Source organism: Methylobacterium nonmethylotrophicum (genome assembly GCF_004745635.1).
GTDB lineage: Bacteria > Pseudomonadota > Alphaproteobacteria > Rhizobiales > Beijerinckiaceae > Methylobacterium > Methylobacterium nonmethylotrophicum.
Genome location: NZ_SRLB01000001.1, coordinates 449384 through 505156, shown reverse-complemented (window position 1 = coordinate 505156; position 55773 = coordinate 449384). Strand labels below are relative to the sequence as shown.

The 55773-nt window shown below is 71.8% G+C and carries 51 protein-coding genes and 1 pseudogene (1 of these 52 running past the window's edge); 23 read left to right on the top strand and 29 right to left on the bottom strand.

What is annotated here, in order from left to right:
- A protein-coding gene (locus tag EU555_RS02405) for a branched-chain amino acid ABC transporter ATP-binding protein/permease (protein WP_135412829.1) crosses the window boundary here: on the top strand, positions 1 to 614 show its end. 1150 nt of this gene lie to the left of the window's left edge; 614 of the gene's 1764 nt are visible here — the last part of the coding sequence; the start codon falls outside the window, past its left edge; the stop codon is at positions 612 to 614.
- Positions 611 to 1372 (top strand): ABC transporter ATP-binding protein, encoded by a 762-nt coding sequence (locus tag EU555_RS02400; RefSeq protein WP_135412828.1) that lies wholly within the window; start codon positions 611 to 613, stop codon positions 1370 to 1372. The genes EU555_RS02405 and EU555_RS02400 overlap by 4 nt, the downstream gene beginning before the upstream one ends.
- 616 nt (positions 1373 to 1988) lie before the next feature.
- Here the strand turns inward: EU555_RS02400 and EU555_RS02395 are convergent.
- Complete coding sequence (locus EU555_RS02395; RefSeq protein ID WP_135412827.1) at positions 1989 to 2801, bottom strand: 3'(2'),5'-bisphosphate nucleotidase CysQ; 813 nt, start codon at positions 2799 to 2801, stop codon at positions 1989 to 1991.
- Between the two features lie 381 nt (positions 2802 to 3182).
- Between EU555_RS02395 and EU555_RS02390 the strand changes: the two genes are divergently transcribed.
- Positions 3183 to 3701 carry a DUF6101 family protein gene (locus tag EU555_RS02390; protein ID WP_135412826.1) on the top strand — a complete coding sequence of 173 codons (519 nt, stop codon included), beginning with the start codon at positions 3183 to 3185 and terminating at the stop codon, positions 3699 to 3701.
- Between the two features lie 51 nt (positions 3702 to 3752).
- Here EU555_RS02390 and ubiA read toward each other — a convergent pair whose 3' ends face one another.
- Positions 3753 to 4694 (bottom strand): 4-hydroxybenzoate octaprenyltransferase, encoded by a 942-nt coding sequence (ubiA, locus tag EU555_RS02385; protein WP_135412825.1) that lies wholly within the window; start codon positions 4692 to 4694, stop codon positions 3753 to 3755.
- A 55-nt stretch (positions 4695 to 4749) separates the two neighbouring features.
- Positions 4750 to 5226 (bottom strand): hypothetical protein, encoded by a 477-nt coding sequence (locus EU555_RS02380; protein ID WP_205820743.1) that lies wholly within the window; start codon positions 5224 to 5226, stop codon positions 4750 to 4752.
- A gap of 265 nt (positions 5227 to 5491) precedes the next feature.
- On the opposite strand from EU555_RS02380, the gene EU555_RS02375 reads away from it, so the two are divergent.
- Together EU555_RS02375 and EU555_RS02370 are read left to right on the top strand one after the other, a co-directional pair.
- Positions 5492 to 6277: a 16S rRNA (uracil(1498)-N(3))-methyltransferase gene (locus tag EU555_RS02375; RefSeq protein WP_135412823.1), complete on the top strand. Its 786-nt coding sequence runs from the start codon at positions 5492 to 5494 to the stop codon at positions 6275 to 6277.
- 149 nt (positions 6278 to 6426) lie between these two features.
- On the top strand, positions 6427 to 7563 hold the full coding sequence (locus EU555_RS02370) for a YbdK family carboxylate-amine ligase (protein ID WP_135412822.1): 1137 nt from the start codon (positions 6427 to 6429) through the stop codon (positions 7561 to 7563).
- 273 nt (positions 7564 to 7836) lie between these two features.
- Here the strand turns inward: EU555_RS02370 and EU555_RS02365 are convergent.
- From EU555_RS02365 to EU555_RS02355, 3 genes and pseudogenes are all read right to left on the bottom strand, one after another.
- Positions 7837 to 8228: pseudogene (locus tag EU555_RS02365) on the bottom strand (VOC family protein).
- 61 nt (positions 8229 to 8289) lie between these two features.
- Positions 8290 to 9126: a factor-independent urate hydroxylase gene (gene pucL, locus EU555_RS02360; protein WP_135412821.1), complete on the bottom strand. Its 837-nt coding sequence runs from the start codon at positions 9124 to 9126 to the stop codon at positions 8290 to 8292.
- A 29-nt stretch (positions 9127 to 9155) separates the two neighbouring features.
- Positions 9156 to 10556 (bottom strand): nucleobase:cation symporter-2 family protein, encoded by a 1401-nt coding sequence (locus EU555_RS02355; protein ID WP_135412820.1) that lies wholly within the window; start codon positions 10554 to 10556, stop codon positions 9156 to 9158.
- A 265-nt stretch (positions 10557 to 10821) separates the two neighbouring features.
- Between EU555_RS02355 and rnhA the strand changes: the two genes are divergently transcribed.
- Both rnhA and EU555_RS02345 read left to right on the top strand, forming a co-directional pair.
- Positions 10822 to 11508, top strand: coding sequence for a ribonuclease HI (gene rnhA, locus EU555_RS02350; RefSeq protein ID WP_135412819.1), 687 nt, complete (start codon positions 10822 to 10824; stop codon positions 11506 to 11508).
- 140 nt (positions 11509 to 11648) lie between these two features.
- Complete coding sequence (locus EU555_RS02345) at positions 11649 to 12155, top strand: L,D-transpeptidase (protein WP_135412818.1); 507 nt, start codon at positions 11649 to 11651, stop codon at positions 12153 to 12155.
- A gap of 804 nt (positions 12156 to 12959) precedes the next feature.
- Here the strand turns inward: EU555_RS02345 and EU555_RS02340 are convergent.
- The 3 genes from EU555_RS02340 to EU555_RS02330 form a co-directional block, all read right to left on the bottom strand.
- Positions 12960 to 13298, bottom strand: a complete 339-nt coding sequence (locus EU555_RS02340; RefSeq protein WP_135412817.1) for a cupin domain-containing protein — start codon at positions 13296 to 13298, stop codon at positions 12960 to 12962.
- A gap of 78 nt (positions 13299 to 13376) precedes the next feature.
- Positions 13377 to 13751, bottom strand: coding sequence for a PH domain-containing protein (locus tag EU555_RS02335; RefSeq protein WP_135412816.1), 375 nt, complete (start codon positions 13749 to 13751; stop codon positions 13377 to 13379).
- A gap of 479 nt (positions 13752 to 14230) precedes the next feature.
- A complete protein-coding gene (locus EU555_RS02330) occupies positions 14231 to 14431 on the bottom strand; it encodes a DUF1674 domain-containing protein (protein ID WP_135412815.1) in 201 nt (66 codons plus the stop codon).
- Between the two features lie 225 nt (positions 14432 to 14656).
- Between EU555_RS02330 and EU555_RS02325 the strand changes: the two genes are divergently transcribed.
- The 5 genes from EU555_RS02325 (at position 14657) to EU555_RS02305 (ending at position 22908) form a co-directional block, all read left to right on the top strand.
- A complete protein-coding gene (locus EU555_RS02325) occupies positions 14657 to 16009 on the top strand; it encodes an RsmB/NOP family class I SAM-dependent RNA methyltransferase (protein WP_135412814.1) in 1353 nt (450 codons plus the stop codon).
- 230 nt (positions 16010 to 16239) lie between these two features.
- Entirely contained in the window at positions 16240 to 17949 is a 1710-nt protein-coding gene (locus EU555_RS02320; RefSeq protein ID WP_135412813.1) for a heparinase II/III family protein, read from the top strand.
- A gap of 138 nt (positions 17950 to 18087) precedes the next feature.
- A complete protein-coding gene (locus EU555_RS02315; RefSeq protein WP_135412812.1) occupies positions 18088 to 19233 on the top strand; it encodes a GGDEF domain-containing protein in 1146 nt (381 codons plus the stop codon).
- A 151-nt stretch (positions 19234 to 19384) separates the two neighbouring features.
- On the top strand, positions 19385 to 20413 hold the full coding sequence (locus EU555_RS02310; RefSeq protein WP_135412811.1) for an aldo/keto reductase: 1029 nt from the start codon (positions 19385 to 19387) through the stop codon (positions 20411 to 20413).
- A gap of 167 nt (positions 20414 to 20580) precedes the next feature.
- Positions 20581 to 22908: an MHYT domain-containing protein gene (locus tag EU555_RS02305; protein WP_135412810.1), complete on the top strand. Its 2328-nt coding sequence runs from the start codon at positions 20581 to 20583 to the stop codon at positions 22906 to 22908.
- A 106-nt stretch (positions 22909 to 23014) separates the two neighbouring features.
- Here the strand turns inward: EU555_RS02305 and EU555_RS02300 are convergent, their stop codons facing one another.
- The 3 genes from EU555_RS02300 to EU555_RS02295 form a co-directional block, all read right to left on the bottom strand.
- Positions 23015 to 23383 carry a DUF2794 domain-containing protein gene (locus EU555_RS02300; RefSeq protein ID WP_135412809.1) on the bottom strand — a complete coding sequence of 123 codons (369 nt, stop codon included), beginning with the start codon at positions 23381 to 23383 and terminating at the stop codon, positions 23015 to 23017.
- Positions 23384 to 23812: 429 nt separating this feature from the next.
- On the bottom strand, positions 23813 to 23965 hold the full coding sequence (locus tag EU555_RS35995) for a hypothetical protein (protein WP_167858413.1): 153 nt from the start codon (positions 23963 to 23965) through the stop codon (positions 23813 to 23815).
- Positions 23966 to 24051: 86 nt separating this feature from the next.
- Positions 24052 to 24297, bottom strand: coding sequence for a hypothetical protein (locus tag EU555_RS02295; protein WP_135412808.1), 246 nt, complete (start codon positions 24295 to 24297; stop codon positions 24052 to 24054).
- A gap of 268 nt (positions 24298 to 24565) precedes the next feature.
- On the opposite strand from EU555_RS02295, the gene EU555_RS02290 reads away from it, so the two are divergent.
- From EU555_RS02290 to EU555_RS02280, 3 genes are all read left to right on the top strand, one after another.
- Positions 24566 to 25162: a ribonuclease HII gene (locus EU555_RS02290; RefSeq protein ID WP_135412807.1), complete on the top strand. Its 597-nt coding sequence runs from the start codon at positions 24566 to 24568 to the stop codon at positions 25160 to 25162.
- Positions 25163 to 25305: 143 nt separating this feature from the next.
- A complete protein-coding gene (locus EU555_RS02285) occupies positions 25306 to 26913 on the top strand; it encodes an acyl-CoA synthetase (RefSeq protein ID WP_135412928.1) in 1608 nt (535 codons plus the stop codon).
- Positions 26903 to 27772 (top strand): PCC domain-containing protein, encoded by an 870-nt coding sequence (locus EU555_RS02280; RefSeq protein ID WP_135412806.1) that lies wholly within the window; start codon positions 26903 to 26905, stop codon positions 27770 to 27772. The genes EU555_RS02285 and EU555_RS02280 overlap by 11 nt, the downstream gene beginning before the upstream one ends.
- Here the strand turns inward: EU555_RS02280 and EU555_RS02275 are convergent.
- Positions 27735 to 28310 (bottom strand): GNAT family N-acetyltransferase, encoded by a 576-nt coding sequence (locus EU555_RS02275; protein ID WP_135412805.1) that lies wholly within the window; start codon positions 28308 to 28310, stop codon positions 27735 to 27737. The genes EU555_RS02280 and EU555_RS02275 overlap by 38 nt on opposite strands.
- A gap of 368 nt (positions 28311 to 28678) precedes the next feature.
- Positions 28679 to 29788 carry a PA0069 family radical SAM protein gene (locus EU555_RS02270; RefSeq protein WP_135412804.1) on the bottom strand — a complete coding sequence of 370 codons (1110 nt, stop codon included), beginning with the start codon at positions 29786 to 29788 and terminating at the stop codon, positions 28679 to 28681.
- 109 nt (positions 29789 to 29897) lie between these two features.
- Between EU555_RS02270 and EU555_RS02265 the strand changes: the two genes are divergently transcribed.
- Positions 29898 to 30413, top strand: coding sequence for a hypothetical protein (locus EU555_RS02265; protein WP_135412803.1), 516 nt, complete (start codon positions 29898 to 29900; stop codon positions 30411 to 30413).
- Here the strand turns inward: EU555_RS02265 and moaB are convergent.
- The 3 genes from moaB to EU555_RS02250 all read right to left on the bottom strand — a co-directional run bounded on the left by moaB (position 30379) and on the right by EU555_RS02250 (position 32881).
- Positions 30379 to 30972 carry a molybdenum cofactor biosynthesis protein B gene (gene moaB / locus EU555_RS02260; RefSeq protein WP_135412802.1) on the bottom strand — a complete coding sequence of 198 codons (594 nt, stop codon included), beginning with the start codon at positions 30970 to 30972 and terminating at the stop codon, positions 30379 to 30381. The two genes, EU555_RS02265 and moaB, sit on opposite strands and share 35 nt — an antisense overlap.
- Positions 30972 to 31877, bottom strand: a complete 906-nt coding sequence (gene ypfJ, locus EU555_RS02255) for a KPN_02809 family neutral zinc metallopeptidase (RefSeq protein WP_135412801.1) — start codon at positions 31875 to 31877, stop codon at positions 30972 to 30974. The genes moaB and ypfJ overlap by 1 nt, the downstream gene beginning before the upstream one ends.
- A 107-nt stretch (positions 31878 to 31984) precedes the next feature.
- On the bottom strand, positions 31985 to 32881 hold the full coding sequence (locus tag EU555_RS02250) for a uracil-DNA glycosylase (RefSeq protein WP_135412800.1): 897 nt from the start codon (positions 32879 to 32881) through the stop codon (positions 31985 to 31987).
- 195 nt (positions 32882 to 33076) lie between these two features.
- Here EU555_RS02250 and EU555_RS02245 point away from each other — a divergent pair, with 195 nt between their 5' ends.
- The 3 genes from EU555_RS02245 (at position 33077) to EU555_RS02235 (ending at position 38087) form a co-directional block, all read left to right on the top strand.
- Positions 33077 to 34741 carry an electron transfer flavoprotein-ubiquinone oxidoreductase gene (locus tag EU555_RS02245; RefSeq protein WP_135412799.1) on the top strand — a complete coding sequence of 555 codons (1665 nt, stop codon included), beginning with the start codon at positions 33077 to 33079 and terminating at the stop codon, positions 34739 to 34741.
- A 512-nt stretch (positions 34742 to 35253) separates the two neighbouring features.
- A complete protein-coding gene (locus tag EU555_RS02240) occupies positions 35254 to 37113 on the top strand; it encodes a tetratricopeptide repeat protein (RefSeq protein WP_205820742.1) in 1860 nt (619 codons plus the stop codon).
- A gap of 86 nt (positions 37114 to 37199) precedes the next feature.
- A complete protein-coding gene (locus tag EU555_RS02235) occupies positions 37200 to 38087 on the top strand; it encodes a 4-(cytidine 5'-diphospho)-2-C-methyl-D-erythritol kinase (RefSeq protein ID WP_135412798.1) in 888 nt (295 codons plus the stop codon).
- 116 nt (positions 38088 to 38203) lie between these two features.
- Here the strand turns inward: EU555_RS02235 and EU555_RS02230 are convergent, their stop codons facing one another.
- Positions 38204 to 39232 carry a polyprenyl synthetase family protein gene (locus EU555_RS02230; protein WP_167858412.1) on the bottom strand — a complete coding sequence of 343 codons (1029 nt, stop codon included), beginning with the start codon at positions 39230 to 39232 and terminating at the stop codon, positions 38204 to 38206.
- 204 nt (positions 39233 to 39436) lie between these two features.
- Here EU555_RS02230 and EU555_RS02225 point away from each other — a divergent pair, with 204 nt between their 5' ends.
- Together EU555_RS02225 and EU555_RS02220 are read left to right on the top strand one after the other, a co-directional pair.
- Positions 39437 to 39670: a putative signal transducing protein gene (locus tag EU555_RS02225; RefSeq protein ID WP_135412796.1), complete on the top strand. Its 234-nt coding sequence runs from the start codon at positions 39437 to 39439 to the stop codon at positions 39668 to 39670.
- Complete coding sequence (locus EU555_RS02220; RefSeq protein ID WP_135412795.1) at positions 39654 to 40424, top strand: tRNA1(Val) (adenine(37)-N6)-methyltransferase; 771 nt, start codon at positions 39654 to 39656, stop codon at positions 40422 to 40424. The genes EU555_RS02225 and EU555_RS02220 overlap by 17 nt, the downstream gene beginning before the upstream one ends.
- Before the next feature lie 5 nt (positions 40425 to 40429).
- Here the strand turns inward: EU555_RS02220 and dprA are convergent, their stop codons facing one another.
- The 5 genes from dprA to EU555_RS02195 form a co-directional block, all read right to left on the bottom strand.
- Complete coding sequence (dprA, locus tag EU555_RS02215; RefSeq protein ID WP_135412794.1) at positions 40430 to 41617, bottom strand: DNA-processing protein DprA; 1188 nt, start codon at positions 41615 to 41617, stop codon at positions 40430 to 40432.
- 55 nt (positions 41618 to 41672) lie between these two features.
- On the bottom strand, positions 41673 to 42272 hold the full coding sequence (gene plsY, locus EU555_RS02210; RefSeq protein ID WP_135412793.1) for a glycerol-3-phosphate 1-O-acyltransferase PlsY: 600 nt from the start codon (positions 42270 to 42272) through the stop codon (positions 41673 to 41675).
- Entirely contained in the window at positions 42272 to 43567 is a 1296-nt protein-coding gene (locus EU555_RS02205; RefSeq protein WP_135412792.1) for a dihydroorotase, read from the bottom strand. The genes plsY and EU555_RS02205 overlap by 1 nt, the downstream gene beginning before the upstream one ends.
- A complete protein-coding gene (locus tag EU555_RS02200; protein ID WP_135412791.1) occupies positions 43564 to 43971 on the bottom strand; it encodes an endonuclease domain-containing protein in 408 nt (135 codons plus the stop codon). Before EU555_RS02200 ends, EU555_RS02205 begins: the two co-directional genes overlap by 4 nt.
- A gap of 237 nt (positions 43972 to 44208) precedes the next feature.
- Positions 44209 to 45156, bottom strand: a complete 948-nt coding sequence (locus EU555_RS02195; RefSeq protein WP_135412790.1) for an aspartate carbamoyltransferase catalytic subunit — start codon at positions 45154 to 45156, stop codon at positions 44209 to 44211.
- Between the two features lie 190 nt (positions 45157 to 45346).
- Here EU555_RS02195 and topA point away from each other — a divergent pair, with 190 nt between their 5' ends.
- The gene (gene topA / locus EU555_RS02190; RefSeq protein ID WP_135412789.1) at positions 45347 to 48091 is read left to right on the top strand and encodes a type I DNA topoisomerase; all 2745 of its coding nucleotides are present in this window, start codon (positions 45347 to 45349) and stop codon (positions 48089 to 48091) included.
- Positions 48092 to 48711: 620 nt separating this feature from the next.
- Complete coding sequence (locus EU555_RS02185) at positions 48712 to 50370, top strand: GMC oxidoreductase (protein WP_135412788.1); 1659 nt, start codon at positions 48712 to 48714, stop codon at positions 50368 to 50370.
- Positions 50371 to 50461: 91 nt separating this feature from the next.
- Here the strand turns inward: EU555_RS02185 and gatB are convergent, their stop codons facing one another.
- The 6 genes from gatB to EU555_RS02155 all read right to left on the bottom strand — a co-directional run bounded on the left by gatB (position 50462) and on the right by EU555_RS02155 (position 55767).
- Entirely contained in the window at positions 50462 to 51934 is a 1473-nt protein-coding gene (gatB, locus tag EU555_RS02180; RefSeq protein ID WP_135412787.1) for an Asp-tRNA(Asn)/Glu-tRNA(Gln) amidotransferase subunit GatB, read from the bottom strand.
- A gap of 266 nt (positions 51935 to 52200) precedes the next feature.
- Positions 52201 to 52515, bottom strand: coding sequence for a hypothetical protein (locus EU555_RS02175; protein WP_425375071.1), 315 nt, complete (start codon positions 52513 to 52515; stop codon positions 52201 to 52203).
- Positions 52506 to 54035 (bottom strand): Asp-tRNA(Asn)/Glu-tRNA(Gln) amidotransferase subunit GatA, encoded by a 1530-nt coding sequence (gatA, locus tag EU555_RS02170; RefSeq protein WP_425375070.1) that lies wholly within the window; start codon positions 54033 to 54035, stop codon positions 52506 to 52508. Before gatA ends, EU555_RS02175 begins: the two co-directional genes overlap by 10 nt.
- A gap of 28 nt (positions 54036 to 54063) precedes the next feature.
- Positions 54064 to 54351, bottom strand: coding sequence for an Asp-tRNA(Asn)/Glu-tRNA(Gln) amidotransferase subunit GatC (gatC, locus tag EU555_RS02165; RefSeq protein ID WP_135412784.1), 288 nt, complete (start codon positions 54349 to 54351; stop codon positions 54064 to 54066).
- 113 nt (positions 54352 to 54464) lie between these two features.
- On the bottom strand, positions 54465 to 54932 hold the full coding sequence (locus tag EU555_RS02160; RefSeq protein ID WP_135412783.1) for a hypothetical protein: 468 nt from the start codon (positions 54930 to 54932) through the stop codon (positions 54465 to 54467).
- A gap of 133 nt (positions 54933 to 55065) precedes the next feature.
- Positions 55066 to 55767, bottom strand: a complete 702-nt coding sequence (locus EU555_RS02155) for a metal-dependent hydrolase (RefSeq protein ID WP_135412782.1) — start codon at positions 55765 to 55767, stop codon at positions 55066 to 55068.
- Between the last annotated feature and the right edge of the window lie 6 nt (positions 55768 to 55773).

Here is a 55773-nt window from a genome sequence, read left to right as displayed (position 1 = left end):
TCGTCACCGGGGTGGCGCGCCTCAGCGCCGGGGCGGTGCGCCTCGGCGGCCGCGACGTGGCCGGCCTGCCGGCCCGGCGCATCGCCCGGCTCGGCTGCGCCCGCACCTTCCAGCACGTCAAGCTCGTCGCCGGCATGTCGGTGATCGAGAACGTGGCGCTGGGCGCCCATCTGCGCGGGTCGGCCGGACCGTTCCGCGGGGCGCTGGGGCTCGACGCGGCCGAGGAGGCCGCGCTCTTCGCCGAGGCCGACCGCCAGCTCGCCCGGGTGGGCCTGTCCGCCTGCCGCGACCTGCCGGCCGGCAGCCTGGCGCTCGGCCAGCAGCGCATCGTCGAGATCGCCCGCGCCCTCTGCCTCGGGCCGACCCTCCTCCTCCTCGACGAGCCGGCGGCGGGCCTGCGCCACCAGGAGAAGCAGGCCCTCGGCGACCTGCTGCGCCGCCTGCGCCAGGAGGGGCTCGGCATTCTCCTCGTCGAGCACGACATGGACTTCGTGATGGGGCTCGCCGACCGGCTGGTGGTGATGAATTTCGGCGCCAAGCTGTGCGAGGGCGCGCCCGCGACCGTGCGCCGCGACCCGGCGGTGGTCGAGGCCTATCTGGGGAGCGCCGCATGACCCGACCCATGCTCGAGGCCGAGAGCGTCTCCGTCGCCTACGGCAAGGTCGAGGCGGTGCGCGGCATCTCGCTGACGGTCGAGCCCGGACGGCTCGTCACGGTGCTGGGCGCCAACGGCGCCGGCAAGACCACCCTGCTCAACGCCCTGATGGGGGTGCTGCCGGCGCGCGGCGCCATCCGCTTCGAGGGCCGCGACCTGACGCGCCTGCCCGTCGAGGCCCGGGTGGCGCAGGGCCTGAGCCTGATCCCCGAGCGCCGGGAGCTGTTCTCGACCATGACCGTCGAGGACAACCTCAAGCTCGGCGCGTTCCGGTTCCGCGGCACAGGCGGAGGCGGCGACATCGGCGAGATGTACCGGCTCTTCCCTCGCCTCGCCGAGCGCCGGCGCCAGCATGCCGGCACGCTCTCAGGGGGAGAGCGCCAGATGCTCGCCATGGCCCGCGCCCTGATGGGCCGCCCGCGCCTCCTGATGCTCGACGAGCCGAGCCTCGGTCTCGCGCCGCTCATCGTCGCCGAGGTGATGCGCACCGTGGCGCGCCTGCGCGACGAGGGGGTGGCGATCCTCCTCGTCGAGCAGAATGCCCGCGCGGCGCTCCAGATCGCCGACCACGGCTACGTCCTCGACGGCGGCACCGTGGTGCTCGAGGGCGACAGCCGCACCCTCCAGACCGACGCCCGGGTGGTCGAGACCTATCTGGGCGTGCTGGCCGCGGACGACGCAGCCGCGCCGCCGAACCGGGTCGCGTCCGGACGGTGATGCGGCAGCGTTGGTGATCAGGCTTCCGCCTGATCTGTTCCGGTTGCGGACAGTCGCGGGATTCCCTCTGCGAGCGATCTCAAGCTTATCTGGGATCGCCCGGAGACGGCAACGAGCGTTCATCCAAAGAATTTGCTCTTCGGGAATGAGGTGCGAGAGCCTATTTGACGTGCTCTGACCAGATTGAAACCCACCGAGTCATTCCGGAGCCGCGCAGCGGAGCCCGGAATCCGGAACTTCTGATGGCCCAGGAAAGGGCGGACAAAATTCTGGCTCGTGCTTTACCACCTGATTTTCTGAATTCCGGGCTCCGCTGCGCGGCTCCGGAACGGCCTGGTGGTTTTTAATCGGTATATTCAATTCAATCAGGCTCTCAAAGTCTGATTATTTGGTTTCTATGCTCGTCCCGCCCACAACCTCATCCTGAGGTGCCGCGTAGCGGCCTCCAAGGAGAACTCCAGGGATCACTGAGATTTCCGGAGCCCTCCTTCGAGGTCAGTCGATCACAGATCGACTGACACCTCAGGATGAGGTCGAGGGTCGGATCGAAGAGGCGCCGGCGATACCGGCGTGATAGGTCAACCAGGCTCTCAGCGACTCCACCACCCGTCGCCCGTCACGCGAGCCCGGCCAGCACCGGCGCCCGCAGGGCCTGCGGCACGGCGATGAGCTCGCCGTGGATCGGCTCGCGGCGGTTGTAGACCGGGGGCTGGCCGGCGAGGTCGACGACGGTGCCGCCGGCCTCGCGCAGGATCAGGTCGGCCCCGGCGAGGTCCCAGTCGCGGGCATCCGACGACACCAGCCCGACATCGACCAGGCCCTCGGCGACCCGCACCAGGCGCAGCGCGAGCGACGGGATCCGCGGCAGCCGCACCAGGGCGCCGGGCGTGTCGGCGAGGCCGAGCACGCGCTCGAGCCGGTCGGCCATCGGCTTCGGGCCGGTGACCCGGGCGCCGGCCACCGCCGCCTGGCCCGAGACCCGGATGGTCGCGCCATCCTTCGTCGCCCCCTCCCCGGCCACGGCCTCGTAGAGCGTCGCGGTGACCGGGGCGGCGACGAGGCCGAGCACCGGCTCGCCGCGGGCGAGCAGCGCCACGGCGATCGACCAGTCGGGATCGCCCGACAGGAAGGCCCGTGTGCCGTCGATCGGGTCGACGATCCAGACGAGGTCGTGGGCGAGCCGCACCGGATCGTCCCGGGTCTCCTCCGACAGCCAGGCGGCGGCCGGGATCAGCTCGCTCAGGCGCACCTTCAGGAAGGCGTCGACGGTCACGTCGGCCTCCGTCACCGGCGAGCCGCCGGACTTGCTCCAGACCCGGGCGCTGGTGCGCTCGCCCTGCCGGAAATACGGCAGCGCCAGGAGCGCGGCCTCGCGGATGGTCGCCCGGACCTGAGGCAGGTGTGGGCGCACGTCGTCGGGGAGAGGCATGGTCGGCCGCGAGGGTTCGAGGGGAGCGCCCGGCGGCCCCGCGGCGGGCACGGGTTGCGCACGGGGCGACGTCGCCCACCGTTGTAGGCGCCGCCACCGGACGCCACAAGGATGCCGCCGTCCCGGCACCGGCAGGCCTGATGCCGCATCGTTATCTCAGGGAGCGGCGAGCATCGGCGGCGGCTTGTTCTGGGAGTGAACGATAAATGAATCCGGCCGGGACAAGGATCCATTGAGCATTCGGCGCAAACGTGCCGCGCCAACCATCGCTTAACGCTGCCTTTTAAGGCGTTCTGAGCCGGGGCCGGTCCATTGTCGTGACAACAGCGGACGACACGGCAGAGGTCGCCGCCTCACGCGGACAGGGCGTTGAGCAGAACCATGGTCACCAGATTCCCCTCTTCGAACCGCCAGGCCGCCCGTCGCGACGTCGGGCTCCCCGTGATCCACCGCGGCCCGGTCCAGGTCGAGCCGTCGGCTCTGCCGATGGTGGGCCGCCTGCCGGGCGGCACCGCCGCCGGCAGCCTCGCCCTCTGCCTCGACGGCGACGCCAGCGACGCCGCCGGCGAGGACCGCTTCGCCGTGATGGTGCTCGACCGCAGCGGCGACCCGCTGATGCGGCTCGGCGTCTACGGCGACGACGAGGTCGTGGCGGTGTGGCGCCGCCTCGGCGCCGAATCGGGCCTGCCGCTCGTGGTGATCCAGGAGGACGGCGCCGTCGCCCCGATGGGCCAGCAGCTCGGCCGGGTGAAGCTCGGCGCGGTGCGGATCCGCCGCCGGCACGGCCTGCTGACCCATCGGCGGCCGCGCTTCCTCACCCGCCGCAAGACCGGCCGGCTGCCCCTGCGCCCGCTGGTCTACCGCGACGAGGCGCTGATCACGGAGGGCAGGAGCGTCTGAGCGCGCCCGGCATGAACCCGAGCGAGGTCGGCCCGGGTTCCGTCGAGCAGGCTACATCAAGCCTTGCCAGATCGCGTCGAGCGTGAGGCCGCAGAACAGGATCAGCCCCGCGTCGCGGTTGGAGCGGAACAGCCGCAGCGCCTCGGCGCCGTCGCGCGGATCGAGCCGGCCGACCTGCCAGGCGAGGTGCCCGGCGAACAGCGCGAGCCCGGCAAGCCCGATCGGCCCGGCCCCGGCCCCGGCGAGGGCGAGGCCGATGCACAGGACGGCGGCCATGAAGCAGCCCGCCACCGCGAGCCGCACCCGGGCGCCGAAGAAGCGCGCCGAGGACTTGATGCCGGCGATCTCGTCGTCCTCGATGTCCTGCACCGCGTAGATGGTGTCGTAGCCGATGACCCACGCGATGGCGCCGGCATAGAGCCAGCAGGCCGGGGCGTCGAGGCGGCCGATCAGGGCGACCCAGCCCATCAGGGCGCCCCACGCGAAGGCGAGGCCGAGCACGGCTTGCGGCACCGGCATCACCCGCTTCATGAACGGGTAGATCGCGACCGGCAGGAGCGAGGCGAGGCCGACGAGGATCGCCGTGCGGTTGAACTGCAGCAGCACCGCGAGGCCGACGAGGGCCTGGAGCACCAGGAAGGTCAGGGCGTGGCGCACGCCGATCCGGCCGGAGGGGAGCGGTCGCAGGCGGGTGCGCTCGACGCGGGCGTCGAGGTCGCGGTCGGCGATGTCGTTGTAGGTCGAGCCCGCCCCCCGCATGGCGACGGCGCCGACGAGGAACAGGACGAGGTGCCACAGGCTCGGGCCAGGCTGGCCGGCCGCGATCGCGGCCAAAGCCGCCGACCACCAGCACGGCAGGAGCAGGAGCCACCAGCCGATCGGCCGCTCGATGCGGGCGAGGCGCAGGTAGGGGCGCAGGGCCTCGGGGGCGTGCCGGTCGACCCAGTGCCCCGTGACCGCGTCGGCGACCGGGCGGTCGGGGGCGGCCATCATGCAGGGATGCGGCGGGCCGGGGCCGCCTTGGCGGCGGGACTCACGGCGGCGCGGCTCACAGGGCGCCCTGCGGCACCCGGAAGCTGCCGGTCAGGCCGGGCCCGCCGAGGAGGCCGCCACCGCCGCCGCCCTGCTGCTGCTGGGCCTGCATGGCGCGGGCCTTCTTCTCCATCGCGGCCTGCTGCTGGGCGGCGTTGCAGACCTTGCCGCGCAGCGACGTCACCTTGGTGTGGTCGGCCTTGAAGCCCTCGACGAAGGAATCCGGGATCGAGCACCAATCCTTGTTGGCGGTGATCCACTTCATGCCCTCGTTGCCGTTGGCCTGGAGCCTGGTGAACAGGGTGCAGGCGGCCGCCGCCGTGATCTTGGCCTTCTTGCCCTGCGAGGCGGCATTGACCTTGGCGACGATGTCCTTGCGCTCGGTCAGCGTCTTCTGGATCGTGGTGCAGTCGGCGCCCTGGGCCTGGGCGGCCCCGCCGAGGAGCGTCGCGCCGAGCAGGCTTCCGGCCAGCGCCGCCACGGTCACACGCATGCCAGTCATCTCGTAACCCCCCGTATCCCTGCTCTGATCCCGGCCTCTGCGCCGCGCATCGGACCGATCCGGCCGCGCGTCCGGCATACCCGAAGAAATCCTTGCCGCTTCCGGCCCGGATGCGGTTTCTGCACAGGAATGTGGCGCCATCGTGCGGGCCGCCGCCCGCCGCCCCGGCTTCGTGCCCGCGCGCCGCCCGACGTTGCAGGAAAGCCACAGGCCGGGCGATTGACATCCCGCCCCCGCCTCGGCGAGCAGGGCGGCCATGGCGGCCTACGATTTCCACGCTCCCCGGCTCTTCCTCGACATCCCGATGCGGGAGGGTTTGCGCCACGGCCTCGACCGGGCCCAGGCCAATTACCTGCTCTCGGTCCTGCGCCGGGGCGCGGGCGAGCCCGTCCTGGTGTTCAACGGCCGCGACGGCGAGTGGCGGGCCGAGATCGAGCCCACCGGCCGCAAGGCGGCGGACCTGGTGCTGCGGGCGCAGGCCCGTCCGCAGACCGCGCCGGGCGACCTGCACTACCTGTTCGCCCCCCTCAAGGCGGCCCGCCTCGACTACGTCGCCCAGAAGGCGGTGGAGATGGGCGCGAGCCTGATCCAGCCGGTGGTCACGCGGCGCACGCAAGGGGACCGGATCAAGCTCGACAAGCTTCGCGCCAACGCGATCGAGGCGGCCGAGCAGTGCGGCATCCTGAGCCTGCCGGAGATCCGCGACGCCGCGCCGCTGGCCGAGGCCGTGGCCGCCCTCGCGCCGGAGCGCCTGCTGGTGTTCTGCGACGAGGACGCTCCCGTGGCCGATCCGGTCGCGGCTTTGACCCAGGCTGGTGCGGCGGCGCGGGGGCGTGCCGTATCGGGGAACGGCCCCGTTCCGCTGGCCGTTGTGATCGGACCGGAGGGGGGGTTCACGCCGGAGGAGCGCACCCTGATCGGAGACCGTCCCAACACCGTCCGCCTCTCCCTCGGTCCGCGCATCCTGCGCGCCGACACCGCCGCCGTGGCGGTGCTGGCCCTGGTCCAGGCCGTGCTCGGGGACGGCCGGTCGGAGGCCTGATCCGCCCCGGGGCGCCGGCGACCGGGCTCGCGCCTCATTTCAAGCGCTGACAGTGGAGCCGCCCGCGGCCGAGGTCGATTCGCGGCCGAGGCCGCCGGCCTGCCGCGGCCCGCTCTTCCCGGAGATCGCTCTTGCCGGAGGTATTGCGTATGCGAGCGGATTTCGACGTCTGCATCGAGGAGGAAGTGTTCATCAACGACGCGGGCAAGCGCGATGCCGCCCGGGCCCGCACCCACGACTTCCTGGCCGCCTGCCGGGCCGACCACCCCCAGGTGCGCACCGAGCTGATGGAGCCGCAGCTCGTCTGGGCCACCGCGCCGGTGACCGACCTCGCCGAGGCCCGGCGGACCCTCTCGGCCCTCCGGAGCGGCGTGGGCGCCCTCGCGGCGGCGCGGGGCCTCGCCCTGATGGCGTCCGGCACCCATCCGCTGGCCCAGTGGAGCCGGGTGCGCCCCCGCGACCAGGTGGCCCGCGGCCGGGTGCTGCGCGACCTGCAGATGGTCGGCAGCCGCACCGTGGTCTGCGGCCTCAGCGTCGCGGTGGGCGTGCCGGAGGGCGTCTCGCGGATCGACCTGATGAACCGGGTGCAGCCTTTCCTGCCGCTGCTGCTCGCCCTCTCGACCTCCTCGCCGTTCTGGCAGGCCCAGCGCACCGGGCTCCTCGGCTACCGCCTCGCCGCGGCGCGCGAGCTGCCCCGCAGCGGCCTGCCGCCGCTCTTCCGCGACGAGGCGGATTACGCCCGTTACCTCGACACGGTGGTGGGCACCGGCGCCATCGACGACCCGCGCCACGTCTGGTGGGTGATCTGCCCCTCGCCCGCCGGCCCGAGCCTCGACCTGCGCATCGCCGACAGCTGCACCCGCCTCGACGACGCGCTCGCCATCGCGGCGCTCTACCGTTGCCTGGTGCGCCGCCTCGCCCGCGACCCCGGACTCCACCGCGACCCCACCGGCGCCTCGCACGCGATCGCGGCGGAGAATTGCTGGCGGGCCCAGCGCTACGGCATCCACGGCAGCTTCGTCTGCGAGGCGACGCGGGCGGCCCGGCCGGTGGCGACGGTGCTCGGCGAGACCCTGGCCCTCGTCGCCGAGGACGCCCGGGCGCTGGCCTGCGAGGCCGAGCTCGACCTCGCCCGCTGGATCGTCGCCCGCGGCACCAGCGCCGACCGCCAGCTCGCCCTGTTCACCGAGGCGCAGGGCCGCGGCCTGCCGCCCAGGGAGGCGCTGGCCGAGGTGGTGGACTGGCTCACCGCCGAGACGGTGGGGGCGAACCCGACGCGGCATTGAGGGTCGGACTGGTCGGGGTGACCGTGAGGGAGCGGCTGAGAGCCTGTTCGACTTGCCAGGCAACCCCACCCTCTACCTTATCCTGAGGTGACCGGCGATCGCAGATCGCTGGGCCTCGAAGGAGGGCTCCAGATGTCTCCGCGATCCCTGGAGCCCTCCTTCGAGGCTGCGCGATCTCCGATCGCCCAGCACCTCAGGATGAGGTGAAGGGTGGGATCGTCGGCATTGCTTCGGAAGCGACGCCTTCGGGCACGAGACGAGCACCCACGGCGATCAGCAGACCTCCTTGTGACACACGGCTTCGATGTTGTAGCCGTCCGGATCGATGACAAACGCCGCATAGTAGTGCGGATGATAGCGGTCGCGCAGGCCGGGGCGGCCGTTATCCACCCCGCCTGCACCAAGCGCGGCCTCGAAGAAGGCGTCGACGGCCGCCCGGGACGGCGCGCTGAAGGCGAAGTGGGGAAGCGGGGGTGGGGAACGCCCTCCGCGATCCAGAAATCCCCGTCCGGATCGAGCGAGCGTCCCTCGCCCTCGATCACGCCGAACCCGACCGAGGCCGTCCTCTCGCGTCTTAGCCCGTAGCCGAGCGGGGCCAGGGCCGCGGCGTAGAACCGCCGGCTGCGGGCGAGATCGGAGACGTCGATGGCGAGATGATCGAGCACGCATCGCCCTCCCTCGGATTCGTCAGGCTCGGACGAGCGGTGCAGCCCTCGGCCCTGCGCCTCACCGCCCGACCGTGCACTCGATCTGCCCGTGCGGCTCGTCGGTGGCGATGAAGACCTGGTTGGGGTTGTCGAGGCCGAAGGGCGTCAGGTTCGCCAGCAGGTAGTGCTTGTTCGGGCAGGCGAGCGTGATGGTCTCGATCTCCGGCACCGCCTCGAGGGCGGCCGTGCCCATGCGGTAGAGGCTGTCCTGCAGGCTGTGGCTGTAGCTCGTGGCGAAGACCCGCAGCAGGGTGTCGAGGATGCGGGCATTGGCGGCCGCGTAATCGGCGGGCTCGGACGCCCAGCGCCACGACGCCTCCATGCTGGTCGCGGCGATGCGGTCGTGGGTCTCGGGGATCGTGGTGTAGGGATCCTTGACGTAGTTGGCCCAGCCCGATTCCGTGCTCTTCAGGAAGGTGAAGCCGGAGAGGCCGGACTCGATCTCCGCGCCGTCGCGGCGCAGCACGACGCGGGCGGTGGCCTGGCCGTTGCCGTCGAGGGTGAAGGCGTGGGGATGGGCCGCGCCGTCGACGGCGAGCCGGTTCCAGCGGGTCTCGTGGCCGGTGACGGTGGCCGCCTCCATCTGCGGGTAGCTGTCGAGGAGGCGCTGCGCCACCGCCTTGCAGAACGCCTCCGCCGGCAGGGCCGGGCATTCCCGGGCGACGATGTAGACCACGTTCTTGACCGTGTCGGTCGAGACGGTCGGGCCGTTGTCGGCATGCGTGAAGGTGCGCTCGAAGGCGCCGGTCAGCATCGCCTTCACGGTGAGCTCGCGCACCTCGTGCCGGTCGCCGTCGCGGTGGACGCGCATCACCCGCACCCGGCCCTTGCCGTAGGTCTTGTGCAGCAGGGTCATCGGTTCCTCACGGATTGAGAGTTCGACCGTCAGACGTGCTCGGCGGCGGCCGCGGCGGCAGAAGCGTCCCGGCCCGCCTGCTCGGTGCTGCCGAGGCCGTTGAAGAAGGCGTTGAGCAGGACCGCGGCGATCGAGGCAAGCAGGATGCCCGATTCGAGCAGCGGGTGCAGCGCGTGCGGCAGGTTGCGGAAGAAGGTCGGCGCCACCAGCGGGATCATGCCGAACCCGACCGCGATCGCCACCACGAACTGGTTCTTCGGCTGGCCGCGGAAATCGACCGCCGTGAGGATGCGCGCACCCGTGGCCGCCACCATGCCGAACATCACGAGCCCGGCCCCGCCGAGCACCACCTGCGGCACCGCCTCGACCAGCGCCGCCATCTTCGGCAGGAGCCCGAGCGCCAGCATGATGACTCCGCCCGCCACCGTCACGTAGCGCGAGCGCACCCCGGTCACCCCGACGAGGCCGACATTCTGCGAGAACGAGGTGTACGGGAAGGTGTTGAAGAGGCCGCCCAGCAACGTGCCGAGCCCGTCGGCGCGCAGGCCCCGGGCGAGGTCGGCCTGGCTGACCGGCCGGCCCGTGATCTCGCCGAGCGCCAGGAACATGCCGGTCGATTCGATCATCACCACGATCATCACCACGCACATCGTGGCGATCGGCACGAGGTGGAACTGGGGCCAGCCGAAGTGGAACGGCAGGACCGGGGCGAACCAGGGTGCGGCCGCGACCTTGTCGAGGTGCATGAGCCCGAGCATCGCGGCGAGCACCGAGCCGGCGACGATGCCGAGCAGCACCGCCACGTTGGCGACGAAGCCCTTGCCCCAGCGGATCAGCGCGAGGATCGTCAGCAGCACCAGGAAGGCGATGCCGAGGCCGCCCGCCTGCGCGTAGTTCGGGTTCGGCACCGCGGCGGGCACGCCGTCGATCATCCTCGTCAGCGTCGGCTGGCCGCCGCCGGCCCAGTTGATGCCGACCCGCATCAGGGAGATGCCGATCACCAGGATGATGGTGCCGGTGACAACCGGCGGGAAGAGCGGGAGCAGGCGGCTGACATAGGGCGCGACCAGGAGGCCGAAGATCCCGGCGGCGATCACCGAGCCGTAGATGCCCAAAAGCCCGACATCGGGCGTCGCCGCCATCGACAGCATCGGGCCGACCGACGCGAAGGTGACGCCCATCATCACCGGCAGCCGGATGCCGACGCCCGGGAACCCGGCGGACTGGACCAGGGTCGCGAGGCCGCAGGCGAACAGGTCGGCGCTGATCAGGAAGGCGACCTCTTCGGGCCGCAACCCCAGCGCCCGGCCGATGATCAGCGGCACCGCCACCGCGCCGGCATACATCACCAGCACGTGCTGCACCGCGAGGGGCAGCAGGCGGGCTGGCGGCAGCATCTCCTCGACGGCGTCGGCGGGCTTGACTGGCATGGGTCGCATCTCTTCTTGGGCGTCCGAGGGTCAGGGCGGACGGAGCGACTTCGCCGCCCTTGCGTCGGGCCGGCCGCTCATCATCGCGCTTCCTTGGGTCGGCGCAAGCGCCGTGCCAAGGCCCGCGGTGCGAGATCGCCCGGGTTGCGGGCAGCGGGATCTGGGTATTTGTTCACCATTCGGGGCCGAAGGTGCCCGCGCGGCCGGCACCCGCCGTCACGGGAGGCGGCCGCGCCCCGTCGTGACGCGTGAGACAAAGGCTGCCATGCGAACCATCGTGTATGCCGACGGCGGCTGCGATCCCAATCCCGGCCCGGGCGGCTGGGGCGTGGTGATCCAGGCGCCGGAGGGCACCGTCGAATTGTGCGGGGGCGACCCGCAGAGCACCAACAACCGCATGGAGCTGACCGCGGCGATCCGTGCCCTGGAGCATTTTCCCGAGGGCGCCGCGATCGAGATGCGCTGCGACAGCCAGTACGTGGTGAAGTCGGTCACCGAGTGGATCCGCGGCTGGAAGCTCAAGGGCTGGCGCACCACCACCGGGCCGGTGAAGAACGTCGAGCTGATGCAGCGCCTCGACGAACTGGCGGCGCGGCGCGACGTGCGCTGGGTCTGGGTGAAGGGCCATGCCGGCGAGGCCGGCAACGAGCGCGCCGACCGGCTCGCCGCCCAGGGGCGCCGGCAGGCCCTCGGCCTTCCGCCCCGGCCGGACGCCACGCCCGCCGCCCTCGCGGCCTTGGCGCCCGCCCCGCCGGCGGAGCCCGCGCCCCGCGGCACCGCGATCCCGGTCGACGGGGCGCTGGGCCTGCGCCTCGCGCGGGCGGCCAAGCAGGCCGGCACCACGCCGCAGGCCTATGCCGACGAGGTGCTGCGCCTCGCCCTCGACCTCGGGCCCGACGGGCTGGCGACGCTCCGCGAGGCGGCCCGGACCCGCAAGGCGCCGGCGGCCTGAGCGGCCCGCAGCCGTTCCTTAACGCTGACCCCGGCCACCCCGCCCTTCACCCCTCGGCAAGCATCTTTGCCAACCGGAACGACAGCTTTCCGGGCGGATTATCGCTCTGCTCAATAAGGTCACGCTCGAGGACCGCAGGGATGCACAAGCAGAGTGGATGGGCCGCGGCGTCTCTCGCCGCGGCGATGCTGGCGGCCGTTCCGGCCGCCGCGCGGGAACTGGTCGCCTTCGACGCCGCGGCCGAGCCCGGCACGGTGGTGGTGCGCACGGCGGAGCGGCGGCTGTACTTCGTCAACGGCGACGGGACGGCGATCCGCTATCCCGTTGCGGTCGGCCGGGCCGGCAAGCAATGGACCGGCTACGCCCGCATCGACGGAAAATACCTCCGGCCGGCCTGGTCGCCGCCCGACGAGGTCAGGCGGGACAATCCCCGCCTGCCGGAGGTGATCGCCGGCGGCTCGCCGAGCAACCCGATGGGTGTCGCGGCCCTCACCCTCGACCGGGGCGAGTACGCGATCCACGGCACCAACCGGCCGGGCTCGATCGGCACCTTCGCGTCCTATGGCTGCATCCGGATGTACAACCAGGACGTGGCGGACCTCTACGGCCGCGTCCAGGTCGGCACCACGGTGGTGGTGACGCGCTGAGTCTCAGCTCAGCCCTCCCGCCCGTGCACCTGCGCGGGCGGCCAAATCTTTACACTAGGCATTGGCGTCGTGTGCTTGACTTCAGAATAAGGTCAAAAACAATCGACTCTTGCTGCTCTGTAACCGCAACGCCCTCCGCTTCCGCCAGGACCAGGGGAGACACGGCATTTTGGACCCCTTGATGCCCCGCAAATGTCTTGACAAACTGCGTCAGGATTGAAGCCGCTGTTTCCTCCGTAGCCACACCCATAAAATGCCGTATCATCATCATCCCATCCAGAGGGGCATAGCGATTTCCTCTCGCTCCAACAGACGCGATCGCTGCGGTACTGGGCATCAGCAGCACCAGCAAACAATACAGCGCTGAATAAAGCCAGACATATTAACCTGAAGATCTGCATAGAATTCCTCATGTTAGATCTAGATGCAAAATAATCCGACATTCGATAGTTCATTGATGCTCTTGCGAGTCTTGCAATCGAAAGAACTATCAATTTTCCACATGATCTTAGTATAAAAATCATCTGCCAACAAGAGGTAATTTCGATAAAATCCGACTTCAACCGATTTTGAAACGAACCATATAATTACAAAATATTACTTCAATATCGCTATCTACAAAAAATTCCTTTGGAAAAAATCCCTGGCGAGCACGATCTCACTAGTTCGTGAATATCAATCGTACGCTGTGTAATTTCATTTTTATCAGGGAAATTGATTTGCATTATACATGAACAAGCTCAAGAACGCGGCTTCAATTGGCAAAGCTGCGAAACTTAAACCGCGTAGCTTATTTATTGAGGCTCAGCCCTCCCGCCCGTGCACCTGCGCGGGCGGCGAGGTCGCCTCGACGGCGGTGAAGCTCTCGAGGATGCGGTAGGTGTGCTGCGCCCCGGCCGGCACCAGCCAGGAATCGCCCGGCTCCAGCCGCACGCTCTGGCCCTCGAGCTGCAATTCGGCTCGGCCCGCGATCACGTAGCCGACGGTCTCGTAGTCGCGCGCGGCGCTCGGCTTGTCGTCGGTGGGCGGCTCGTCGACCCACAGCCGCATCGCCACGTGCTTGCCGGAGGCGAGATAGCGCTGGCCGCCCGGCCCCCGCGGAGACTGCCCGCCGGACACCTTCTTGATCGTCGTGTCGCCCATCGTGCCGCTCCTGTGGTGCGGGATCCCTGTTGGGGTCACTCGCGACCCCAACGGGAGCGGCGGGAGGGCGTTCCCGGGTCAGCGGAGCGTCGCGGCGATCGCCCGCTGGATGCCCCTTATGTCGGCCCCGCGCTTGAGCGTGCGGGCGATCGGGTCCGGCCGGCCGGAGATCCAGATCGTCAGCTCCGAATCGAGGTCGAAGCTGCCGGCATTCTCGATCGAGAACGAGGTGATCGCCCGGTAGGGCACCGTGAGGTAGGAGACCTTGCGGCCGGTCACGCCCTGCTTGTCGACGAGGATCAGCCGCCGGTCGGTGAAGACCATCAGGTCGCGGATCATCCGGAACGCCAGCTGCACGGTCTCGCCCGGGACCAGCATCCCGTCGAGGTCCTGCGCCACGGATTCCGGCGTCGCATCGCTGCCATGACCGAGCAGGCCGTCGAGCAGACCCATTCTCACCTCCCTCGAGTCGTGTTCACAGAAATGGTTGCTGACCGTACGACCATGGTACACGACACTGGAAGCTCGATCGCAGCATCGGCCTTTCCCACCCACCTCCTCATCCTGAGGTGCCCACGGAGTGGGCCTCGAAGGAGACCTCCAGGGATCGGAGAGGCTTCTGGAGCCCTCCTTCGAGGCCCAGCGATCTTCGATCGCCGGTCACCTCAGGGTGAGGTTCGCGGGTGGGATCACATGAAAGCGTGCCGCCTTAATGCCGTGTCGTGTACCGTGCAGCTCGACGAAACTTGCGGAACAACTGATTGGTTTCGTCGATTTTTCCTATTCGACCCGCTTTCCCGGATTTCCTTCCACTTCGTTCCAGCCGTCCGGAAAAGGGGGAAGGAAGTGTGTACGATGGCTTGGCGCGGGCTCCGTCTTGTTACCCAAAGCCAAACTTGCGTGAGCCGAGCGGCCTACCCGACCACGCTCGCTCAGAAATCCGTCGCCAGGCCCTTCACTTCCCAGTCGTCGTAGCGCACCGGCTCGAGGCCGCCGCGGCCATTGATCTCGCGCTCGCGCCGGATCTCCTCGGCCCGGGCGTCGATCGCGGCCCGCCGCGCCTCGGCCTCGGCGAGGGCGCGCTGCGCCGCCGGTGACAGGGCCTTGCGGGGGGTGGCCTCGCTCTCGCTCATCGATCGTCTCTCGTCGGTTCAGGCGCCGCGGCGCGCGGATCGCGTCCCGTGGCGCTTGCATCTCGGGCGGGCGGATGCCACCCCGGCTGAAAGCAGCGGATGCCTTCGAGGTGGAGGGCGGACGCGGCAGCGTCAAGGTCAGGCCCGCTCCCCGGGCGGCCGGGACCCGCCGGAGAGCGGGGCGCCGGCCGGTGCGGGGGAATCGTCGGGCGCGGTGGAGTGAGGATGGACGGACAGCATGACGAGGTCGCCGGGCTGCCCGCGCGGCGCCTCGCCTGGGAGACGGTGGCGGATCTCCTGGGCAAGAACCGCGGCACGGCGCTCGAGGACGCGATGGAGCCGGCGGCCGACCGCGCCGCGCTGCCGCCGCAGGATGCGGGCCTCGCCCGCGCCATCGCGACGACGACCTTCCGGCATCTCGGGGTGATCCGCCACGCGCTGCACCATCGCCTCGCCAGGGGCCTGCCGGAGGACCAGCCGGGCCTCGTCGCGCTGCTGGCCACCGGCGCGGCCCAGATCCTCTACCTGAACGTCCAGGACCACGCCGCCGTCGACCTCGCGGTGCGCCTCGCCAAGGCCGAGCCCGGGCTGCAGCACCTCGCGGGCCTCGCCAACGCGGTGCTGCGGCGGATCGCCCGCGAGCGCGACGCGATCCGCCGCGAGGGCGACGCCGAGCCCTTGCGCCTCAACACGCCGGACTGGCTCGCGCGGCGCTGGACCGCCGCTTACGGCGAGGAGACCGCCCGCGCCATCGCGGCCGCCCATGTCCGCGGGGCGGGGCTCGACCTGACGCTGCGCCCCGGCGCGCCCCTGCCCGAGGGGCTCGCGGGCCGGCACCTGCCCGGGGGTCTGAGCCTGCGCCTCGACGACGCCCGCACGCCGGTGCCGGATCTGCCGGGCTTCGCCGACGGCGCCTGGTGGGTGCAGGACGCCGCCGCCGCCCTCCCCGCCCATCTCCTCGCGGTGCGGACCGGCGAGCGGGTGGCCGATCTCTGCGCCGCGCCGGGCGGCAAGACCGCCCAGCTCGCCGCCGCCGGCGCCCAGGTGCTGGCGGTCGACCGGTCGGCCGCGCGCCTGCGCCGCCTCGAGGCCAACCTCGCCCGGCTCGGGCTGTCGGCGGAGGTCCGGGCCGCGGACGCCCTGACCCTTCCGGAGGAATACGGCTTCGACGCGGTGCTGCTCGACGCGCCCTGCAGCGCCACCGGCACGGTGCGGCGCCACCCGGACGTCGCCTGGTCGAAGCGCGAGAGCGACCTTCCCCGCCTCACGGCGCTCCAGGCCAGGCTCCTCGACAAGGCGGCGCGGCTGGTCCGCCCGGGCGGGCGCCTCGTCTACTGCACCTGCTCCCTCGAGCCGGAGGAGGGCGAGGCCCAGGTCGCGGCGTTCCTCGCCCGCCACCCGGACTTCGCCCGCCGGGCGGTCGCGCCCGGGGAGGTCGGGGACGCCGCCCTCGTCACCGCGGCCGGCGACCTGCGCACCCTGCCGTCGCACTGGCCCGGCGAGGGCGGCGCGTCCCCGGGCGAGCGCGGCGGCCTCGACGGCTTCTATGCGGCGAGGCTGGAGCGGCGGGGGGCGTGAACCGCACCAGGAAACTGTTCACAGAGTTCTCCGGCGGTTTGACCGCGCGGCGATCCTTGACCATTCCTTGACGGGAATAGCCGATTCCTGGCGACGGCCGATGCGTCTTCGACCCGGCGTTGTCCGGACGGCGCATCGGCCCGCGCGGCGGACATCCGCTGAGCGCACGAGCGACGCCGAAACCCCGCATCGCGCGGCGATCGGATCTCGGATGACCAGCAGGAGGTGGCGTGGGTTGGGGGCCTGACCGCTGGCGATTCTACCGCCTCGTCGGGCACGAGGCCGGGCGCTCCTTGCGCGCCGTCGCCGTCCGGGCGACCTCGCGCCCCTCGGCGCTGGCCCGCCTGCGGCCCACCGGCCTGGTGATCGCGCCGCAGGACCTGCGCACCAGCGACGCCACCATCGCGGCCGACATCTATGCCGGCCTGTTCGTGTTCGCCGGCCGGGCGCTCGCCACCGGCGGGCGCTCGCCCTTCGACTTCGCCCCCCCCTCGGCCCAGTGGGGGGAGGCCCTCTACGGCTTCGGCTGGCTGCGCCACCTGCGCGCCGCGGAGAGCGCGCTGTCGCGCGCCAACGCCCGGGCCTTCGTGCAGGACTTCATGGCGGGACGGGGCGACCAGGCCCTGGCGCAGCGCCCGACCGTGGTGGCCCGCCGGCTGATCTCGCTCCTGTGCCAGTCGCCGCTGGTGCTGGAGGGCGCCGACCACGCCTTCTACCAGGCCTTCCTGAAGCTGATCGGGCGCTCGACCCGCACCCTCGACCGGGCCTTGCGGCGCGGCGTCCTGCCCCGCGACCGGCTCCTCGCCGCGGTGGCGCTGGCCTATGCGGGCCTGTGCTGCGAGGGCTTCGAGCCGGTCCTGCGCCGGGGCACGCGGCTGCTCCACCGCGAGCTGACCCGCCAGATCCTGCCCGATGGCGGCCACCGCAGCCGCGACCCGGGCTTCGCCAAGGACCTGCTCCTCGACCTGCTTCCTCTGCGCCAGAGCTTCCTGAGCCGCGACATCGCCCCGCCGGAGGCGCTGCTCAACGCGGTCGACCGGATGCTGCCGCTCCTGCGCCTCCTGCGCCACGGCGACGCGTCCCTCGGCCACCACAACGGCATGGGGGCGACCGCCGCCGACCAGCTCGCCACCCTGCTGGTCTATGACGGCGCCCTGGCCAAGCCCCTGATGCACGCGCCGCATTCCGGCTACGCCCGGCTCGAGGGCGGGGGCGGCACCCTGGTGGTGGCCGATATCGGCCCGGCCCCGCCGCCGGCCCACTCGGCCGCGGCCGGGGCCGGCTGCCTGTCCTTCGAGCTGTCCTGCGGCCCGCAGCGGCTGGTGGTGAATTGCGGCATGCCGGCGACCGGCGAGGAGATGCGGGAGCTCGCCCGCACGACCGCGGCTCATTCCACCGCGTGCCTCGCCGACACCTCCTCCTGCCGCTTCCTCGCCCCGCAGCCGGGCCTAATCCACCCGATCGCGGCGTGGTTGAAGCGCCGGATGGGCCCGATCGTGGTGCGCGGGCCCGCCGAGGTCACGGTGGAGCGCGGCACCGACCCGGCCGGCGCCAGCGTGCTCGCCGCCCGGCACGACGGCTACGTCCCGACCCTGGGCCTCTACCACGAGCGGCGCTGGCGCCTGCACGCCGACGGCGCCCTGCTGGAGGGCCATGACGGCTTCCTGCGCGGGCCCGCGGGCCGCGGCGACCCGGTCGAGGCGGCGATCCGCTTCCACCTGCACCCGACCGTGCGGGCGAGCCGGACCGGGCGCGGCGTGCGGCTCGCCGGCGCGGGCGCGCCCTGGCTGTTCGAGGCCGACGCGATCGATCCGGTGATCGAGGAGAGCGTGTTCTTCGCCGCCCTCAACGGCGCCCGCCGCACCGAGCAGATCGTGCTCTACCTCACCGCCGCCGACGGCACCCAGGTGGCGTGGCGCTTCCGCCGGCTGGCCGAGTAGGTGCGCGGGGGCGCCGTGGTCGAGACTTTTTCCCGGCTCTTCCCCATTCGAGGGTTCCGCTCCGGCAAATGAACAGTCTTCGGGCAAAGGTCCGTGCTACACCAGTTCGGCAAGTCGGCGTCGGGCAGGGGTCGCGGGATGAAGCTGGATGCGCCGACCCTGGTGACCGTGACGGTCTTCGTGACGGTCATCATGGGGGCGCTCTACCTCCTGTCCTGGCGCCAGGCCCGCCAGACCCGCGCCCTCGGCTTCCTGGGCTTCGCCCAGATCGTCGGGGCGCTTGCGGTCACGCTGTTCGGCCTGCGGGGCGTGATCCCGGACTGGATCTCGATCGGGCTCGCCAACGCGGTGATGCTGGCGGCCTTCGGGCTGATCTGGGGCGGGGCCTGCTCGTTCCAGGGACGGCCGGTGCCGCCGCTGCGGATCGCCGCGGGTCCGGTCCTGTGGCTCGCCGCCTGCCTGGCGCCGCCCTTCTACGCCTCGCTGGCGGCGCGGGTGATCCTGTCCTCGGCGGTCGCCGGCCTGTACTGCGCCCTCGCCGCCCGCACCCTCTGGGACCATCGCGGCGAGCCGCTGCCGTCGCGGGGCCCGGCGGCGCTCCTGCTCGCCAGCGAGGCGGTGCTGGCCTGGGCGCGGATTCCCGCCACCTTCGTCCTGCCGGCACCGCCGGTCGGCAGCCCGACCCAGACCTTCTGGGTCGCGGTGCTGTGCTTCATCGCCCTGCTGTACACGGTCGCGGTCTCGGTGCTGTTCATGGCGCTCGCCAAGGAGCGGCTCGAGGCCGAGCAGCGCCGCGCCGCCGAGACCGACCCGCTCACCGGCGCCGCCAACCGCCGGGCGCTCGCGGCGCACGCGCACCACGCCCTGGCGGCCGGCCCGGCGGCCGTGCTGCTGTTCGATCTCGACCACTTCAAGCGGGTCAACGACACCTTCGGGCACGCCGTCGGCGACGCGGTGCTGGTCGGCTTCTGCGCCGCCGCGCGCCAGGTCCTGCCCGCGGGCGTCACGCTCGGGCGCCTCGGGGGCGAGGAATTCGCCTGCCTCCTGCCGGGCGCCGGCGCGGGCGACGCCGCCGCCATCGCCGAGACCGTGCGCCTCGCCGTGGCGGCCCTGCGCCCGGACGTGCTGCCGGCCCTTTCGGTCACGGTCAGCGTCGGGGTCGCCCGGGGCAGCGGCGATTTCGAGGCTCTGCTCGGCCTCGCCGACCGGGCGCTCTACCAGGCCAAGGCGCAGGGCCGGAACCGGGTGGTGCTGGGGGGACCGGGCCTGCGGCAGGTGGCGTGAGCCAAGGCCCCGGGCCGGCGATGCCCCGCGCCCGGGCGCGGAGGCGGGGCGGACTGGCGCAGGCCCGGGTTGTCCGCGCGCGACGGAACCCTATGACAACCCTCTTCCGGGCGCCTCCCGCGCCGCCCGGCAAAGGATTGAGGGTTCGCGCATGGAATACCGGCAGTTCGGACGGTCCGGCCTCAAGGTCCCGGCCTTGAGCCTCGGCACCGGCACCTTCGGCGGCAGCAACGAATTCTTCCAGCGCTGGGGGCAGACCGACGTCGCGGAGGCGAGCCGGATGGTCGACCTGTGCCTCGACGCCGGCGTCAATTTCTTCGACACGGCCGACATCTACTCCCAGGGGGCCTCGGAGGAGATCCTGGGCCAGGCGCTCAAGGGCAAGCGCGACCGTGCGCTGATCTCCACCAAGGCGACCTTCCCGATGGGCGCGGGGCCGAACGATAAGGGCTCGTCGCGCTACCACCTGGTGCGCGCCTGCGAGGCGAGCCTGCGCCGGCTCGGCACCGACCACATCGACGTCTACTTCATGCACGGCTTCGACGCGCTCACCCCGGTCGACGAGACCCTGCGGGCCCTCGATGACCTCGTGCGGGCGGGCAAGATCGGCTATGTCGGCGCCTCGAACTTCTCCGGCTGGCAGCTGATGAAGGCGCTGGCCACCTCCGAGCGCTACGGGCTCGCCCGCTACGTCGCCTATCAGGGCTACTACTCCCTCGTCGGCCGCCACTACGAGTGGGAGCTGATGCCGCTGGGCCTCGACCAGGGCGTCGCCCTGATGGTCTGGAGCCCGCTCGGCTGGGGCCGCCTCACCGGCAAGATCCGGCGGGGCGCCAATGCGAGCGGGCGCATCGCCGCGGGCGGCGCCGAGGGCGGGCCGCCGGTCGCCGACGAGGCTCTGTTCCGGATCGTCGACGTCCTCGACGAACTGGCGGCCGAGACCGGGCGCAGCGTCGCGCAGGTGGCGCTCAACTGGCTGCTCAGCCGCCCGACCGTGGCCAACATCGTGGTCGGCGCCCGCAACGAGGAGCAGCTGAAGCAGAATCTGGGCGCGGTCGGCTGGTCGCTCGATCCCCCGCAGATCGCCCGCCTCGACGCGGCGAGCCAGGAGACGCCGATCTATCCCTACTGGCATCAGAAAGGCTTCGACGAGCGCAACCCAAAGCCAACGGCCTGGTAGGAATGCAACTCAAACCTGCCGATTTGCGTCGGTAAAGCTCCCATCCCGTGCATCGCGCGGGATTGCAACCTGGTCTAACATAAGAGGGTTGAAGCTCCCCGGCTCGGCCGAGCCGGGGATGGGCAGTCCCGTTCCGGCGGCGGTCCGCGCGAGTCCCAAGGTGCCCGATGGCGCATGCCGGCGTTCATGATCCCGTCCTGGTCGCGCTCTCGATCGCGATCGCCATGCTGGCGTCCTACGTCGCGCTCGACCTCGCCAGCCGGATGAAGGCGGCGACCGGCTGGGCGCGGCGGGCCTGGCTCGGAACCGCCGCCCTGGTGCTCGGCGGCGGCGTGTGGTCGATGCACTTCGTGGCGATGCTGGCCTTCCGGCTGCCGGGATTCGAGATCACCTACGGGCTCGGGCTGACGCTCGTCTCCCTCGCCCTCCCGGTGGCCGTGACGGCGATCGGCCTGGCGATCGCGCAGGCGGGGCGGCCCGGGCCGGCGGCGATCGCGCTCGCGGGCCTCGTCACCGGGCTCGGCATCCTCTCGATGCACTATACCGGCATGGCGGCGATGCGCCTGCCGGCGACGCTCCACTACCACCCGGCCTGGGTCGCCGCCTCGGTGCTGATCGCGGTCGGGGCCGCGAGCGTGGCGATCTGGCTCGCCCTGCGCGAGAGCGGGCTCGGCCAGCGGGTCGCCGCCTCCGGGGCGATGGGGCTCGCCATCGCGGGCATGCACTACGCCGCGATGCAGGGCCTGGCGTTCTCCCACGCCTCCGGGACGGATCACGGCGATGCGGGGCCGGGCTTCGACCAGGTCCGCCTCGCCGCCGGCGTCACGGCGGTGACCTTCCTGGTCCTCGCCCTGGCGCTCTGCGCCGCCACCATCGACCGCCGCTTCTCCCAGCGCGCCGCCCGCGAGGCCGCGGCCTTGCGCGCCAGCGAGGAGCGCTACCGCCTGCTGCTGCAGAGCGTGACCGACTACGCGATCTTCATGCTCGACCGCGACGGCGTGGTGGCGAACTGGAATGCCGGCGCCCGCCGCATCAAGGGCTACGCGGCCGAGGAGATCGTCGGCCAGCACTTCTCGCGCTTCTACACCGCGGAGGACCGGGCCGCGGGCGCGCCGGCCCGCGCGCTCGCCACCGCGGCGGAGCGCGGCAAGTTCGAGGCCGAGGGCTGGCGCGTGCGCCGGGACGGCACGCGGTTCTTCGCGAGCGTCGTCATCGACCCGATCATCGGCGAGGACGGCGCGCTCGTCGGCTTCGCCAAGGTCACCCGCGACATCACCGAGCGCAAGCGCGCGCAGGAGGCCCTGGAGCAGGCGCAGGCCGCCCTCGCGCAGGCGCAGAAGATGGAGGCGGTGGGCCAGCTCACCGGCGGCGTCGCCCACGACTTCAACAACCTGCTGATGGCGGTGCTGGGCAGCCTCGAATTGCTGCGCAAGCGCCTGCCGGACGATCCCCGCCTGCTGCGCCTGCTCGACAACGCCGTGCAGGGTGCCGAGCGCGGCGCGGCGCTCACCCAGCGCATGCTCGCCTTCGCGCGGCGCCAGGAGCTCAAGCCCGAGCCCGTCGAGCTGAACCGCCTGGTGCGCGACATGGGCGACCTGCTGCAGCGGTCGATCGGCCCGGGCATGCGGATCGAGACCCGGTTCCCGACGGGGCTGCCGCCGGCCCTTGTCGACGCGCACCAGCTCGAGCTCGCGCTCCTCAACCTCGTGGTCAACGCCCGCGACGCGATGCCGGAGGGCGGCACGATCACGGTCGCGGGCCGCCTCGCCGAGGATGCGGCGCCGATGCTCTGCCTGTCGGTGACCGATACCGGCACCGGCATGGACGAGGCGACCCTCGCCCGGGCGCAGGAACCGTTCTTCACCACAAAGGGCGTCGGCAAGGGGACGGGCCTCGGCCTGTCGATGGTGCACGGCCTGGCGGCCCAGTCCCACGGCCGCCTGGTTCTGCGCAGCCGTCCGGGGGCCGGCACCACGGCGGAGATCTGGCTGCCGGTCGCGGCCCGGGAAGCGCCCGGGCAGGCGACGGCGCACGGGCCGGAGGCGGTGGCGCCCGGCCCCGAGGAGGCTCCGCCGCGCCGGCCCGCCGCCCGCGGCCTGCCCTCGCAGGTGGTCCTCGTCGTCGACGACGATCCGCTGGTCCTCGAGAACACCGCCGCGATGCTGGAGGATCTCGGCCACCGGGTGATCGAGGCCCGCTCCGGCCAGGAGGCCCTCGAGCTGATGCGCCGCGCCCGCACCCTCGACCTCGTGCTCACCGACCACGCCATGCCGGAGATGACCGGGCTGCAGCTCGCGACCCGGGTCGGCGCCGAGCGGCCGGGCCTCAAGGTGATCCTGGCCACCGGCTACGCCGACCTCGCCCCCGACGACGCCGCCCGCCTGCCGCGCCTCGCCAAGCCCTACGACCAGGCGACCCTCGCCCGGATGATCGAGGCGGTGATGCGGGGCGCGGAGGACGAGGGGGTCGTGGTGCCGTTCCCGAAGAGCGCCTGATCGCGAGAACGGCCGGGGCGTCTCATGGGCGTGCGATGCTGCGAGGCCCGCACGGCAAACGGGGATGGTGCGCCGGCTCGACTGAGACAGGTCCGCGGATCGCCGCTCACACCACCCGCAGCGGCTTCTCCAGCACCCGCAGCACCTGCGCCAGGTCGTGGCCGCGCTTCAGGATGCGGCCGGTCTCGGCGATCACCGCGTAGGCGCCCTGGCGGCGGGCGAGGCGCGGGTCCTTCTCGATGCGGTAGAGCGGCCGCTCGGAGGTGCGGCGGTGGATCGCGAACACCGCCTTCTCGCGGGTGAAGTCGATCGTGTAGTCCCGCCACTCGCCCTCGGAGACCATGCGGCCGTAGAGGTTCAGGATCACGCGCAGCTCGTCGCGATGGAATGACACCTGCGGTGCGGCGCGCGGGAAAGGCACCACATGGGCCCCGGCGCCGGCGCTCCAGCTCTCGGCCGTCTCTCCCTCGCTCATCGCTTCTCCTGCCTGTCGGGATGATTCGCGCTCTCGACGGGGCGCGACTGCCTGCCGGGTGGATCGCACGCCGAGACGGAGCGCGACGGGACCCGCCCGGACCATGATGGGATTCCGCAAACGGCCCCGCAAGGGTTGCGCGGGAGCGACAGGTCGCCGGGAATGCGCCGGTACGAATCGGAAATGCACAAGGACGGGCGCCGCCGCCCACAAAACGCCGCAATCACGCCGCGCGCCGGCCTTGATGCGCGCGTAGACCGGCAGTGACCTCTTGGCCCGGTCCGCCGGCCGCTCCGGTTCCCAGCCCCCCAGCCCCCGCGATGCCGGCGGGCCGGGCCTCCTCCAGAGGTTTCGAGACCCAATGACTTCAGGACCGCCTCCCCAGGGAGCGCGGTCCTTTTTTGGGCGGAGCCGCCGGGCTCCGCCCCGTCACGGCTGCGACCAGAGCTGCGCCGCGAGGGCGCGGGACCGGGTGATCCGGATCTCGTCGAGCGTCCAGAACCCGATCGCCAGGGCCCCGGCCAGGAGGGCGATCGGGTAGGCGAGCGCCAGGATGCGATTCTCCTGCGGCGGCGTGGTCATGCATCCTCCTCGTTGCGCACGGGCGGGGCGGGAGCGCCCGTCGGGGAACGCGCCGGGCGCGATCCGGTGCCCGACGGAGCGCCGGCTCAGCCGGCGAGCGGCGCGAAGAAGCAGAACACGTAGGTGCCGCGGTGACACCAGTGGTAGCGCCCGTCCTGGCTCGGCCGCACCTTCGCCATCGGCACGAAGATCCCGTGCGTCTGGTAGCCGCCCGGCACCTCGACGGCATCGGAGATCGGCTCGCAATCCTGGTCGGAGCAGCACTCGTAGGGATACCAGGAATGCGTCGGCTGGACGAGGGAGAGCGCGGCGACGGCGAGGGCGACCTTCATGGGCGGCGTACCTCCAGCGGTTGAATCCGGGCCGAGCGGGACCGGAGACCGGGAGCGGCATGACGCGTGCCAGATGCCGCGAGCCAAGAGCCGCGGGCCGAGGCGCGAGCGCGTCATCGACGCGCAGGCCTCGAGCGCGCACCCTCCCCGGTCCGGCGCCTCGGCGCGCCTTCGTTGCCGCCGATCATCGCGCTGCGCGGCCCGGAAGGAAACGTCACCGATTGCATCGGGAGGGATTTCGAAACCGGACCGCGTGCACATCTGCGCGATGCGTCCCTTCGATGCCCGCCTCGCTGCCCGCTACCCCGTCCTCATCGGCTGCGACGAGGTCGGCCGCGGCGCCCTGTGCGGCCCGGTGATCGTGGCGGCGGTCCATTTCGACCCCGCCGCCCTGCCTCCCGACCTGCTGGAAGCCCTCGACGACAGCAAGCGCCTCGACGCCGCCACCCGCGAGCGCCTGGCGCCCCGGATCGCGGCGGCCGGGCGGGTGGCGCTGGCGGGCGGCTCGCGCGACCTGATCGACCGGATCAACGTGCGCGCCGCCACCCTCGACGCGATGCGCCGCGCGGTCCTGCGGCTCGGGATCGAGGCCGAGGTGGCGGTCGACGGGCGCGACGTGCCGCCCGGCCTGCCCCTGCCCTGCCGGGCCTTCGTCGGCGGCGACCGGGCGGTGCCGCAGATCGCCGCCGCCTCGATCGTCGCCAAGGTGGTGCGCGACCGGCTGATGCGGGCGCTGGCGCGCCGCCACCCGGCCTATGCCTGGGAGCGCAACGTGGGCTACGGCACCGCCGCCCACCGGGCCGCGATGGCAACGCGCGGCCTCACCCCGCACCACCGGCTGAGCTTCAGATCTCGCGTACCGTAACGCGGCCATGCCGACCCGACGCTTCCGCTCGCCGCCCCGGGCGTCGTAAGCTCTCGCGGTACGGCGCAGACAGGCCAGGAAGGTCCGGCGCCGCCAGGGAGGAGGCCACCCGTGAGCACGACGAGCCGGAGGAGCGACCGATGATGACCCCGATGTCGCGCCGGGTGATGAACCTCGCCCATTCCCTCACCCAGGCCGCCGCGCGGCATCCGGATCGCGCCGCCTTCGTGTGGGGCGAGCGCAGCTGGAGCTGGGCCGAGTTCGACGCCCGGGTCTCCGCCCTGGCGTTCGGGCTCGCCGCCCGCGGGATCGCCAAGGGCGACCGGCTGCTGGTCCATGCCCGCAACGGCAACGCCATCCTGGAGATCATGTACGCGGCCTTCCGGCTCGGCGCGGTCTTCGTGCCGACGAACTTCCGGCTGATGCCCGACGACGTCGCGTACCTCGCCGGCCAATCGGGCGCGGCCGCCTTCCTGTGCCACGCCGATTACCCGGACCACGTCGCCGCCGTGCGGGCCGCCTGCCCCTCCTTGGGCCGTGTCGTGGTGATCGGCGACGGCCCGGCCGAGGGCGAGGCCTACGAGGCCGTGGTGGCGGAGGGCGCCGGCCAGGCGGTGGCGAATGTGGGGGTCGAGCACGACGACCCGTGCTGGTTCTTCTACACCTCCGGCACCACCGGCAAGCCGAAGGCGGCGGTGCTGACCCACGGCCAGATGGCCTTCGTCGTCACCAACCATCTCTGCGACCTGATGCCCGGCACGAGCCCTGAGACCGACGCCTCGCTGGTGGTGGCGCCGCTCTCGCACGGGGCCGGCGTGCACGCGGTGGCGCAGGTCGCCCGCGCGGTGACCTCGGTGCTGCCGGCGGGCGAGCGCTTCGACGCCGCGGAGGTCTGGAGCCTGGTGGCGCGCCACCGCATCACCAACATGTTCACGGTGCCGACGATCCTGAAGATGATGGTCGAGCACCCGGCGGTCGACGCGCACGACCATTCGTCCCTGCGCTACATCATCTATGCCGGCGCGCCGATGTACCGCGAGGACCAGAAGCGGGCCCTGCGCAGCCTGGGCCAGGTGATCGTGCAGTATTTCGGCCTCGGCGAGGTCACCGGCAACATCACGGTGCTGCCGCCCGCCCTGCACGAGGCCGAGGACGGGCCGGGGGTGAAGATCGGCACCTGCGGCTTCGAGCGCACCGGGATGCAGGTGCAGATCCAGGATCCGGAAGGCCGCGAGGTCGGCTTCGGCGAGACCGGCGAGATCTGCGTCTGCGGTCCCGCCGTGTTCGCCGGCTACTGGGAGAACCCGAAGGCCAATGCCGAGGCGTTTCGCGACGGCTGGTTCCGCACCGGCGACCTCGGCTATCTCGACGCCGAGCGCTTCCTGTACATCACCGGGCGCGCCTCCGACATGTACATCTCGGGCGGCTCGAACATCTACCCGCGGGAGATCGAGGAGAAGATCCTGGCCCATCCGGCGGTGGCCGAGACGGCGGTGCTCGGCGTGCCGGACCCGACCTGGGGCGAGATCGGCATCGCAGTCTGCGTGCCCCGGGAGGGCATGACGCTCTCGGAGGAGGACGTGATGGCGTTCCTGTTCGACAAGGTGGCCCGCTACAAGCTGCCCCGCCGGGTCATCCTGCGCGACGCGCTGCCGAAATCCGGCTACGGCAAGATCACCAAGAAGATGGTGCGCGAGGAATTGGAGGCGGCCGGGCTGCTCGGCGACAAGAGCCGATCCGATGCGGCCTGAGCCGGCGGCCTTCGCCACCCTGGCGCAGCCCGGGCCGGTGCGGCCCGAGCGCTGGCTCGCCGCCGGCGGAGGGCTCACCCACCTCGTCTTCGGGCTCGCGCCGGGGGCGACGCTGCTTGCGGCCGTCGCCGGCACCCTCGCGGAGGCGGGGATGCGCGGCGGGGTGGTGCAGCTGACGGGCGGGGGCTTCGCCCCCTTCGCCTACGTGATGCCGGCGCTCTCCGCCGAGCCGCGCTTCGCCGCCTATTACAGCGAGACCTTCCGACCGCCGGGCACGACGCGGCTCGAGCGGGCGAGCGCCACCTTCGGCGAGCGCGACGGCGCCGCCTTCCTGCACGTCCACGGGGCCTGGACCGAGGCCGACGGGCGCCGCCGGGCCGGGCACATGCTGCCCGCCGAGGTCGTGGTGGCGGAACCGGTCCGGGCCGAGGTCTGGGGCACGGCCGAGGCGGCCTGGCGGGTCGAGCCCGACCCCGAGACCAACTTCTCGCTGTTCACGCCGGCCGGCCCCGGAGGCGCCGAGCGGGGCTGCCTGCTCGTCAAGATCCAGCCGAACCAGGAGATCCACGCGGCGATCGAGGCGGCAGCCTTCGCGCATGGGATCGCGGCGGCGCGGGTGCGCGGCATCGGCAGCATCGTGCGGCCGGCCTTCGCCGACGGACGGGTGATCCCAACCGACGCCAGCGAGGTATGGATCCGCGACGGTCTCGTGCGGCCTGGACCGGACGGGCGGCCGGTCGCCCATCTCGACATCGCGGTGGTGGACGTCTTCGGCGCCATCCACGAGGGCGCCCTGCTCCGCGGCGCCAACGCCGCCTGCATCACCTTCGAGCTGACCCTGGTGGCGGAGCCGGGCTGAGGCTCTCCCGGTCGACGCCGTAGACGTGGACGCGCTCGTCCCGGCCCCGCGCCGGGGCGTGCATCACCGCCTCGCGCCGAAACGTCATCCCGAGCGCCCGCATCACCGCGACGGAGGCGGCGTTCTCCGGCTGGGCGCTGGCCTCGATCCGGTCGAGGTCGAGCCACGCGACAGCGATCGGGAGGAGCGCGGCGGCCGCCTCGCGCAGATAGCCGCGGCGCTGATGCGCCTCGCCGAGCCAGTAGCCGAGGGTGGCCGTCCGTGGTTCCTCGCGGGTCCGGTGCAGCATGATCCAGCCGAGGAGTTCGCCGTCGCCGCGGGCGGTCACCGCGAGGGAAAGCGCCTGCCCGGCCTCGGCCAGGGCGCGCGCCGTCGCGATCCGATCCCGCGCCATGGCGGTGGTGAACGGCACCGGCCAGTAGCCGAGCCACCGGCTCACCGCCGGGGTTATCATGGCGCTGGTCACCTCGGCGTCCTCGGGGGTGACGAGGCGCAGGTGGAGGCGGGGGGTGTCGAGGGAGGGCGGGGCGTCGGTCATTACGGCAGGTTACCGAATCCTGCCGCCTGGGCGGGCGGATTCTCCTCTCCAAGGCCCGCACAGGGCTGTCCCGGGAAAAATCCTTTGGAAGCCCAGGCACATCTCCCCGGACCGCCCTGCCGTCCACGGGAACAAGACATACCACCCCTCTCAGAGACTGTTTGACCTATGGAGCCAGTATCGCCGGCGCCTCTTCGATCCGACCCTCGACCTCATCCTGAGGTGTTAGTCGATCTTTGATCGACTGACCTCGAAGGAGGGCTCCAGAAATCGCCGGGATCCCTGGAACCCTCCTTCGAGGCCGCTACGCGGCACCTCAGGATGAGGTTGTGGGTGGGACGAGCATGGAAACCAAATCAAACAGGCTCTCAGAACAAGCTGTACTGCCCGCCCACCCGCACCGGCACCCGAAACAGATCGGTCCTCAGCCGCAGCCGCTCCGCCGGATAGCCGAGTCGCGTCATCGCCACCCGCATCCGCTGGTCGAGGAGATCGGCGTAGGGCCCCGTCCCGGTGAAGCGCCGCCCATAGGTCGAATCGTAGACCTTGCCGCCCCGGGCCTGGCTGAGGAGCGAGAAGGCGCGCCCCGCCCGGTCGGGATAATGCTCGGAAAACCAGTCGCGCATCAGGTCGGCGAGCTCGTGCGGCAGGCGCAGGAGCACGCCGCCGGCCTCGCTCGCCCCGGCCTCCCGGGCGCGGGCGAGCACCGCCTCGACCTCGTGGTCGTTGAGGCCCGGGATCAGGGGGGCCACCAGCACCATCACCGGGATGCCGGCTGCGGCGAGCGCCCGGATCGCCGCCAGGCGCTTCTCGGGCCGGGGCGCGCGGGGCTCCATCCGGCGGGCGAGGCCGGGATCGAGGGTCGTGACCGACAGCGCCACCTTCACCAGGCCCTCGGCCGCCATCGGCGCCAGGATGTCGAGGTCGCGCAGCACGAGGTCGGACTTGGTGACGAGGCCGACCGGGTGGCGGAAGCGGGCCAGCACCTCGAGGACGCCCCGCGTCAGGCGGTAGCGCCGCTCGATCGGCTGGTAGGGATCGGTGGCGGTGCCGAGCGCGATGGTGCGGGGCGTGTAGCCGCGGGCCGACAATTCCCGCTCCAGCAACGCCGCCGCGTCGGGCTTGGCGAAGAGCTTCGTCTCGAAATCGAGCCCCGGCGAGAGGCCCGCATAGGCGTGGTTCGGCCGGGCGAAGCAGTAGACGCAGCCGTGCTCGCAGCCGCGATACGGGTTGATCGAGCGGTCGAAGCCGATATCGGGCGAGTCGTTCCGGGTGATGATGCTGCGCACCCGCTCCAGCGTCACCTCGGTGCGCAGGGGCGGCAGATCCTCGGCGATGTCCCACCCGTCGGCGAAGCGCTCGCGCGCGGCGGCCTCGAACCGGCCGGTCGGGTTGGCGGTGGCGCCGCGCCCACGGCGGCCTTGCGCCGGCGGGGTCGATCCGGCGAGGCGGAGGTCCGGCCCGCGTTCCGATTCCATTCCCGCCTCCGTGCCCGACCCGCGGCGGAAATTCGAACAAAACAGGAACGAGCGCAAGTGCCAACCATCGAGGCAAGACGCGCCGTCTCCCATAAGCTATGGCGCGATCATGTTCACGGCCGTCATCCATCTCCCCGGCGCGATCGATCCGGAGCGCATCGACGCCCTCGCCGACACCCTGGCGGCCCTGGTGGCCGGCGTCGCGGCGGGCGTGGTGGCCGATGCGGTGATCGCGGCGGCGCATCCGGACGACCCGGAGGTCGGCACGATGGCGGAGAGCACCGGCGCGGCCTTGGTGGCGCGGGGCCCCAGCCCCTGGGTCGCGGCCGCCGCCGCAGCGCGCCGGCCCTGGATGCTGTGCCTGGAGGCCGGCGACGTCCCGGCGGAGGGCTGGATCCGGGTGCTCGACCGGTTCGGCGCCACCGCACCGGCCGAGGCGATCGGCCGCCTGCGCCGCCCGCACGCGCCGTTGTTCGAGCGGATCGCCGGCCGGCGCGAGGCCCTGACCGGGACCCGCTGGGTGCGGGCCGGCGACCTCGTGCGGGTGCAGGCGGTGCGGGCGGGCCTGCCCCTGCGCGCCCGCGTGCCGGTCAAGCCCCTGCGGGGGAGCCTGCTCCGGGGCTGACGGCCCCGCGCTTCAGGTGCTCGTCGAGGCGCGGCATGATCTCGACGAAGTTGCAGGGCCGGTGCCGGTAGTCGAGCTGGGCCGCCAGGATGCCGTCCCAGGCGTCGCGGCAGGCCCCCGGCGAGCCCGGCAGCACGAACACGTAGGTGGCGGAGACGACCCCGGCGGTGGCCCGCGACTGCAGCGTCGAGGTGCCGATCTTGTCGTAGGAGATGCGGTGGAAGATGGCGGAGAACCCGTCCATCCGCTTCTCGAACAAGGGCTCCAGCGCCTCCGGCGTCACGTCGCGGCCGGTGAAGCCGGTGCCTCCGGTGGTGATCACCACGTCGACCCCCGGGTCCTCGGCCCATGCCCGCACCTGGCCGCGGATCGCCTCGACATCGTCCGGCACGATCGCCCGGGCGGCGAGGCGGTGCCCGGCCTTCTCCAGGCGCTCGACCAGGGTGTCGCCCGAGCGGTCGTCCGCCAGGGTGCGGGTGTCCGAGACGGTCAGCACCGCGATGTTCAGCGCGACGAAGTCCCGGGCGGTGTCGAGGCGGGCTTGATCGAGACTTGCCATCAGAGCTGCGCCGCCCGGAACGTGTCGCAGGACTGGGTCTGCCCGCTGCGATAGCCGGTCTGGAACCAGCGCATGCGCTGGGCCGAGGAGCCGTGGGTGAAGGAATCCGGCACGACGTAGCCCTGGCTCTGCTTCTGCAGCCGGTCGTCGCCGATGGCGCTCGCGGCCTGCAGCGCCTCCTCGATGTCGTCGGGCTCGAGCGCGTTGAAGCGGTCGTTCGAGTTCTTGGCCCAGACGCCGGCGAGGCAATCGGCCATCAGCTCGACGCGCACCGAGAGGGCGTTCGACTCGCGCTCGCCCACCTGCTGCTGCTTGCGCTGGACCTTGGGCAGGATGCCGAGCACGTCCTGCACGTGGTGCCCGACCTCGTGGGCGATGACGTAGGCGTAGGCGAAGTCACCCTTCACCCGGAACTTCTGCTCCATCTCCTTGAAGAAGGAGGTGTCGAGATAGACCTTCTTGTCGAGCGGGCAGTAGAACGGGCCCATGGCGGCCCGGGCCTGGCCGCAGCCGCTGCGGGTGCCGCCGGTATAGAGCACCATCGTGGTCGGGGTGTACTGGCGCCCGGTCTGGTTCGGCAGCACCTGGTTCCACACGTCCTCGGTGTTGCCGAGGATCGCGGCGGCGAACTTGCCGGTCTGGTCGGAGGGGGCGCCGGTGCGCCGGTCGGGCTGCGGCTGGCCCTGCTGCTCCTGCGGCGCGCGCGGGCGCGTCATCTGCTCGGCGCCGCCGATCAGGATCGCCGGGTTGATGCCGGTGACCCAGCCGATGATGCACAGGATCACGATCGTGCCGATGCCCAGCCCCCCGGCGCCGCCGCCCGGGAATCCGAAGCCGCCCCCGCCGCCGCCCTCGCCGCGACGGTCCTCGACGTTGTCGGAGGTGCGAAAATCTTCCCAGCGCATGGTCAGCTATCCGTTGGCCCGTACCGTGAGCCGCGACGGCTACGCGGCGCAGCGTTCGGGCTCAAGAGTAATCGACGGGAGCCGGCACGGTTCCGCTTGGACGGGCCTCAGCCCTGCCCCTCGTCGAGGGCGGCGCGCAGGGCGCGGAAGTCGCGCCAGGCGAGGCGCTTCTGCAGCGGCTGGCGCAGCAGGTAGGCCGGGTGCAGGGTGGCGAGGAGGCGGATCTCGCGCCGCCCGGTGCGGTAGGGATACCAGCGCCCGCGCGACTTCAGGATGCCGTCCTTGGTGCCGGCGAGCGCTTGCGTCGCGACGCCGCCCAGGCAGACCAGGATATCGGGATCGGCGAGGGCGATCTGCCGCTCGATGAACGGCTTGCAGGTCGCGATCTCCTGTGGGGTCGGGTTGCGGTTGCCCGGCGGGCGCCAGGGCACGACGTTGCCGACATAGGCGTTCGTGCGGTCGAGCCCGACCGCCGCCATCATCCGGTCGAGGAGCTGGCCCGAGCGGCCCATGAACGGCTTGCCGACCCGGTCCTCGTCGGCGCCGGGGGCCTCTCCGACGAACATCACCCGGGCCTGCGGGTTGCCGTCGGCGAAGACCAGGCTCTTGGCGGTGAAGCGCAGCGCGCAGCTCTCGAACCGGGCGAGCAGGCCTTCCAGCTCCTCCAGGCTCGCGGCGGTGGCGGCGAGTTCGCGGGCGTCGCCGGCGGCCTCGCCGGGGGCGGCCGCGGCGGAGCGGCCGAAGGTGCTGGGTGTCTCCGCACGGGCGGGTTCGGCACGGGCGGGCTCCGGACGGGAGAGTGCGGCCCGGACCGGCTCCGCCGGCGGCGCCTGCCGCGACGGCCTCTCGGGGGTGGCGTCCTCCTCCCTTGCGGGCCGTCGCGGCGCCTCCGGCTCGGCGAAGCGGTCGTGCGGCGTCTCGTCCAGCGCGACGTCCACGCCGGCCTCGACGTGAAAGTCGAGGAAGGAGAGCAGGTCGTGGCTGTCGGGAACGTCGGGCGTCATACGTATGATGTGGCGTGCCGCGCGACTGTGGACAACCGGCGCGACACCGCGCCCACACGCATTCCCGCGCGCGAGGCCGGGAGGCTGCCGCTTGCGCCCGGGGACACGGCGTCGCACGGTCCGGCCATTGGGACCGCTTGAGGCGGCCCGAGATCGTTTATATGTGAACTATCGCAAGACCAGGGGAGGACCAGGATGGAGCTGCCGGAACGCGAGGCGATGGACTTCGACGTGGTGATCGTCGGAGCGGGCCCGGCCGGGCTGGCTGCCGCCATCCAGCTGAAGCAGCTCGCGGCCGAGGCCGGCACCGAGGTGTCGGTGGTCGTGGTCGAGAAGGGCAGCGAGGTCGGCGCCCACATCCTGTCGGGCGCCGTCATCGACCCGAGCGGCCTCGACAGGCTGGTGCCCGACTGGCGCGAGGACCCGGACCGCCCGCTCAAGACCGAGGTGGTCAAGGATGAGTTCATGTTCCTCGGGCCGGCTGGCGGCATCACCCTGCCGAACGTCGCCTTCCCGAAGCTGATGAGCAACCACGGCAATTTCGTCGGCTCGCTCTCCAACGTCACCAAGTATCTCGGCCGCAAGGCGGAGGAGCTGGGCGTCGAGATCTATCCGGGTTTCCCGGCCGCCGAGATCCTCTATGACGAGGCGGGTGCCGTGGTCGGCATCGCCACCGGCGACCTCGGCATCGCCAGGTCGGGCGAGGCGCGGGACGACTTCACCCGCGGCATGGAGCTGCGGGCCAAGTACACGGTGTTCGGCGAGGGCGCCCGCGGCTCGCTGACCAAGAAGCTCATCGACCGCTACCGCCTCAACCAGCATTCCGACCACCAGAAATACGGCCTCGGCGTGAAGGAGCTGTGGCAGGTCAAGCCCGAAAAATTCCGGCCGGGGCTGGTGCAGCACTCGATGGGCTGGCCGTTGCCGAACAAGGCCGGCGGCGGCTCGTGGCTGTACCACTTCGACGACCACCTGGTCTCGGTCGGGTTCGTGACGCACCTGAACTACGAGAACCCGACCCTGTCGCCGTTCGAGGAGTTCCAGCGCTTCAAGACCCACCCGATGATCCGCGACGTGTTCGAGGGCGCCAAGCGCATCGGCTACGGCGCGCGCGCGATCATGGAGGGCGGCTGGCAATCGGTGCCGAAGCTCGTCTTCCCGGGCGGCTGCCTCGTCGGCGACTCCGCCGGCTTCGTCAACGTGCCGCGGATCAAGGGCTCGCACAACGCGGTGCTGTCGGGCATGCAGGCCGCCGGCGCGATCCACGAGGCGCTGGCCGCCGGCCGGGCCCAGGACGAGCTGACCTCCTACGAGGAGGGCTGGCGCTCGAGCCCGATCGGCTACGACCTCAAGCGGGTGCGCAACGTCAAGCCGCTCTGGTCGAAGTACGGCACGCTGGTCGGCGTCGGCCTGGGCGGGCTCGACATGTGGCTCAACGAGCTCGCCGGCCTGTCGCTGTTCGGCACGATGAGCCACGGCAAGCCGGACTACGCCTGCACCAAGCCGCTCAAGGACGTGAAGCCGATCAAGTACCCTCGGCCCGACGGGGTGCTGACCTTCGACCGCCTCTCGTCGGTCTACCTGTCGAACACCAACCACGAGGAGGACCAGCCGGTCCACCTCCAGGTCAAGGACATGGGCCTGCAGAAATCCTCCGAGCACGACGTGTTCGGCGGGCCGTCGGGCCGCTACTGCCCGGCCGGCGTCTACGAGTGGATCGACGAGGGCGGTGCGCCGCGCTACCAGATCAACGCGCAGAACTGCGTCCACTGCAAGACCTGCGACATCAAGGATCCGAACCAGAACATCAACTGGGTCACACCGGAGGGTCCGGGCGGGCCGAACTACGTGAATATGTGAGGAAACGGGGCGCGCCCGGTGTCTGGCGCGCCCGCTTTCTCCGTCTCCGGGTCATCCCGGGTGCCGCTGCGCGGCGCCGGGATGACGTCGAGGGTGTCGGAACCGTTGCGGCAGACGACGAGGATCGATCCTCACGCCGCCCGCACGGCCGTGAGGGCACGCCCCGCCTCCCCGCGCAGGTGCCCCGCGCTCAGGTGCCCCGACTGCCGCCCGAGATCGGCGACCTGATCGCCTGCGGGACAGACCAGCGGACAGCCGGTCTGGCCCGCGACCGGGGCGGCCCCGCGCTTCATCGTCCGTCAGCGCCGAACGGAGGTCTTTCGCCGCGCAGCTCGGACACCGTCACGGTCATCCATCTCCGATCGCGGCCGGCCGGCGGGAGGGCGAGGAGGGCGGCCCCGACACATCGCCGCCGCCGTTTGGTCTTGCCGCTGCCCCGCGCAGGGTCCAATGTCACGCCCGATTTCGCGCGCCGGCGCCGCGGCCGGCGCGATCACGGAGCCACGAGCTTGGTGCCCACGATCCGAATCCCCGCCCCCCGCCGCGGACGCGCGCTCGCCGCGCTGGCTCTCCTCCTCTGCGCCTCGACGGCGCCGGCCCTGGCGGCGCGGCTGCCGGCGCGGGAGTTCGCGGCCTCGCAGGCCTACGAGCCGGCGGACTCGCTGGAAGGCAACTTCCTGGCCGCCTACATCGCCGGCGCCTCCCGCGACACCGCCGCCGCCGCCACCTATTACCGCGAGGCGGTGAAGGGCGATCCCCGCAACGCGGAACTCCTCGAGCGCTCCTTCGTGGCCCTGCTGGCCGACGGCTCGCTGCCGGAGGCCTTCCGGGCCGCCGAGAAGCTGACGCAGCGGGACGGGGCCAACGGCCTCGCCCAGCTCGCCCTCGGGGTGCAGAAGATCAAGGCCAAGCAATACGGTGCGGCACGGCAGAACCTGCAGCGCGGCGGCAAGGGGGCGGCCGCCGACCTGACCTCGACCCTGCTGACCGCATGGTCCTATGCCGGCACCAACGAGGGCAAGAAGGCGCTCGAGACCATCAACAAGCTCAAGGGCGAGCGCTACTACAACGTCTTCCGCGACTACCATGCCGGCCTGATCGCGGCGCTGGTCGGCGACAAGGTCGAGGCCGAGCGGCGGCTCAAATCCGCCTACGACGCCGACCGCAACACGCTGCGCATCGTCGACGCCTACGGCCGCTTCGAGGCCGAGTCGGGCCGGCCCGACCTCGCGGTGGCGGCCTACCAGGAATTCGACAACATCCTGCCGCGCCACCCGATCGTGCGCGACGCCCTCGACAAGCTGAAGGCCGGCAAGCCGCTGACGCCGCTGATCGGCTCGGCCCAGGAGGGCGCGGCGGAGGTGCTGTACGGCCTCGGCTCGGCCGGAACCTCGCAGGGCGACGAGCTGCCGGCGGTGGTCTACCTGCGCCTCGCCCTCTACCTCGCGCCCGAGCATTCCCTCGCGCTCCTGACGCTGGCCGACACCCTCGAGCGGATGAAGGCGCCCGACCGGGCGAACGAGATCTTCGCCCGCATGCCGGCGAATTCACCGCTCAAGCTCAACGCCGACATCCAGATCGGGCTCAATCTCGAGCAGATGGGCAAGGGCGACGAGGCGCTCGCCCATCTCGACCAGGTCGCCAAGACCTATCCCAACGACATCGACGTGATCTCGGCGCTCGGCAACGTCCAGCGCTCGCGCAAGAAATACGCCGAGTCGGCCCAGACCTACACCAAGGCGATCGACCTGATCGGCGACCAGCCGGCGCGCAACTACTGGACCCTGTACTACTTCCGCGGCACGTCCTACGAGCGGGCCAAGGAGTGGCCGAAGGCCGAGGCCGACCTCAAGAAGGCGCTCGAGCTGGTGCCGGCGACGCAGCCCAACGGCCGCGCCCAGGTGCTGAACTACCTCGCCTATTCCTGGGTCGACCAGAACCAGAACATCGACGAGGCCTTCCGCATGCTGAAGCAGGCGGTCGACCTGCAGCCGCGCGACGGCATGATCATCGACAGCCTGGGCTGGGCCTATTACCGCCTCGGCCGCTGGGACGACGCGGTGCGCGAGCTTGAAAAGGCGATCGAGCTGAAGCCCGGCGACCCGACCATCAACGACCACCTGGGCGACGCCTACTGGCGCAGCGGCCGGCGTCTCGAGGGCAAGTTCCAGTGGCAGCACGCCAAGGACCTCAATCCCGAGCCCGAGGACCTGGTGAAGATCGACGCGAAGCTCAAGGACGGGCTGCCGGAGCTGGAGAAGCCCGCCGCCACCGCCGAGAGCCAGCCCGCGGCCCAGCCGGAGATGCCGAAGGGCGCCCCCGCCCCGAGCGAGCCGCCGGCGATGGGCACGGAGACGAAGAGCGGGGGCTGATCGCGCCTCGCCCACAGCCGAGATGACATCGCGGGCGCGGCGCCGGACAGGCGCCGCGCCCTTATGTCCGTTCGAGAGACGTTGACGTGCCGACCCTCGCCACCCGCGCGCCCGCCAAGATCAACCTGACCCTGCACGTCCTCGGCCGCCGCCCCGGCGACGGCTATCACGCCCTCGAGAGCCTGGTCGCCTTCGCGGGATCGGGCGCGGGCGACCTCCTGACCCTGGAGCCAGGGCCGGTGCTCGACCTCGCCGTCTCCGGCCCGACCGCCGGTCCCGCGGGTCCGCTCGACGACAACCTGGTGATGCGGGCGGCCCGGCACCTCGCCGCCGAACTGCCCGGGCTCACGGTCGGGCGCTTCCATCTCGTGAAGCGCCTGCCGGTGGCGGCGGGGATCGGCGGCGGCTCCTCGGACGCGGCCGGGGCTCTGCGGCTGCTCGGGCGCCTCAACGGCCTGTCGCCCGACCACCCGGCCCTGATGGCGGCGGCGCGCCGCACCGGAGCCGACGTGCCGGTCTGCCTCGATCCCCGGGCCCGGATGATGCGCGGCGCCGGCGAGGCGGTCGGTCCGGCGGTGAGCCTGCCATTGCTCCCGGCGGTGCTGATCAATCCCGGCGTGCCGGTCGAGACGGCGCCGGTCTTCCGCGCCCTGGGGCTGAAGGTCGGGGAGGCTCATCCCCTCGCCGCACACACGCATCCCGAAATCGGCGACGGCACCGGCCTCGACGATCTCCTGGCGCGCATCGCGCCGGCCCGCAATGATCTCGAAGCCCCCGCCCTCACGGTCGCGCCGGTGATCGGCGACACCCTCGCGGCCCTGCGCGACCAGCCGGATTGCCGCCTCGCCCGGATGTCGGGCTCCGGCGCCACCGTGTTCGGGCTGTTCTCCCACCGCTCGGCGGCGGCGCGCGCCGCCCGGGCGATCGCGGCGGCGCAGCCGGGCTGGTGGGTGCGGGCGACGCTGCTGCGCTGAGGTCGCCTTCGCCGGGACGGTCGGGGCGCGCCCGCACGCTCCTCGTGCGGCGCGGCGTCCCGGCCCCTTCAGGGCCTCGTTCCACCGTGCGGACGGGCAAGCATGCCCGCGACGCGCTACCGCGCCCGGGCGACGCAGAAATCGACCGCTTCGAGCAGCGCCTGCTTCATCGGGGCGTTCGGAAACAGGGCGAGCGCGTCCTTGGCCATGGCGCCGTAGTGGCGGGCGCGCTCGATCGTGTCCTCGAGGGCGCGGTGGCGGCGCATGATCGCGATCGCCGCGTCGAGGTCGCGGGGCTCCTCGATCTCCTGACGCTCCAGGGTGCGGCGCCAGAACGCCCGCTCCTCGTCGCTGCCGCGGCGGAACGACAGCACCACTGGCAGGGTGATCTTGCCCTCGCGAAAATCGTCGCCGACGTTCTTGCCGAGGTCGGCGCTGGTGCCGCCGTAATCGAGGGCGTCGTCGACGAGCTGGAACGCAATGCCGAGATTCATGCCGTAGCTGCGGCAGGCGGCGATCTCGGATTTCGGCCGCTCGGCCAGGACCGGCCCGACCTCGCAGGCGGCGGCGAACAGTTCGGCGGTCTTCGCCCGGATCACCGCCAGGTACTCGTCCTCGGTGGTCTCGGTGCTGCGGGCGGCGGTGAGCTGCATCACCTCGCCCTCGGCGATCACCGAGGCGGCCGAGGACAGGATGTCGAGGGCGCGCAGGGAGCCGACCTCGACCATCATCTTGAAGGCCTGGCCGAGCAGGAAGTCGCCGACGAGGACGCTGGCCTCGTTGCCCCACTTGATCCGGGCCGCGACCTTGCCGCGGCGCATGTCGCTCTCGTCGACGACGTCGTCGTGCAGGAGCGTCGCGGTGTGCATGAACTCGACGCTGGCGGCGAGCTTCACGTCGCCGTCGGCGGACCTGTCGTAGCCCGACAGGGCCGCGGTCGCGAGGGTCAGGATCGGGCGCAGGCGCTTGCCGCCCGAGGAGATGAGGTGGTTGGCGACCTCCGGGATCATCGTGACGTCGGAGCCGGTGCGCGACAGGATCATCGCGTTGACGCGCTCCATCCCGCCCGCCACCAGCGCCACCAGGGCGTCGAGGCTGGCCTCCGGGTCGGAGGGTGTGTCCTGAAGGGGAAGTACGACGCCCACGCCCGCGCGATCTCCACAGAACCGCCCCGGACCGCGGGGCTCCTCGATCATTGCCCGCCCCCTTTGGCACGCGAGCGCCCCCGGCGGCAACACGCAAGCTGCCGCAAGGCGCCGCCGCGGTCGGGCCGGGCCGGGGATGCGGCGCAACGGACGCGCTGGTGTGGTAAGGCCGCCGCGACCACCCGGAAGGAGAGCGCCCGCGCCATGATCGAGCTGATCCGCAGCAACGACCCCGTCCTGATCGGCTTCGCGGAATCGCTCCTCGACGGCGCCGACATCCCGGTGCTGGTGGCCGACAACCACATCAGCGTGATGGAGGGGATGATCGGCGCCTTCCCGCGCCGGCTGCTGGTGCCGGAGGACCACGCCCGCCAGGCCCGCCGCATCCTCACCGATGCGGGCCTCGCCCACGAGCTGCGCGATGCCCCGGGCCGCTGAGCCCGATTCTCGTCCCGGGCCGGAAGCCTGGCTCGGCGGGCGGCTCACGCTGCGCCAGCCGCCGCGCGGCGCCCACCGGGCCGGAACCGACGCGGTGCTGCTCGCGGGCGCGGCCGGGGCGCGGCCGGGCGAGACCGTGTGCGACCTCGGCGCCGGCACCGGGGCGGTCGGGCTCGCGGTCGCCCGCGCCCACCCGGAAACGCAGGTGATGCTGGTCGAGCGCGACCCGGAGGCGGCGGCCCTGGCCCGGCTCAACGCGCAGGAGAATGGGCTGGCCGCCCGCGTGCGGGTGATCGAGGCCGACGTGACGGCGCCGGGCCGGGAACGGCGTGCCGCCGGCCTCCTGCCCGACACGGTCGCCCTCGTCCTCACCAACCCGCCCTTTTTCGAGGCCGGCCGGCATCGGGCCTCACCGGTCGCGGCCCGGGCCGCGGCGCACGGCTTCCCCACACCCGACGGGCTGGAAGCGTGGCTGCGCACCTGCGCCGACCTGCTGCGCCCCGGCGGACGGCTGGTGCTGATCCACCGCGCCGACGCCCTGCCGGCCTGCCTCGACGCGATGGCGGGGCGGTTCGGGGCGCTCACCGTCACGCCGGTCCAGCCGCGGGCGGATGCCGCGGCGATCCGGGTGCTGGTGGCGGGCGTGCGCGGCAGCCGGGCCCCGTTCACCCTGGCGCCGGCCCTGGTGCTGCACGGGCCGGACGGGCGATTTACGGACCGGGTGGAGGCGATGCACCGGGGCGAAGCGCGCTGACGGGATCACCGCAGCGACACCGCCCCGCCCGGGTGCCGCCAGATCGTCCCGTCCAGTTCCAGCTCCATGAGGAGCCCCTGCACGACCCGCGCCGATAGGCCGGCCTGGCGCGCCAGGGCATCGGCCGGCACGGGCGAGGGCCCGAGAAGCCCGAGCAGGAGCGCCCGGTCGTCCGCGGCCGCCGGCCGCGGCGGGTCCGCGTCGATCGGGCTCTGCGCCGGCTCGGCCGCCATGGCGGTGACCGGCTCGGCGGAGAAATCGGTCTCGTCCCAGTACAAAGCCGGCTCCGGCCGGTCCGCCGCGTCCTCGGCTCCCGCATCCGGCGCGGGCCTGCCGATCAGGGGCGAGAGCACCGCCATCACGTGCTCGGGGGCGGCGCAGAGGGTGGCGCCGTCGCGGATCAGGTCGTTGGTGCCCTCGGCGCGGGGGTCGAGGGGCGAGCCCGGCACGGCGAAGACCTCGCGGCCCTGCTCCAGGGCGAAGCGGGCGGTGATGAGCGAGCCGGAGCGGCGCGCCGCCTCCACCACCACGGTGCCGAGGCAGAGCCCCGAGATGATGCGGTTGCGGCGCGGGAAGTCGCGGCCCCGCGGCTCCCAGCCCATCGGCATCTCGGCGACGACGGCGCCACCGTTCTCGAGGATGCGCGCCACCAGCTCCTCGTGCTCCGACGGGTAGATCCGGTCGTGCCCGCCGGCCAGCACCGCGACCGTGCCGGTCCCGAGCGCCGCCTTGTGGGCCCGCGCGTCGATGCCGCGGGCCAATCCTGAGACGATCACCAGCCCCTCGGCGCCGAGCGCGTGCGACAGGCGCTCGGTGAAGGTGAGGCCGGCGGCCGACGCGTTGCGTGAGCCGACGATGGCGACCGACGGGCGGTTGAGGCAGGCGGCGTCGCCCCGGATGGCGATGAGCGGCGGCGCATCGGCGGTGGCCTGGAGCGGCAGCGGGTAATCGGGTTCGCCCATCGCCACGAGGCGCGCGCCGAGACGGGCCGCCGCCGCCATCTCGCGCTCCGCCTCGGCCCTGGTGGCGACCCGGATCGGCTTGCCCCGGGCCTTGGCGAGACCCGGCAGGGCCTTGAGCGCCGCACCGGCGCCACCGAAGCGGTTCACCAATCCCCGGAAGGTGCGCGGGCCGACGCCCTCCGAGCGGATCAGCCGGAGCCAGTCGAGCCGCTGCGCGTCGCTTAACTGCACGACCCTCTCCCCTCAAAGGTCCCTGGAACCTTGGGTGAGGGTCAGCGTCAGACCTTCAGCCCTTCTGTCCGATGCGCCCCTCGGTCCCCGCTGCGAGGCGGCGGATATTGGGCGCGTGCTTCCACCATAGCAGCAGGGCGAGCACGCAGAACAGCACCGCGAGGCGCCCCTGACCGAAGGCCCACAGGGCGGCGGGGGTGGCGGCCGAGGCCGCCAGCGCCGAGGCCGAGGAGTAGCGGAGCAAGGCCGCGAGGCCGAGCCAGACGACCGCGAAGACCAGGACGCCGAGGGGGAAGAGGCCGAGCAGCACGCCGATGAAGGTGGCGACGCCCTTGCCGCCCTTGAAGCCGAGCCAGACCGGGAAGAGATGGCCCAGGAAGGCGCCGAGCCCGGCGGCGAGGGCCGCCTCCGGCCCGCCGAGGCGCGACGCGAGCAGCACCGCGGCGGTGCCCTTGAGCGCGTCGCCGAGCAGCGTCGCTGCGGCGAGACCTTTGCGGCCGGTGCGCAGCACGTTGGTGGCGCCGATGTTGCCCGAGCCGATCGCCCGCACGTCGCCGAGGCCGGCGAAGCGGGTCAGGATCAACCCGAAGGGAATCGCGCCGAAGAGGTAGCCGACGACGAGCCAGAGGGCGATCTGCGACCAGTCCGGCGCCATCAGCGCGGCTCCTCGATGCGGTGGACGATGCGGCCGGCGACCATCGTGAGGGAGGCCCGCCCCTGCAGCCGCGCCTCGTCGAAGGGCGAGTTCTTCGAGCGCGACTTCAGCTGCCGCTTGTCGAGGACGTAGGGCGCGTCCGCGTCGATCAGGACGAGGTCGGCGGGGCTGCCTGCAGCGAGGCGCCCGGTCTCGCGCCCGAGCACCCGCGAGGGCGCCGCCGAGAGGGCGGCGAGGAGCCGCGGCAGGCTGACGTCACCGGCATGCACGAGCCGCAAGGATGCGGCGAGCAGGGTCTCGATCCCGAGCGCGCCGTCGGCAGCCTCGGCGAAGGGCAGGCGCTTGGTCTCGACGTCCTGCGGGTTGTGGTCGGAGACGACGACGTCGATCACGCCCTCGTTGAGCGCCGCCACCACGGCCTGGCGGTCGGCTTCGGTCCGCAACGGCGGCGAGAGCTTGCAGAAGGTGCGGTAGTGGCCGATGTCGTTCTCGTTCAGAACGAGGTTGTTGACCGAGACGCCGCAGGTGACGGGAAGCCCCGCTTCCTTCGCCCGCCGCACGATCTCGACCGAGTCGGCGCAGGAGATCATCGCCGCGTGGTAGCGCCCGCCGGTCAGGCGCACGAGGCGGATGTCGCGCTCCAGAAGAATCGTCTCGGCCTCCCGCGGGATGCCGTGAAGGCCGAGCCGCGAGGCCATCTCGCCCTCGTTCATCACCCCGTCGCCGACGAGCGTCGGCTCCTCGACGTGCTGCATCAGCAGGGCGCCGAAATCGCGGGCGTAGGTGAGCGCCCTGCGCATCACCTGGGCGTTGGTGACGGCCTTGAGCCCGTCCGTGAAGGCGACGGCGCCGGCCTCGGTGAGCAGGCCGAACTCGGTCATCACCTGGCCGGCGAGGCCCTTGGTGATGGCGGCCGCCGGCAGGACGTGGGTGCTGGCGGTGTCGCGGGCCCGGCGCAGCACGAAGTCGACGATGGCCGGATCGTCGATCGGCGGGTTGGTGTCGGGCATGCACACCAGCGTGGTCACACCGCCGGTGGCGGCCGCGGCGCTGGCGCTGGCCAGGGTCTCGCGATGCTCGGCCCCCGGCTCGCCCACGAAGGCGCGCAGATCCACGAGGCCGGCGGTGAGCACCTGGCCCCCGCACTCGATCACCTCGGCGCCCTCCGGCAGGGCCGCGGGCTTGCCCCAGTGGATGTCGGCGATCCGACCATCGCGGACGAGCACCGCGCCCGGCCCCTCGCGGCCGGAGGCGGGGTCGATCAGGTGGGCGTTGGTGAGGAGGAGTGTGGTCATCGTGTGGGCCGCTCAGAGTGCGGGGACATGGCAGAGCGTCGCGTGACGGCGGCGAGCACGGTGCCGAGCGCGAGTTGAGGATTGCCGAGAAAGATCTCATTCGAGAACCGCATGATCTCGAAATCCTGGCTACGGAGCCAGGCATCCCTGGCAGCGTCGCGTTTGCGGCGTTCGGCGGTCTCGTGCGGTTCGCCGTCGAGTTCGACGATCAGTCGGGCGGACGGACAAAGGAAATCGACGATGTATGGCGTGATGGGGACTTGCCGCTTGAACTTGTGGCCGGAGAGACGGCCTGCGCGGACTTGGCTCCAGAACAGGGCTTCCGCGTGGGTGGAAAGCGAGCGCTGGTCCTTCGCAAAGTTCCGTAGACGGCCGGAAACGGGATTTCGCTTCTCCTGCTCCATCCACCCCTCCTCAAGCCTGCCGCCCCCGACCCTCCCCCCTCTGCGGGGGAGGGTGCCCGGCGAATGCCGGGCGGGAGAGGGGAACCACGCTGCCGGATAAAACTGAACCGTTGTGAGAGGCGCCAAGTCCTGAACCGTCGCGCCGCCCCTCTCCCGGCTCACTCCGTTCGCCACCCTCCCCCGCAGAGGGGGGAGGGATGGGCCGCAGCGCCCTTCACGAACACCACGCCTTCCTACTCACGCGTTCGGCAGGTGCGTGGCGAGCGCTTCCAGCACCGCCATCCGCACCGCGACCCCCATCTCGACCTGCTCCCTGATCAGCGACTGCGCCCCGTCGGCGACCTCGGACGAGATCTCGACGCCGCGGTTCATCGGGCCCGGATGCATCACCAAGGCGTCGGCCCTGGCGTGGCGCAGCTTGTCGCCGTCGAGGCCGAAATACCGGAAATACTCCTTCACGGAGGGCACGAAGGAGCCGTTCATCCGCTCGCGCTGCAGGCGCAGCATCATCACGATGTCCACGTCCTCGAGGCCCGCCCGCATGTCGGTGAAGACCTCGACGCCGAAGCGGGCAAGGCCCGGCGGCAGCAGGGTCGAGGGGCCGATCACCCGCACCCGGGCGCCGAGGGCCTGGAGCAGGATGATGTTCGAGCGCGCCACCCGCGAATGCAGGACGTCGCCGCAGATCGCGATCGTCAGACCCTCGATCCGGCCCTTGTTGCGCCGGATGGTCAGGGCGTCGAGGAGGGCCTGGGTCGGGTGCTCGTGGGCGCCGTCGCCGGCATTGACCACCGCGCAATCGACCTTGCGGGCGAGGAGATGCACCGCGCCGGCCTGGTGGTGGCGCACCACGATGATGTCGGGCCGCATCGCGTTGAGGGTCGCGGCGGTGTCGATCAGGGTCTCGCCCTTCTTCACCGATGAGGAGGCGACCGACATGTTCATCACGTCGGCGCCGAGGCGCTTGCCGGCCAGCTCGAACGAGGACTGGGTCCGGGTCGAGGGCTCGAAGAACAGGTTGATCTGGGTGCGACCGCGCAAGGTCGTGCGCTTCTTCTCGACCTGGCGGCTGATCTCGACGGCCTCGTCGGCACGGTCGAGCAGCGCCCCGATATCGAGGGGCGAGAGGCCCTCGATGCCGAGGAGGTGGCGGTGCGGGAAGCCGGGGGGTGCCTGGGTGCTCATCCTGAGCGAAGGGCTATAGGAGCCGGGGGGGCCCGCCGCAAGGATGTGGCACGGGACGCGCGTCGGTATTTGACAACGGCCGTGTCATCACCCACTTGTCCGCTTCGCCGCGCGAAAACCCGCGCCGGCCGCCCCGCACAAGTTGAAGCCCGATCTGCCGCGGTGTGCTCCTCGAAAAGGCAAGCCGTCTATGAAAGTCGTCGTCGTCGAGTCGCCGGCCAAAGCCAAAACGATCAATAAGTACCTCGGCAGCGACTACGAGGTGCTGGCCTCGTTCGGGCATATCCGCGATCTTCCGGCGAAGGACGGCTCGGTCGATCCCGAGCAAGACTTCCACATGCTGTGGGAGTTGGAGGATCGCGGGGCGAAACGCGTCGCCGAGATTGCGAAAGCCGTGAAGGGCGCCGACACGCTGATCCTGGCGACCGACCCGGATCGCGAGGGCGAGGCGATTTCCTGGCACGTGCTGGAGGCGCTGCAGGCCAGGAAGGTGCTCAAGGACGTCGCGGTCGAGCGCGTCACCTTCAACGCCATCACCAAGGACGCGGTCGAGACCGCGATGGCCCAGCCGCGGGCGATCGACCAGGCCCTCGTCGACGCCTACCTGGCGCGGCGGGCGCTCGACTACCTCGTCGGCTTCAACCTCTCGCCGGTCCTGTGGCGCAAGCTGCCGGGCGCCCGCTCGGCCGGCCGGGTGCAGTCGGTGGCGCTCCGCCTCGTCTGCGACCGCGAGCGCGAGATCGAGACCTTCAAGCCGCGCGAGTACTGGTCGCTCGTCGCGACGCTCAAGACGAGGAGCGGCGGGGTGTTCGAGGCGCGGCTCGTCGGCGCCGACGGCAAGCGGATCCAGCGCCTCGACGTCGGCACCGCCGAGGAGGCCGAGGCCTTCCGGCGCGACCTGGAGCTTGCCACCTTCACGGTGGCGCAGGTCGAGGCCAAGCCCGCCAAGCGCCACCCGCAGCCGCCCTTCACCACCTCGACCCTGCAGCAGGAGGCCTCGCGCAAGCTCGGCCTCGCCCCGGCCCAGACGATGCGGGTGGCGCAGCGCCTCTACGAGGGCGTCGAGATCGGCGGCGAGACCGTCGGCCTCATCACCTACATGCGGACCGACGGCGTCGACATGGCGCCGGAGGCGGTCGCCCAGGCGCGCCAGGTGATCGGCGCCGAGTACGGCGACGCCTACGTGCCGGGCGCGCCCCGCAAGTACAGCGTCAAGGCCAAGAACGCCCAGGAGGCCCACGAGGCGGTGCGCCCGACCGATCTCGGCCGGCTGCCGAAGGACGTCGCCCGCTTCCTCGAGCCGGAGCAGGCGAGGCTCTACGAGCTGATCTGGACCCGCACGGTGGCGAGCCAGATGGAATCGGCGGAGCTGGAACGCACCACGGTCGATATCGGTGCCCAGGTCGGCCCGCGCCGCATCGACCTGCGCGCCACCGGCCAGGTGGTGAAGTTCGACGGCTTCCTCACCCTCTACCAGGAGGGCAAGGACGACGAGGAGGACGAGGAATCCCGCCGCCTGCCCGCGATGGCGGCCGGCGACGCTCTGACCCGCGAGCGCATCGCCGCGACCCAGCACTTCACCGAGCCGCCGCCGCGCTACTCCGAGGCGAGCCTGGTCAAGCGGATGGAGGAACTCGGCATCGGCCGGCCCTCGACCTACGCCGCCGTGCTGCAGGTCCTGCGCGACCGCGAATACGTCAAGATCGATAAGAAGCGCCTGGTGCCGGAGGACAAGGGCCGGATCGTCACCGGCTTCCTCGAGAGCTTCTTCCGCCGCTACGTCGAGTACGACTTCACGGCCGACCTCGAGACGCAGCTCGACCGGGTCTCGAACGCCGAGATCGACTGGCGGGCGGTGCTGCGCGACTTCTGGCGCGACTTCTCGGCGGCGATCGCCGGCACCAAGGAGCTGCGTACGGCGGAGGTGCTGGAGGCCCTCAACGGGCTGCTGGCCGAGCACATCTTTCCGGCCAAGGCCGACGGCTCGAACCCGCGCGCCTGCCCGAATTGCGGCAGCGGCCAGCTCTCGCTCAAGCTCGGCAAGTTCGGGGCCTTCGTCGGCTGCTCGAACTATCCCGAGTGCAAGTACACCCGCCAGCTCAACGCCACCGGCCTCGACGGCGACGGCGAGGGGGCGGGCGAGGGCGGCCAGCCCGGCGTGCGGGTGCTCGGCGACGATCCCGAGACCGGCCTGCCCGTGACCCTGCGCGACGGCCGCTTCGGCCCGTTCGTGCAGCTCGGCGAGGCCTCGGCCGAGAAGGGCGCCGAGAAGCCCAAGCGCTCCTCCCTGCCCCGCGGCCTGTCGCCCTCGGCCGTCGACCTGGAGAAGGCGCTGAAGCTCCTGTCTCTGCCGCGCGAGGTGGCGCGCCACCCGGAGACCGGCGAGCCGATCCTGGCCAATATCGGCCGCTACGGCCCCTACGTGCAGCACGGCAAGACCTACGCCAATCTCGGCAAGGACGACGACGTGCTGGAGGTCGGCGCCAACCGCGCCATCGACCTGATCGTCCAGAAGGAGCAGGGCGGCGGGCGCCCGGCGCAGGATCCGGGCCGGCTGATCGGCACCGCACCGGAGACCGGCAAGCCCGTCACCGTCAAGGCCGGCCGCTACGGCGCTTACGTCACCGACGGCGAGATCAACGCGACCTTGCCGAAGGGCGCCTCGGCGGATGCCGTGACCCTCGACGAGGCCCTGCGCCTGATCGCGGCCCGGCGCGAGGCCGGGGGCGGGACGAAGAAGAAGACGGGCGCGCGCAAACCCGCGGGCAAGACGGCGAAGGCCAAGGCCTCCGACGGCAAGACGGGTGAGGCCGACGGCGAGGCCGGCTCCGCGAAGCCCACGGCCCGGAAGGCGGCCGCGAAGACCGCTGCCGCCAAGAAGGCCCCTGCCAAGAAGCCGGCCGCCAAGGCTGCGAAGAGCGCGGCGGGGGAATAGCCGGGGGCGATCCTTCGCCGATCAAGCGCGGGATCCCCTCTCCCGTGTGGGAGAGGGGTAGGGGTGAGGGTGACCCGCTTCAGTGTAAAGCTTTGAGCGTCGCGCCGCGCAGCTCGACAGTTCAGGATCATTGCGGAAACCGAGCCACCCTCACCCCCGGCCCCTCTCCCACACGGGAGAGGGGGGATCCCGCGCCTATTCTTGCCTCGGACAGTCCCGCCAATGGCGAGGCGAACGACTCGCCGGCTCGATCGTCGTCGAAGCCCACGGAGACTTGCGGACGGTGCACCCGCAGGGCACCGGCTCCGCCACCCCTCGCCTTTCGCCCTTCGCACGCACCACGCGCCTGCCGGTCCGTCGAGGGTCGAAGCCTCGTCGAACGGACACTCACCCTTTCGACAATCACTCACCCTCGAACGTCGTAACATCACTATAATTCCCGCCTCTCTGCGCGCCCTCCCCATCCCGATGGCTCATTCGCGCGCTCGATAAGACGATTTTCTTCTACAGTATCGCTGTTTTATCTGCCGGATGTGCGGTGCGACCTTGCAATACCAGCGACGTGCTGCGGCACGCGGGTATTGCGGAGGCCGGCACCGCTCATTGTCGGAGCAGAGGCCATGATTTCAGACCATTGCGAGGGTATCGAGACGGGGCGTCACGATGTCTGCATCATCGGCGCCGGGCCGGCCGGCCTGTCCCTCGCCCTGGAGCTGCGGCGGCTCGGCCTCTCGGCCCTGATCCTCGAATCCGGCGGCGCGCGCCCCGAGCCGTCGGCCCAGGACCTCTCCGGCGCCGACCTCGCCGATCCGGCCCGTCACGACGACATGAGCATCGCGGTGGCGCGCCGGCTCGGCGGCACCTCGAACCTCTGGGGCGGGCGCTGCCTGCCCTTCGATCCCGTCGACTTCCGACCCCGGCCCGGCATGCCCGACTGGCCGATCGGCCTGGCCGATCTCGCGCCGTTCCTGCCGACCGCGTGCCGGTTCGCCGCCTGCGGCGAGCCGGTCTTCGAGGCGCCGATGGCCGGCGTCGCGGTCGAGGACGACGCCTTCTCGGTCACGCGGCTCGAGCGCTGGAGCGGCCGGCCCCGGTTCCAGGTCTCCCACGCGGACGCCCTCGCATCCGACCCGCTGATCGACATCCGCCTGCACGCCACGGTGGTCGACATCCGGTTCGACGAGAGCGGCGCCGCCCGCGCGGTCGTGGTGGCGCGACCCTCCGGCGAGCGGCGGACGGTGCCCGTCGCGCGGCTCGTGCTGGCGGCCGGCGGGCTCGAGACCACGCGCCTGCTGCTCGCCCTGCAGCGGCGCCGGCCCGCCCTGTTCGGCGGGCCGGACGGGCCGCTCGGCCGCACCTATATGGGCCACGTCATCGGGGAGATCGCCGACGTCACCTTCGCGTCGGACGCAATCGACGCGGCCTTCGACTTCCAGCGCGACCCAGAGGGCTACTACGTGCGCCGCCGCTTCGTGCCGAGCCCGGCGCTCCAGGCCGAGCACGACCTCCTCAACGTGGCGTTCTGGCCGGTGATCCCCCGGATGGCCGATGCCGGCCACCGCGACGCCTTCCTGTCCCTCGCCTTCCTGGCCCTGTCCTTCGACCCCGTCGGCCGCGTCCTGCTGCCGGACGCCCTGCGGGTGCGCCACGTGCCGAAGGCGGTCGCGCGCTGGCCGCACCTGCGCAATGTCGGCCGGAACCTGCCGGCGGCGCTGGTCGAGGGGACGCGGGTCGCCTGGCAGCGCTACGCCGCGGCGACGCGGCTGCCCGGGCTGTTCGTGCGCAATGCCGGCCGGCGCTACGGCCTGTCCTACCACTCGGAGCAATCGCCCCGGGCGGAGAGCCGCGTGCGGCTCGGCGACCGCACCGACGCCACAGGGCTGCCGCGCCTGCACATCGACTACCGGGTCCACGAGGATGACGCGCGGGCGGTGGTGCGGGCCCACGACCTGTTCGCGGGCTGGCTCGCCCGGACCGGCCTCGGGCGTCTCGAGTACCGGCAGCCGGCGGAGCGGAACGTCGAGGCGGTGATGCGGCAGAGCGGCCACGGCACGCACCAGATCGGCACCGTCCGGATGGCCGATGCGCCGGGACGCGGCGTGGTCGATCGCAACCTGCGGGTGTTCGACGCATCCAACCTCTACGTGGCGAGCGCCGCCGTGCTGCCACGCTCCGGCCAGGCGACCCCGACCCTGACGGTGGTCGCCCTGGCGGTGCGCCTCGCCCACCACATCGCCGCCGAGGCGGCGCGGGTCGAGGTGCTCCGGTCCGCCGCCTGATCTTGGCGGGAGCCAAGCCAGCGGCGCGAGGCCGCACGAAAAGCGCGGACGATCCGCGCCTCGCCCTCGACCGGAGAGGCGCGGCTCGCGCCTACTCGATGCCGAGCTTCGCCTTCAGGAGCGCGTTGACCGCCGCCGGGTTGGCCTTGCCGCCGGTGGCCTTCATGGTCTGGCCGACGAACCAGCCGAGCAGGGTCGGCTTGGCCTTGGCCTGCTCGACCTTGTCCGGGTTCGCCGCGATGATCTGGTCGATCGCCGCCTCGATCGCGCCGGTGTCGGTGACCTGGCGCAGGCCGCGGCTCTCGACGATCTGGCGCGGGTCGCCGCCCTCGCTCCAGACGATCTCGAACACGTCCTTGGCGATCTTGCCCGAGATGGTGCCGTCGCCGATGAGGTCGACGATCGCGCCGAGCTGGGCCGCCGAGACCGGGCTGTCCTCGATGCCCTTGGCCTCCTTGTTCAGGCGGCCGAACAGCTCGTTGATGACCCAGTTCGCCGCGATCTTGCCGTCGCGTCCCTGAGCCACCGCCTCGAAGTAGTCGGCCGAGGCGCGCTCGGCCACCAGCACCGTCGCGTCGTAGGGCGACAGGCCGTAGGACTCGATGAAGCGGGCCTTCTTGGCATCGGGCAGTTCCGGCAGGCCGGCGGCGAGGCCGTCGACGAAGGCCTGGTCGAACTCGAGCGGCAGCAGGTCCGGATCCGGGAAGTAGCGGTAATCGTGCGCCTCTTCCTTCGAGCGCATCGAGCGCGTCTCGCCCTTGTTCGGGTCGAACAGGCGGGTCTCCTGCTCGATCGTGCCGCCATCCTCGATGATCGCGATCTGGCGGCGCGCCTCGACCTCGATCGCCTGGCCGATGAAGCGGATCGAGTTGACGTTCTTGATCTCGCAGCGGGTGCCGAAGGGCTCGCCGGGCTTCCTCACCGAGACGTTGACGTCGGCGCGGAGATTCCCCTTCTCCATGTCGCCGTCGCAGGTGCCGAGGTAGCGCAGGATGGTGCGCAGCTTCGTCACGTAGGCCTTGGCCTCCTCCGACGAGCGCAGGTCCGGCTTCGACACGATCTCCATCAGCGCCACGCCCGACCGGTTGAGGTCGACGAAGCTCATCGACGGGTGCTGGTCGTGCAGAGACTTGCCGGCATCCTGCTCGAGATGCAGGCGCTCGATCCCGACCCGGATGCTCTCGCCGTCGGGCAAATCGACCAAAACCTCGCCCTCGCCGACGATCGGGCTCTTGTACTGGCTGATCTGGTAGCCCTGCGGCAGGTCCGGGTAGAAGTAGTTCTTCCGGTCGAACACCGAGCGGTGGTTGATCTGGGCCTTGAGGCCCAAGCCCGTGCGCACCGCCTGCGCGACGCATTCGCGGTTGATCACCGGCAGCATGCCGGGCATCGCGGCGTCGACCAGCGAGACGTTGTCGTTCGGCTCGGCCCCGAAGGCGGTCGGCGCGCCGGAGAACAGCTTCGAGCGGCTGGTGACCTGGGCATGGATCTCCATGCCGATCACCACCTCCCAGTCGCCCAGCGCGCCCTTGATCAGCTTCTTGGGGTTCACGGGAGCGTTCATGAGGGTTTGGTCTCTCAAGCGATTTCCCCTCTCCCGTGTGGGAGAGGGGCAGGGGGTGAGGGTGCTACGGTTCCGAGTCTAGCTCCAACCGTTCCGCTGCCAGCACCACGCTCGGCGATCTACACTGAAGCGTGTCACCCTCACGTGGGATCTTCGATCCCCTGCCCCTCTCCCACACCTTGCAGCGATCCCGGGCAAGCCCGGGATCGCCGGGAGAGGGGTAGGTTGCGCCTAGTAGGAAGGGTCGTACTCGCCGGTCAAGCGCGTCAAGCGCGCGGCGCGATCGTCCGGCGGGCGGTGTAGCCGAGGATCGCGTAGATCAGCGCCGCGGCGGTGCGCACGGGAAAGAAGGTCGGCAACTCCCGCCCGACCGGGGCCGGCCACGGCACGCCGAGCCCGGTCAGCACCCAGGAGACCAGCACCGACACGACGAGGGCGATCATCGCGACGAGCACCACCTTGCCGAACTGGTCCGCCTTCCAGCCGAGATACAGCGCGAGCCCGATCAGCACGGGATCGAACGCGGCCAGGATCCAGACCGAGGGCGGGTAGTAGGGGACGGTGGGGTGGTTCACGCCCACCACGCCTGCGGCAGGGCGATGCGGCCGGCCGCCTCCTCGATCACCTGGCCGGCCGCGAACAGCGTCTCCTCGTCGAAGGGACGGCCGATGAGCTGAAGGCCGAGCGGCAGGCCCTGGCCGTCGAGGCCGGCCGGCACCGCGATGCCGGGCAGGCCGGCCATGTTCACCGTCACGGTGAACACGTCGTTGAGGTACATCTCGACGGGGTCGGCATTCGCCTTCTCGCCGATGCCGAAGGCGGCGGACGGCGTCGCGGGCGTCAGGATCGCGTCGACGCCGGAGGCGTAGGCCTCCTCGAAGTCGCGCTTGATGAGCGTGCGGATCTTCTGGGCGCGGACGTAGTAGGCGTCGTAGTAGCCGGCCGAGAGCACGTAGGTGCCGATCATGATGCGGCGCTTGACCTCGCGGCCGAAGCCGGCGGCGCGGGTCTGCTCGTACATGCCGACGATGTCCTTGCCCGGGACGCGCAGGCCGTAGCGCACGCCGTCGTAGCGGGCGAGGTTCGAGGAGGCCTCGGCCGGCGCCACGATGTAGTAGGCCGGCAGCGCGTATTGGGTGTGCGGCAGCGAGACCTCGACGATCCTGGCGCCGGCGCTCTTGAGCCACTCGGCGCCCTGCTGCCACAGCCGCTCGATCTCGGCCGGCATGCCGTCGACCCGGTACTCCTTCGGGATGCCGATGGTCAGGCCCTTGACGCCCCGGCCCAAAGCCGCCTCGAAGTCGGGCACCGGGAGGTCGACGGACGTCGTGTCCTTCTCGTCGTGGCCGGACATCGAGGCGAGCAGGATCGCGGTGTCGCGCACCGTGCGGGCGATCGGCCCGGCCTGATCGAGGGAGGACGCGAAGGCGACGGTGCCCCAGCGCGAGCAGCGGCCATAAGTGGGCTTGATGCCGACCGTGCCGGTGAAGGCCGCCGGCTGGCGGATCGAGCCGCCGGTATCGGTGGCGGTGGCGCCCAGGCACAGCCGCGCGGCGACGGCCGCCGCCGAGCCGCCGGACGAGCCGCCCGGCACCAGCTTCGCGTCCGAACCCTGGCGGCGCCAGGGCGAGACGACCGGGCCGTAGGCGCTGGTCTCGTTCGACGAGCCCATGGCGAACTCGTCGAGGTTGAGCTTGCCCAGCATCACCGCGCCGTCGCGCCACAGGTTGTGGCTGACGGTGGATTCGTAGTGCGGCTGGAACCCTTCGAGGATCTTCGAGCCGGCGGTGGTGGCGACGCCGTGGGTGCAGAACAGGTCCTTGATGCCGAGGGGCAGGCCCTCGAGGGGCCGGGCCTCGCCGGCGGCGAGCTTCTGGTCGGCGACCTCCGCCATGGCCAGCGCCCGGTCGGGCGTCTCGAGCAGGTAGGCGTTGAGCACCCGCGCCTTCGCGATCGCGTCGATATGGGCCTGCGCCAGCTCGCGGGCGGAGAAATCCTTCGCCCGCAGGCCGTCGCGGGCCTGCGCCAGGGTGAGGTCGGTCAGCTCTGCCGGCTTGCTGGTCACGATCGTTTCGTCCTGTCGCGGGCCTGCCGGCCCCATCGGTGCTGTCGCGGGAATCCGGTCGAGGCTACTCGACGACCTTCGGCACCAGGAAATAGTTGTCCTCGGTCAACGGGGCGTTGAACACGATCTCGCGGGCGTGGCCGCCATCGGTGATCACGTCCTCGCGGCTCTTCATCGCCATCGGGGTCACCGAGGTCATCGGCTCGACGCCCAAGACGTCGACAGTGCCGAGCTGCTCGACGAAGGCCAGGATGGCGTTGAGCTCGTCCTGGAGCGGCGCCACCTCCTCGTCGGTGACCGCGATCCGCGCCAGGTGCGCGATGCGCCGGACCGTCTTGGCGTCGACCGACATGGGCACTCCGTTCGGGGCAAGGCGAAGAGCCGGGCTCAAGGCTTCCGGCGGCCGGGTCACGGCTGCGGGGCGCTATAGCACCGGCTTTCGCGCTGCCGCAACGGGCGCCGCCGTCAGGCCGCCGGCCTTCCGGCGGTCAGCCGGGCGATGGCGTGGCTCGTGGCATGCGGCACCTCGATCAGCACCGCCCGCGGCTTCCAATGCCGGCGCGCCTCCATGCCGCCGGTGTAGAGCACGAGGGCGGCGGTCATCAGCATCAGCTTGTGCTTGCGCGGCATCCGCCGCGGTGCGGCGGGCGGCTCCTCCGCCACCCGGGGCGCGAGCGGCACGTTGGCGGGCCGGCGAAGCCGGCGGCCGATGGCCAGGAACGCCTCCGCCGGCACCTGCCGGCGGAGGGCCGGGATCTCGGCCGAACCCCATGGGAAGCGCCCGGCGGCGGCGGGCAGCCGCCCCCGCAGCGGGCTCAGGGCGCCGTCGAGGTCCAGGGTCATCCAGCCCTGCGGCCGCGGGCCCGCCTCCGGGGCGGCGCCCCGCACCTGCCGGCCGGTCGCGAGCGCGAAGGGAAGGATGACGGCAGCCACGGCGACCTCGGGAAGCGGAACGGCAGGGTAACGATTTGGTAACCGTCCCGGCTGCGCCCCGCCACGTCAACCTTTCGTTAACCCTAACCGTCCCGCCGCGATCGCCCGCCCCGCCGGGAGGCGGCGCCCGGCGCTACTGCACGGTGACGGCGGTCCCCTTGTGCGGCACGATCACCTGCACGCCGCTGCCGTCGAGGGCGGCGACGAAGCGGTCGGCGCTCGGGTCGATGATCGGGAAGGAGCCGTAGTGGCAGGGGATGACGGCCTTGGGCTGGAAGTAGCGCGTCACCGCGAGCGCGGCGGTCTCCGCCCCCATGGTGAAGCGGTCGCCCACCGGCACCATCAGCACGTCCGGGCGGTAGATCTCCTGGATCAGCGCCATGTCGCCGAAGATGTCGGTGTCCCCCATGTGGTAGACCGTCGGCTCGCCGTCGGCGCGTACGATGACGCCGTTCGGCAGCCCGAGCGGCACCGTGACCCCGGCCTCGCTCATGCCGGCCGAGTGGTCGGCCCGCACCAGGCTGACCCGGAAGCCGCCGACATCGACGGTGCCGCCGGTGTTCATCGGCTCGAATTGCGTCACGCCCTTCGAGGCCAGCCACATGCACAGGTCGTAGTTGGTGACGACCTTGGCGCCGGTCTCGGCGGCGATCTCGACCGTGTCGCCGACATGGTCGCCGTGGCCGTGGGTGATCAGGATGTGGGTCGCGCCCTCGGTCGCGGCCGTGCGGTCGCCCGCGAAGGCCGGGTTGCCGCTGAAGAACGGATCGATCAACACGTGAGCGGAGCCGAAATCGAGACGGAAGGCGGAATGGCCGAACCAGGTGATGCGCATCGGACG

Coding starts and splice junctions, on each gene's coding strand:
- EU555_RS02400 (WP_135412828.1), top strand. CDS start 611: ATGACCCGACCCATGCTCGAGGCCGAGAGCGTCTCCGTCGCCTACGGC.
- EU555_RS02395 (WP_135412827.1), bottom strand. CDS start 2,801: ATGCCTCTCCCCGACGACGTGCGCCCACACCTGCCTCAGGTCCGGGCG.
- EU555_RS02390 (WP_135412826.1), top strand. CDS start 3,183: ATGGTCACCAGATTCCCCTCTTCGAACCGCCAGGCCGCCCGTCGCGAC.
- ubiA (WP_135412825.1), bottom strand. CDS start 4,694: ATGATGGCCGCCCCCGACCGCCCGGTCGCCGACGCGGTCACGGGGCAC.
- EU555_RS02380 (WP_205820743.1), bottom strand. CDS start 5,226: ATGCGTGTGACCGTGGCGGCGCTGGCCGGAAGCCTGCTCGGCGCGACG.
- EU555_RS02375 (WP_135412823.1), top strand. CDS start 5,492: ATGGCGGCCTACGATTTCCACGCTCCCCGGCTCTTCCTCGACATCCCG.
- EU555_RS02370 (WP_135412822.1), top strand. CDS start 6,427: ATGCGAGCGGATTTCGACGTCTGCATCGAGGAGGAAGTGTTCATCAAC.
- pucL (WP_135412821.1), bottom strand. CDS start 9,126: ATGACCCTGCTGCACAAGACCTACGGCAAGGGCCGGGTGCGGGTGATG.
- EU555_RS02355 (WP_135412820.1), bottom strand. CDS start 10,556: ATGCCAGTCAAGCCCGCCGACGCCGTCGAGGAGATGCTGCCGCCAGCC.
- rnhA (WP_135412819.1), top strand. CDS start 10,822: ATGCGAACCATCGTGTATGCCGACGGCGGCTGCGATCCCAATCCCGGC.
- EU555_RS02345 (WP_135412818.1), top strand. CDS start 11,649: ATGCACAAGCAGAGTGGATGGGCCGCGGCGTCTCTCGCCGCGGCGATG.
- EU555_RS02340 (WP_135412817.1), bottom strand. CDS start 13,298: ATGGGCGACACGACGATCAAGAAGGTGTCCGGCGGGCAGTCTCCGCGG.
- EU555_RS02335 (WP_135412816.1), bottom strand. CDS start 13,751: ATGGGTCTGCTCGACGGCCTGCTCGGTCATGGCAGCGATGCGACGCCG.
- EU555_RS02330 (WP_135412815.1), bottom strand. CDS start 14,431: ATGAGCGAGAGCGAGGCCACCCCCCGCAAGGCCCTGTCACCGGCGGCG.
- EU555_RS02325 (WP_135412814.1), top strand. CDS start 14,657: ATGGACGGACAGCATGACGAGGTCGCCGGGCTGCCCGCGCGGCGCCTC.
- EU555_RS02315 (WP_135412812.1), top strand. CDS start 18,088: ATGAAGCTGGATGCGCCGACCCTGGTGACCGTGACGGTCTTCGTGACG.
- EU555_RS02310 (WP_135412811.1), top strand. CDS start 19,385: ATGGAATACCGGCAGTTCGGACGGTCCGGCCTCAAGGTCCCGGCCTTG.
- EU555_RS02305 (WP_135412810.1), top strand. CDS start 20,581: ATGGCGCATGCCGGCGTTCATGATCCCGTCCTGGTCGCGCTCTCGATC.
- EU555_RS02300 (WP_135412809.1), bottom strand. CDS start 23,383: ATGAGCGAGGGAGAGACGGCCGAGAGCTGGAGCGCCGGCGCCGGGGCC.
- EU555_RS35995 (WP_167858413.1), bottom strand. CDS start 23,965: ATGACCACGCCGCCGCAGGAGAATCGCATCCTGGCGCTCGCCTACCCG.
- EU555_RS02295 (WP_135412808.1), bottom strand. CDS start 24,297: ATGAAGGTCGCCCTCGCCGTCGCCGCGCTCTCCCTCGTCCAGCCGACG.
- EU555_RS02290 (WP_135412807.1), top strand. CDS start 24,566: ATGCGTCCCTTCGATGCCCGCCTCGCTGCCCGCTACCCCGTCCTCATC.
- EU555_RS02285 (WP_135412928.1), top strand. CDS start 25,306: ATGACCCCGATGTCGCGCCGGGTGATGAACCTCGCCCATTCCCTCACC.
- EU555_RS02280 (WP_135412806.1), top strand. CDS start 26,903: ATGCGGCCTGAGCCGGCGGCCTTCGCCACCCTGGCGCAGCCCGGGCCG.
- EU555_RS02275 (WP_135412805.1), bottom strand. CDS start 28,310: ATGACCGACGCCCCGCCCTCCCTCGACACCCCCCGCCTCCACCTGCGC.
- EU555_RS02270 (WP_135412804.1), bottom strand. CDS start 29,788: ATGGAATCGGAACGCGGGCCGGACCTCCGCCTCGCCGGATCGACCCCG.
- EU555_RS02265 (WP_135412803.1), top strand. CDS start 29,898: ATGTTCACGGCCGTCATCCATCTCCCCGGCGCGATCGATCCGGAGCGC.
- moaB (WP_135412802.1), bottom strand. CDS start 30,972: ATGGCAAGTCTCGATCAAGCCCGCCTCGACACCGCCCGGGACTTCGTC.
- ypfJ (WP_135412801.1), bottom strand. CDS start 31,877: ATGCGCTGGGAAGATTTTCGCACCTCCGACAACGTCGAGGACCGTCGC.
- EU555_RS02250 (WP_135412800.1), bottom strand. CDS start 32,881: ATGACGCCCGACGTTCCCGACAGCCACGACCTGCTCTCCTTCCTCGAC.
- EU555_RS02245 (WP_135412799.1), top strand. CDS start 33,077: ATGGAGCTGCCGGAACGCGAGGCGATGGACTTCGACGTGGTGATCGTC.
- EU555_RS02225 (WP_135412796.1), top strand. CDS start 39,437: ATGATCGAGCTGATCCGCAGCAACGACCCCGTCCTGATCGGCTTCGCG.
- EU555_RS02220 (WP_135412795.1), top strand. CDS start 39,654: ATGCCCCGGGCCGCTGAGCCCGATTCTCGTCCCGGGCCGGAAGCCTGG.
- plsY (WP_135412793.1), bottom strand. CDS start 42,272: ATGGCGCCGGACTGGTCGCAGATCGCCCTCTGGCTCGTCGTCGGCTAC.
- EU555_RS02205 (WP_135412792.1), bottom strand. CDS start 43,567: ATGACCACACTCCTCCTCACCAACGCCCACCTGATCGACCCCGCCTCC.
- EU555_RS02200 (WP_135412791.1), bottom strand. CDS start 43,971: ATGGAGCAGGAGAAGCGAAATCCCGTTTCCGGCCGTCTACGGAACTTT.
- EU555_RS02195 (WP_135412790.1), bottom strand. CDS start 45,156: ATGAGCACCCAGGCACCCCCCGGCTTCCCGCACCGCCACCTCCTCGGC.
- topA (WP_135412789.1), top strand. CDS start 45,347: ATGAAAGTCGTCGTCGTCGAGTCGCCGGCCAAAGCCAAAACGATCAAT.
- EU555_RS02185 (WP_135412788.1), top strand. CDS start 48,712: ATGATTTCAGACCATTGCGAGGGTATCGAGACGGGGCGTCACGATGTC.
- gatB (WP_135412787.1), bottom strand. CDS start 51,934: ATGAACGCTCCCGTGAACCCCAAGAAGCTGATCAAGGGCGCGCTGGGC.
- gatA (WP_425375070.1), bottom strand. CDS start 54,035: ATGGGGCCGGCAGGCCCGCGACAGGACGAAACGATCGTGACCAGCAAG.
- gatC (WP_135412784.1), bottom strand. CDS start 54,351: ATGTCGGTCGACGCCAAGACGGTCCGGCGCATCGCGCACCTGGCGCGG.
- EU555_RS02155 (WP_135412782.1), bottom strand. CDS start 55,767: ATGCGCATCACCTGGTTCGGCCATTCCGCCTTCCGTCTCGATTTCGGC.